Origin of the sequence: Caproicibacterium sp. XB2 (assembly GCF_044880635.1) — a bacterium.
Classification (GTDB): domain Bacteria; phylum Bacillota; class Clostridia; order Oscillospirales; family Acutalibacteraceae; genus Caproicibacterium; species Caproicibacterium lactatifermentans.
This window is the reverse complement of the sequence record NZ_CP173227.1, coordinates 1,325,626-1,383,296: the sequence shown is the minus strand read 5'-3', so window position 1 is coordinate 1,383,296 and position 57,671 is coordinate 1,325,626. Positions and strand designations below refer to the sequence as shown.

Below are 57,671 nucleotides of genomic sequence, written 5' to 3'. Positions count from 1 at the left end.
AGACCTGACGCCGGACGAGGTGTATGTCTTTACGCCGCGCGGAGATGTCATTGACCTGCCTTCCGGCAGCACCGTCATTGATTTTGCCTATGCCATTCACAGTGAAATCGGCAACCGTATGGTCGGCGCGAAGGTAGACAAACGCATGGCGCCGCTGACTACCCAGCTGAAAACCGGCGAAATCGTTGATATTATCACCAGCAAAGAGGCACGTGGTCCCAGCCGTGACTGGCTGAAAACTGTCAAGACCAGCGAGGCGCGAAATAAAATACGCACATGGTTTAAGCGGGAAAAGCGCGACGAAAATATCATGGAGGGCCGCAGTGAACTGGAGCGGGAACTGAAGCACAACGGTGTTGTGCTTTCAGCGGAAGAGCAGGAGCTGCTGCTGATTCGGCTTGGCAGCAAACAGAACTGTGCCACGGTGGACGACGTTTACGCAGCAATTGGATACGGTGGTATTCAGCTGTGGAAAATGATGCCGCGAATTCGGGAAGAATACCTAAAGACACATCATCCGGAACCACCGAAGGAACTGGTCAGCCATGCCCAGCCTGCTGCCCGCAAGGCGGCCAGCGGCGTCATTGTAGAGGGTATGGGTGACTGCCTTATTAAGTTTGCCCGCTGTTGTAACCCGCTGCCCGGGGACGATATTATCGGCTTTATTACACGCGGATACGGCGTTTCCATTCATAAAAAATCCTGCCGCAATGTTCCGCACCCGATTGCCAGTGCAAGCGAGCCGGAACGCTGGGTTGCTGCCCACTGGGCCGGTGATGTGCGCGAGGAGTTCCAGACAACACTGGAGATTTTGGCCAACGACCGTTCCGGCTTGCTGGCAGATGTGACACAGCAGCTGTACAATATGCGTTTGTTTATTCACTCGCTGAACTCCCGTGAACTGAAGGACGGACGTGCGGTTATCTCCGCTGGTATTACCGTAAACGGACTGGACCAGCTACAAAGCATCATCGGTCGTCTGCAGGCGGTAAAGGGTGTAGAATCCATCCGCCGCACATGATTCCCGGCTTTTTTACGGTTCGTTTGCAATTCTTTCATATTTTTCGCATAACATATAAAGTGCAGCCGCGGGCTGCCAGAAATCGAGGAGGTACCTCATGCGGATTCAGTGCATTCCCGGTGGTATGATTCCCACCAACTGTTACCTGCTGACGGACAACGCCACCGGAGAAACCGCTATTATTGACCCCGGTTTTTATGATGCGCAGCTGAAAGATGCCGTCAAGCAGAAAAATGTTTCCATGATTTTGCTGACGCACGGCCACTTTGACCATACACTGGGGGTAGGTCCTCTAGCAGCGCAGACGGGTGCAAAAATCTATATGTATAAAGATGAAGCGGACTTTATCGGCAATCCGCTCAACAGTCTAAGCAGTATGGCCATGTGCACCATTCCCACCTATCAGCCGGACGTCCTGCTGAAGGACGGTCAGACGCTGACACTTGGCAGTCTTACAATTCGGGTACTGCATACACCGGGCCACACACACGGCGGCTGCTGTTTCCTAGTAGGGGATGCCTTGTTCTCCGGCGATACCGTTATGTGCGGAACGGTGGGCCGCACGGATTTCCCAACAGGCAGCTTTTCGGATATTCTCGCTTCCGCACAGCGGCTGCGCGACCTGCCCGGCGAGTGGCGGGTGCTGCCCGGACATGAGTTCGAAACAAAGCTTAGCTGGGAACGAAAGAATAATCCCTATATGGAAGCCGGTCAAAATGGATTTAATACTTGAAAATAACGCCTATCATTATGAACTGGAAAAACTCTGCCGTCTGTTTTATCCGGAAGAACCTATCCGCGTTATGGAGGATGGCACACTGCCGCCGAATCCAGCACCGCTGACTGCTGTTGCCCGTGTGGAGAAAACAGGGAACAGTGTACAGCTGAAAGCTAGCCTGTCGGAAGGCAAAGCGGTTTTGCGGGCGGAGCGCGCCTATGAGCCCGGCCTTTTCGGTGACCAAAATCCAGAACGGCAGCTGGCGGAGCTTTTGTACGGCTTGCTGGTTCAAAAAACTGGCTTTACGCCGCGCTGGGGTATTCTGACGGGTATTCGGCCGGTAAAAATGCTGCACAGCCTGATAGACCGTTGGGGACAGGACAAAGCGCTGCAGATTTTTATGGACGCATATCATGTCAGCCGTCAGAAAACGCGCCTGGCACTGCTTACCCTGCACAAAGAGAGCAGCATCTTGGCACAGAAAAAGCCAAACGGCTTCAGTCTGTATATCGGCATTCCGTTTTGTCCCAGCCGGTGTGCGTACTGTTCATTTGTGTCGATGTCCGTTGAAAAAACCATGCAGCTGATTCCCGACTATGTAACCTGCCTGTGCCGAGAAATTCGTGCGGCAGGCAGGGTGGCAAAAGGACTGGGCCTTGTCCTGCAGGCGGTATATATGGGCGGCGGAACACCGACAACGCTTTCTGCGGAGCAGATGGACGCGGTTCTGGCAGCCGTGCAAGATTCGTTTGATTTATCTGCCTGCCGAGAAGTGACAGTAGAAGCCGGACGGCCGGACACCGTTACACCGGAAAAGCTGCGTGGTCTGCGCCGCCGCGGTGTAACACGCATCAGCATCAACCCGCAGACCATGCAGGAAAAGGTGCTGCAGGCGATTGGCCGCCGTCATACGGTACAGCAGGTGCTGGACGCCTTTGCCATGGCCCGCGAGGCAGAGTTTGACAATATCAATATGGATTTAATTGCCGGCCTGCCGCTGGACACACCGGAAACGTTTGCCGATACGGTGGACCGCGTGTGTGCCCTTGGCCCCGAAAGCATTACCGTACACACACTGGCCCTCAAGCGTGCGTCCCGCATCTTTCAGCAGGGGGAGCAGCGCGCTTCCGGTGCGATGGTTGCACAGATGCTGGATTATGCCGGCCAAAAACTGCTTTCCGGCGGCTGGCAGCCGTACTATCTGTACCGTCAAACACGCATTTTGGGTGGTTTGGAAAATGTCGGCTTTGCCAAACCGGGATTCGAGGATTTTTACAATACCGTTATTATGGATGAAAGCCAAACCATTCTGGCCTGCGGTGCGGGTGCAGGCAGCAAAATCTGTGCACCGGACGGACGGCTTACCCGTGTGTATAATTTCAAGTATCCTTATGAGTATATTACGCGCCATAAGGAAATACTGGAGCGGAAAGAAAAGGTGGAACAGATTTATGAAACATTTGCGCACACCTGAATATGTACGATTCAACAATAATTTAGAGGACATCAACCATATGGCACAGCGGGACCCGGCCCATTTGGTGGCACTTGCAGACCGGCATTTTCATAAAAGTGTGCAGGACGTTGCCAAAAAGACCATTGCGCGCGGCTGCCGGGTCGTTTTGCTGGCCGGGCCGAGCAGCAGCGGAAAAACGACAACTGCCCACCTGCTTTCGGATGCACTGTGCCAGTTGGGACATGAAACACAGATAATTTCTCTGGATGATTTCTACCATCCGGAGGAGGAAGCGCCTCGGCGGGAGGACGGCACCCAGGACTTTGAATGTCTGGAAGCACTTCGGGTAGACTATATTCAGAAGTGCCTGCATGATTTGGCTACCTCCAACAGCTGCGAAGTGCCGGAATTTGATTTTGTGCATCATCGTCCTGCCCAGCAGACACGGCATCTAAGCCTTTCCCCGGACGGCATTGCCATTATCGAGGGGCTTCATGCGCTGAACCCAATTTTAACGAAGGACCTGCCGCGCGGCAGTACAGAATGTGTGTATATCAATGTCAAACAGAATATATGCACGCGGTCCGAAGTTTTGCTGGAAGCAAAGGAAGTACGCATGATTCGCCGCATTGTGCGGGATTATAACTTCCGCGGCACTTCCCCCGAGCGGACGCTGAAAATGTGGGATTCGGTTATGGAGGGCGAACGCAGGTATATTGCACCTTTCCGTGCCGGTGCTGACTTCACCATCAATTCCCTGCATGCCTACGAGCTGGGGGCTTTGCGCAATCAGGCGTTGATGCTGCTGCGTACAGTGGTGGAGCCGGGCGGTTGGATTGCCGATGAAGTACAGCGCCTGTCCTTTGCGCTGATGCTCTGCACGCCGGTCAGTCCTACACTGCTGCCGCCGACTTCATTGATTCGGGAATTTATCGGTGGAGGGCTGTATTCCTGATAAAATGCGATTTGTCCTTGCTATTTGGTTATAAAGCGTGCTATAATTTCTAAAAAATTATATACAATGTGCAAAAATAAAAAGGAGCGTGACAAGAATGGGCCTGTTCGAAGATATGGTTCTCAACGCAAAGACAGCAGCTTCTGCAGTTGGCAAAAAGGCTAATCAGGTTGTGGATATTTCTAGACTGCGCTTGAGTGCGGCAGATTTAAACAATGAAATCAGCAAGCGTTTCGAGGCGCTGGGACGTGTTGTATACGATGCCCGTAAATCGGGCACTTCTTCTGATGAGCTGGTCGGCGAATGCGTGCTGGCGATTGATGAATTGTATGAGCAGCTGGATGCTGTCAACGAGCAGCTGGCCGCCCACCGCTGCCGTATCACCTGCAGCGCATGTGGCCAGGAAAATCCCGCCAGTGCTGTGTACTGCAGCAAATGCGGCGGAAAGTTGCAGCGGGACGAACCGGTTCCACCGCAGGATGCTCCCGCAGAGGACAGCGCGGTACCGGCTCAGCCGGAAACACCGCCGACAGAGGAAAAACAAGCTGATGAAAAACCCGCGGACGAACAGCCCGCAGGGGAAGACAATCAGCAGGATTGATTTTTTAATATGCTGGAACTGCCGTGCAAACATCTGCACGGCAGTTCTTTTATACCTGTTCGGTCCGGCGGATATTTTCCTGCTTCCGTTCATAGAAATGGAAAAACAGGAGAAACGGAAGTGGCAGGATGAAGCGGAAAAGCCAGAGCTTTTTAAAAGGAGCCGCCGTGCTGGTTGGGGCAGTTATGGTTGTGAAAGTGCTGGGTGCACTTTTTAAAATACCGCTGAGCTGGATTTTAACGCCGGTAGGCAGTGCCTACTTTGGCAGTGCCTATTCGCTGTATTTTCCCATTTACAGTTTGGCGGCAGCCGGCTTCCCCACGGCGGTGGCACGCATGGTCAGCGCCCGCTGCGCACAGGGGCGTTTTCAGGACGTGCGCCGGCTGCAGGGTGTGTCCATACGCTTGTTTACTGGCATTGGTCTGTGTGCGTTTACACTGATGATGGCACTTTCTGTTCCGTATGCACGGCTGGCCGTGCGGACCGGTCCGCAGACAGTTCTGCCAGCAGTGTGGGCGCTGGCGCCGTGTGCCTTTTTCTGCAGCATGATTTCCACCTACCGCGGGCTGTATGAAGGGCTGCGCAATATGACGCCCACAGCGGTTTCGCAAATCATTGAAGCAGCGGGGCGGCTGGTATTCGGCCTTGGTATCTGCGCGGCGCTGGCATCTGCCGCGGCGCGGGAATACGCCGCACACAAAACAGTGTGGGGCGTACCGCAGCCTTCCGCCGAATACGCGCGGCTGGCGGCACTGCCTGCCTGTGCGGCCGGTGCTGTGCTGGGTGTGACGATTGGCAGTATGCTGGCATTTTTCTTTTTGATGATTTACTACCGAAAAAATGGGGATGGTATTACCGACGCAGAACTGCGCCGCTCACCGGAACCGCCAACAAAACGGGTACTGCGCCGGGAACTGCTGCATACGGCCATTCCCATTGCGCTGGGCTCGCTTGCGGTCAACCTTTCCACACTGGTGGACGCTACCCTTCTCAACAGCCGTCTGGATGACCTGATGCACCGTCTGCCGGAAGCTTTGCTGAATTTTTATGGGACACTGCTTCCGCCGGAAGTCGTCCGTATGCACAGTGTCCCGTCATTCCTGTACGGCTGTTACACCAATGCCAACACGCTGTTTATGCTGGTGCCGACCGTGACACAGGCGTTTGCCATGAGTGCGCTGCCCAGTGTGACAGCGGCATGGGCCGGCGGTTCTCATAAAAAGCTGGAAACGTGCGTTCATGCGGTGCTGCGGCTGTCGGCTATGGTGACACTGCCCATGGGACTGGGCCTTTCCGTGATGGGGGAACCGGTCTGCCGGCTGCTGTTCGGTACACAGAACGCACCGGAAATTACCGGACGCATTCTGTCTGTACTGGGTATCGCGTCTATTTTTTCCGCACTGTGCACACCGGTACAAAGTATGCTGCAGGCAGTGGGAAGGGTGGACCTGCCGGTCAAGTTCCTGTTTGCGGGCCTTGCGGTCAAATGCGTTCTCAATTATTTTTTGGTTGGTGACCCGCGCTTTCAGGTTATGGGGGCAGCAGTCGGTACACTGGTGTGCTATTTCTTTATTCTGACAGCGTCCCTCATTGCTCTGCGCCGCGCGACAGGGGTGAAACTGCATCTGTTGTCCTACTTTGGCAGGCCGCTGCTGGCCGGGGCACTGACTGCGGTGTCCGCAAGGCTTTTGTGGCGGGTGCTGATGCTCCGTTTGCCGCAGGCCGCAGCAACTCTTCTAGCGATTCTGGGGGCCGTTCTTCTGTACCTTTTGTGTGCCTTTGCATTGGAAATTGTCACAAGAGAGGATATACGCTCGCTGTTCCGGCAGAAATTCCCTAAAAGCCTTGCAAAAAAGGGCCGTATCGTGTAAAATAATAGCGTTCTGGCCTGAATACGGGAAAGAAGGGGTTCCTGCTGTGGCGTTTCAGCAAAAAAACCGGTATGATTTAAAAGACCTGCGCCGCATTATCGAGATTCTGCGCGCGCCGGGCGGTTGTCCGTGGGACCGTGCGCAAGACCATCACTCTATCCGCAATGATTTTATTGAGGAAACGTATGAGGCGGTCGAGGCGATTGACCGAGAGGACAGCACCCTTCTGCGGGAAGAACTGGGCGATGTCCTGTTTCAAGTTTTGTTCCACTGTCAGCTGGAGCAGGAAGCTGGCCGTTTTTCGTTCGATGACATTGTAGACGGCGTAGCCAAAAAAATGATTGTGCGCCACCCGCATGTTTTCGGAACCGTAAAGGTCAGCAGTATGTCTCAACTCCTGCAGAACTGGGATGCAATTAAAGAAAAAACCAAAAAACAAACCAGTCAGACAGAGGTCCTGCGCAGTGTTTCACCTGCGCTGCCGTCGCTGATGCGTGCGGCAAAAATACAGAAAAAGGCACAAAAAGCCGGTTACCCGCCGGAGCAGCCACCGCAGAAGGCTGTTTCTCGGCAGGAGGCAGGTGAACTGCTTTTGCAGGCGGTGCGTACGGTGCATGCCGCAGGGCTGGAGCCGGAGCAGGTGCTGCAGGAAGCGACCGAATCCTATATTGACTCTTTTTCACAATGGGAGGCAGCGCAGACATTGCAAAAGCCGACCAGTGAAGACAGGAAATGACAAATGGAGGAAACGTAAAATGAATAAAACAGAACTTATCAATGCTGTTGCAGAGAAAACTGCTGTATCTAAAAAAGATACTGAAAATATTATCAATGCTGCTATCAGCTCCATCATCGAAACAGTCGCCGACGAAGAAAAGGTACAGCTGGCAGGCTTCGGCACTTTTGAGTGCCGCAACCGCAGCGCACGGCAGGGCCGTGACCCCCGCACCAATACGACCATTGAGATTCCAGCTTCCAAGGCACCGGCATTCAAGGCTGGCAAGGCATTTAAGGACGCTGTGAATAAGTAAGGTCCAACAGGATGGTATGGGCAGCTTACCGGCATTGAACGGGGGCTGCCTTTTTGCTTTCTGAACAGGACATATAAAAAGTTATAAATCATGTACAACAGCAGAGATAAAAACACGGTCCGGTTGGTAGTCCGGGCGCGGCTGTGACCGTCAGTAACCTGCCTCCTTGGTTGTCCTTTCTCCGCTTTCTATATTTAAGGAGGCAAGTTTTATGGAACAGATTGTATCACGGCTGACTGTTTTTTTCGAGGATCCATTTTGGGTGGGTGTATGCGAGCACAGTGACAGCGGCGGCTATGGTGTCTGCCGCGTTGTGTTTGGCGCGGAGCCGAAGGACTATGAGGTTTACGACAAGGTGATCTGCGGCTATTGCCGTTTGCGGTACGGACATACAGCCCTTGCTGCCGAAGACAGCACCGAAAAGCGAAACCCGAAGCGGATGCAGCGGGAAGCCGCCCGGCAGATGAAGGTCCGCGGCATCAGCACAAAAGCGCAGCAGGCACTGAAGCTCCAACAGGAGCAGGGCAAAGCGGCGCGCAGGGTGAAGAGCCGCGCACAGAAAGAAGCCGAAAAAGAGCGCCGGTTTCTGCTGCACCAAGAAAAACGCCGGGAAAAGAAAAAAGGCCGGTGATCTTTCAACAAATTCGTTCCGGAAAGGGGAAAATCTTTTTATGCGTCTGGATAAATTTTTAAAAGTATCCCGTATCATTAAACGCCGTACGGTGGCAAATGAAGCCTGTGACGCCGGCCGGGTGTTGGCAAACGGCCGGTCGGCTCGTGCTTCCTACGATGTGAAGGTCGGCGACAAGCTGGAAATCACATTGGGCGGCCGCGCAGTTAAGGCGGAAGTGCTCAGTGTTGACGAGCACGCCACCAAGGACAGCGCAGCTTCTATGTACCGGATTCTGGAAGAATAGAGAATAGCCAGTCGCCGCGGCGCATATACCTTTTTGTATGAATCAGGAGGTGAATGCGCCATGTACGACGAAAAACGGGAAGAAAAAAGTCCTTCCTCTGCAAAATCACCGCATATTCTTACGCTGGAAAACCGGCATCAGCTGCGTGCAACCGGCGTTTCCAATGTCGACAGTTTTGATGAGCAGACGGTGGTCGTCTACACGTCACTGGGACAGCTGGTTGTACGGGGGGAAGAACTGCAGATTGAAAAGCTGAATGTGGAGACAGGCGAGCTGACTCTGACCGGCACGGTCGCTTCCATGACCTATGTGGGCGACGAAAAGCGCGGCAGGCCTTTGTCGCGCCTGTTCCGGTAGTGGATGCCACCGGCAGCCAGAATGTGCTGGCGTTTTTGCTTTTTGTCCTGCTGGGAGCAGCGCTGGCGGCGGTCTGGTGTTTCCTGCGTGCTGTGCGTATACAAATGCGCGAAAAGGCTGTATTCTGCATTGTGCTGGAGGCGGCTTTCGGTGTGCTGTGCGCGGTGTGCATCAAGCTGCTGGCACTCGGCGTTTATTGGGGTGAAATCCGCGGATTCCTGTTGATTGGGGCCGGGCTGGGCTTTTGGGCTGTTTACGAAACAGTGGGCAGGCTGCTGACGTTCCTTGTGGGCGGTATTCTGCGCTTTTTGGTGCGCTTCCTTCTGCGTCCGCTGGGAAAGCTGCTGTGCTGGATTTTGCGTATGCTGACAAAACTGCTGGAGGTTCCAATAAAGTTTGTCAGGAAAGTAGCACTTTGGGTAAAATGTGCCTTGAAATCTGCCCATCGGTTCGTGTATAATAAAAAATGTGCAAAAAGAACTGTGAAAAACAGAAAACTTGCAGAACGCAGGATGGTGAGGTTGCATGGAAAAACACCGCACGCAAAAAAAGCCGCGCCAAAAGCGCAGCGTCCTTCTGACGCTGGCGCTGGTCGTGTTCTGTGTGTATATGCTAGCGGCTATCGTCAACCAGCGAATGCAGATAAGCAGCCAAAAAGCAAAACTGCAGAGCATTCAGGCAGAAATACAGGTACAAGAAATAAAAAACAGCGACGTTCGCCATGAGCTGCAAAGCCAGGGTGCCAGCAGTGAATATGTTGCGCGTATCGCCCGCGAAAGCCTGAACATGGCCAAAGCAGGAGAGAGAATCTTCATCTGTCCGGGCGGCGACTGACCGCCGACAGAAAATTTTGAAGGAGGAACAAAGAGTTTTATGCAGCTTGAGGTAGGTACTGTTGTGGAAGGCAAGGTCACCGGAATTACGAGTTTCGGTGCGTTTGTGGAACTTCCTACCGGCCAAACCGGCATGGTTCATATTTCCGAAATTGCGCCCACGTTTGTGCGCGAAATTCGTGATTTTGTTTCGGTGGGGCAGACCGTCAAGGTGAAAATCCTGAATATCGGTGAGAATAATAAAATCAGCCTTTCCATGAAACAGGTGGAAGGGCAGAATTTGGGCGGAAACAACCATCGGCCGCCACAGCAGCAGCAGGGAGGCCGCCCGCGCCAGCAGCACCACCGCAAGCCGGAACCGCAGCAGCATCGCCCAGGCAACTTCGAGTGGCAGCCGCGCCGCAATGAACCAGCTGATTTTGAAGATATGATGACACACTTTAAGCAGACAAGCGATGAAAAAATATCGGACTTAAAAAAGACACTGGAAGGTAAGCACGGCGGATATTCCCGCCGCGGCAATGGCTTCCACTGACTCTATGTTCCTTTTAAGGCAGCATCTGCACAGGGGCAGGTTTTGTTCCCGCGTGCCGCGATGCGGCCTTTTTTATTGCTGCTTTGCAGAAAATACAGGAGGATAAGCATACATGCTGTTTATCAATGCAAACATACATACCATGGAAGGCACTCCGATAGGGGGCGGGTGGCTGCAGACAAAGGGCGGCGTTATCGCCGGCATGGGACCGATGGCCGATGTCCCGTCGGGAGAAAAGACGTATGACTGCTGTGGTGCGGATATGTACCCCGGCTTTATGGACGCTCACACGCATCTCGGCATGATGGAGGATGGGCTGACCTTTGAGGGAGACGACCTCAATGAGGATACGGACCCCACCACACCGCAGCTGCGCGCCATTGATGGCTTAAACCCGCTGGACCGCGACTTTCAGGAAGCCGCCGCCGCCGGTGTGACAACCGTTGTAACCGGACCGGGCAGTGCCAATCCTATCGGCGGCCAAATGGCTGCCATAAAAACCTGCTGCCCGGACGGCTGTATCGACGACAGCATTTTAAAGGCACCGGTTGCCATTAAAATGGCACTGGGTGAAAACCCGAAAGATGTTTACCATGACAAGGACACCGGCCCCGTTACCCGTATGGCAACCGCTGCATTTATTCGGGAAGAGCTGCTGAAAGCACAGCGCTATGAAAAGGAACTGCACCGCAGTGAAGAGGACGAGGATGCGGAGCCGCCGGAATTTGACATGAAGGCAGAGGCACTGCTGCCAGCCCTGCGCGGCGAAACAGAGGTCCATTTCCATGCGCACCGTGCGGACGACATTTTTACGGCCATTCGCATCGGCAAAGAGTTTCATCTGGATTATGTCATTATCCATGGAACGGAAGGGCATCTTATTGCGCCGCGGCTGGCAAAGGAGCACGTGCGTGTGCTGAGCGGCCCGTTCCTTGCGGACCGCAGCAAGCCGGAACTGCGCAGCCAGACACCAGCCTGCCCGGGTATTCTTGCCAAAGCCGGTGTGCAGGTGGCCATCATTACGGACCATTCGGTCATTCCCATTCAGTACCTCCCGCTCTGTGCGGGACTGGCTGTGCGGGAAGGCATGGAACGAGAGGCCGCTCTGCGGGCGATTACCATTGAACCGGCGCGCATCTGCCGGCTGGATAACCGTGTGGGGTCCCTGCGGCAGGGCAAAGACGCGGATTTTTCTCTGTTCGACTGTGACCCGCTTTCCAGCTATTCAAAACCGCTGCTGGTAGTAGAAAACGGCAGCATCGTCTATGAACGCGGCTGACAACGGAGGTACCAACATGAGAGAATTAAATGCCCAGTGCATTACCGACACCATTGCAGAACTCTGCGTCAAAGCCAACCGCAGCCTGCCGACAGACTTGGAAAGCTGTATTCGGGAAAAAGGCCAAGAGGAAAGCAGTCCTATCGGCAAAGCCGTTTTTCAGGACCTGTGTGACAATATGGAAGCCGCCCGCCGACTGTCCATACCGGTGTGTCAGGATACCGGTATGGCGGTCGTCTTTGCGGAAGTTGGGCAGGAGGTACACATCACCGGCAGCTTTGAGGAAGCGGTCAATCGGGGTGTAGCCAAAGGTTATACCGAAGGACTGCTGCGCTGTTCCGTTGCGGCGGACCCAATCCGCCGGGGCAATACTGGTGACAACACACCAGCTATTCTGCACACACGGCTGGTGCCCGGTGACAAGGTGCATCTGACCGTAGCGCCGAAAGGCTTTGGCAGCGAAAATATGAGCCGCTTAAAAATGCTGACGCCAGCCGCCAGCGAAGCGGACATTATCGGCTTCGTGGTGGAAACTGCACGTTTAGCCGGCAGCAATCCCTGCCCGCCCATGGTACTGGGTGTAGGTATCGGCGGCGATTTTGAAAAGTGCGCCGAACTTGCCAAAGAGGCATTGTGCCGTCCGGTTTCAGAAAAGAATCCGGACCCGTATTATGCACAGCTGGAGGAGAAAATGCTGAAGGCTGTCAATGACCTGCACATTGGGCCGCAGGGCTTCGGCGGTGACATTACCTGCCTGTCGCTCGCCATCTGCCAGTTTCCCACACACATTGCGGGGCTGCCGGTGGCTGTGAATGTAGGCTGTCATGTGACACGACACGCTGACGCAGTGCTGTAAAATAGGGAATACCCGCGAATTTATAGATTTTTTGTAAAATTCATAATAAATTTATTCTGAATGCTTTTATTCTTTTGGGGAATGTGCTATAATATTTATAGAAAAACAGGGAATCCTGCTTTTCAAGTAAAGTTCCCGCAGAAGGAGATGTCTTCAGTATGAATGTTACCATAACCGGCAGAAAAGTGAACCTGCGCGACAGTTTTAAGGAGCTTGCCCGTAAAAAGCTTTCTCGTTTTGACCGCATTTTTGATGAAAATGCAACCGCAAAAATTGTGGTCACCGTGGAGCGCAACCGCCAGACCGTTGAAATCACCGTTCACAGCAACGGCATGATTTTCCGCGGCGAAGCTACGGACTACGATATGAACACCGCACTGGATGAGGTCATCAGCTCCCTTGGGCGGCAGATTCGCAAAAACAAGAGCAGGCTGGACAAGCAAATTCACTCTGCCGCACTGGACCAGTACATACAGCAGTATGTCAATGCCAATGCCGAGCCGGAGGAAAGCTACAAAATTGTGCGTACCAAGCACTTTGTGGTGAAGCCGATGAGCGTAGATGAAGCGATTCTGCAGATGAACATGCTGGAGCATCAGTTCTTTATGTTCCGCAATCAGGACACCGAGCAGATTAACGTGGTCTATCGCCGCAAGGCCGGCAACTATGGTCTTCTGGAGCCGGAAAATCCGGCAGATGACGAATGAATCATACTTTTACAAAAGACAGATAAACAAGGCGGGGCCGGGGACAAACCGGCCTCTCTTGCTGTCTGCAGGAGGATATATGGAAGATTTTAAGTTAACAGCCCCATGCCTTTTGGGTGTGGAGGGCCTTGTCAGCAGGGAACTGCGCGATATGGGTGCACAGAATGTGCAGGCACAAAATGGTCATGTACTGTTCGACGGCACCCCGCAGATGCTGGTACGGGCCAATCTATGTTCCCGTTTTGCGGAACGGATACAGGTGGAAATGGGTACATTTCCTGCCTGTACGTTTGACCAGCTTTTTGAGGGCGTGCGTGCTCTGCCATGGGAATGCTGGATAGGCAGGGAGGACGCGTTCCCCGTCAAGGGGCATTGCCTTTCTTCTCAGCTGCACAGTGTGCCGGACTGCCAGAAAATCATCAAAAAGGCGATTGTGGAACGTTTGAAAAACCGTTACCATGTCAGCTGGTTTAAGGAAAGCGGCAATTTGTATCAGGTGCAGTTCCTGATTATGAAAGACCAGGTGCGTGTTATGCTGGACACTTCCGGCATTGGCCTGCACAAGCGAGGTTACCGGAGAAAGGCGGCACAGGCACCGATTAAGGAAACGCTGGCGGCGGCGCTGGCGGCCTTGTCCCGTGTGCGTACGGACGCAAACCTATATGACCCCTGCTGCGGTTCCGGTACCATCTTGATTGAATCGGCTATGTATGCCATGCATATGGCACCCGGTCTGCGTCGTCACTTCACGGCCCAGCAGTGGCCGCAGATTCCGGAAGAACTGTGGGAGCAGGAGCGCGGACGTGCACAGGACCTTATCCTGTGGGACGCGGCTTTTACCGGCTACGGCAGTGATATTGATGAGGAAGCGGTTCAGCTGACGCTGGAAAATGCCCGCAAGGCCGGTGTCGGTGACCGCATTCAGGCACGGCAGGCAGATTTGGCCGATTTTGCCCCGCAGACGGAGCATGGCTGTGTCATTTGCAACCCGCCTTATGGCGAACGCCTTCTGGACCTTAAACAGGCAGAAGCCTTGTACCGCAACATGGGCCAAGTTTTTCCGGCACGCCGCGGTTGGAATTATACTGTTATTTGTTCCGATGAAATTTTTGAGCACTGCTTTGGACGGAAAGCCGATAAAAGCCGCAAACTGTATAATGGCATGATTAAATGCCGTGCCTATATGTTCTATAAGCATCCATAAAAGGGAATATACGTATGGAATCTTGGCACTCTAAGAAAAAGAGTGCCATTTTTATTCCAAATTAGAACCAAAAGGCACTTTAATTGTAAATAATTTGTGAAGTCGGAACTTTTTTTGAAAAAGGACTTGATTTTTCGGAAAAATCGGCTAAAATAATGTTTAGCACTCAGGGAAAGCGAGTGCTAAACTAACTAGTAAATAATTTCTACCATGTAACTGTTAAGGAGGATGCATTTTTATGACAATTAAACCTTTGTCCGACAGAATCCTGATTAAAATGGAACCCGCAGAAGAAACCACAAAAAGTGGTATTTTGCTGACCGGCTCTGCAAAAGAGAAGCCTCAGGTCGCTGACGTTGTTGCAGTTGGCCCTGGCGGATTGGTAGACGGCAAGGAAGTTAAGATGACTGTTAAGGTCGGCGACCGTGTACTGACCAGCAAGTATTCCGGCACCGAAGTGAAGGTCGACGGCGAAGATTACACCATTGTTCGTCAGTCCGATGTTCTGGCAGTTGTCGAATAATTTTTGAATACCTGGTGCTGCAGGATGTTGCAGACACCGAACAATACATTTGGAGGTATGAAGTATGTCGAAACAGATTATTTACGGCGAAGACGCACGCAAGGCTTTGATGAAAGGCGTCGATAAGCTTTCTGATACCGTTAAGATTACCCTCGGCCCGAAGGGCCGCAACGTTGTGCTGGACAAAAAGTACGGTGCACCGCTCATCACTAATGATGGTGTAACCATTGCCAAAGAGATTGAATTGGAAGACCCCTTTGAGAACATGGGTGCACAGCTGGTTAAAGAAGTCGCTACGAAGACAAACGATGTTGCGGGCGACGGCACCACAACTGCTACTGTTTTGGCACAGGCTCTCATTCATGAAGGCATGAAGAATGTTACCGCCGGTGCAAGCCCGATGGCAATCCGCAGCGGCATGCAGGAAGCTGTTGATATAGCTGTTGAGGCAATTAAGAAGAACAGCCAGGCTGTCAAGGGCAAGGATGACATTGCGCGTGTTGCAACCGTTTCTTCCTCTAGCTCCTTTGTCGGCAACCTGATTGCTGACGCAATGGAGAAGGTCACCAGCGATGGCGTCATCACCATTGAAGAGTCCAAGACTGCTGAAACTTACAGCGAAGTCGTAGAAGGCATGATGTTTGACCGCGGCTATGTTTCCCCATACCTCGTCACCGATACCGACAAAATGACCTGCGAACTGGACGACCCGTACATCATCATCACCGATAAGAAGATTTCCTCATTCCAGGAGATTCTGCCGCTGCTCGAAAAGATTGTCAACACCGGCAAGAAGTTCCTCATCATTGCGGACGACGTTGAGGGCGATGCCCTGACGAACCTGCTGCTCAACAAGCTGCGCGGTACCCTGAGCTTCTGCGCTGTGAAGGCACCGGGCTTCGGCGACCGCCGCAAGGAAATGCTGGAAGATATCGCTACCCTGACCGGCGGCAAGGTCATCAGCTCCGACTTGGGCGTTGAGTTCAAGGACGTTGAACTGAATATGCTGGGCCGTGCACGTCAGGTTAAGGTTGACAAAGAGAACACCATCATTGTCGACGGCTGCGGCGACAAGAAGGACATTGAAGCCCGTGAGGACCAGATTCGTGCACAGATTAGCGAAACCACCTCTGACTTTGACCGTGAGAAGCTGCAGGAGCGCCTGGCAAAACTGGCCGGCGGCGTAGCAGTTATCAAGGTCGGTGCTGCAACCGAAGTGGAAATGAAGGAAAAGAAGCTGCGCATTGAGGATGCTTTGAATTCCACAAAGGCAGCTGTTGAAGAGGGAATCGTTGCCGGCGGCGGCACTGCTTTGGTCAATGCTATGCCAGCAGTTGAAAAACTGCTGGCTAGCAAGTCCGGCGATGAGAAGACCGGCGTTTCCATCGTGCTGAAAGCTCTGGAAGAGCCAATTCGTCAGATTGTCGCGAATGCTGGCATGGAAGGCTCCGTCGTTCTGGAGAACATCAAGAAGGAAAACAAGGTCGGCTATGGCTTTAACGCTGCAGACGGCACATATGGCGGTATGCTCTCCTTCGGTGTTGTTGACCCAACAAAGGTTACCCGTTCTGCTCTGCAGAATGCTGCTTCTGTTGCTGAAACCGTGCTGACAACAGAATCTCTGATTACTGATAAGCCGGAACCCAAGGCTCCGGCTGCCCCGGCTGCTGACCCGAACATGGGCGGCGGAATGTACTAATTCAAATATACGACTCTGCAAAGAAGTCATGTATTTTTTACCAGTGGCAGGAAAGCCGCTGCAGTGTGCCTGCGAAAAGGTGCGCTGCGGCGGCTTTTTTGTGCTTCCTGTCCTTTCTAGCCCGCATCTTTCAGGCAAAAATCATTGCAATCCCAGTATGATTGTTCTATAATAAAAGCATCAGTGGTGAAAGGTGGTGGAAAGTGGTTCCCTTTCTATGTAAAGTGGTTCCCTTTCCATATGGTAAAGAATTATGTTGATAGGTGAATACCAACATAATATTGACGCCAAAGGGCGTGTGATTGTACCTTCCAAATTCCGGGAGGATTTGGGGGAGCATTTTTATATCGCCAAGGGTCTTGACCATTGCCTTTTCGTCTTTTCACCGAAAGAATGGGAACGCCTGCAGGAAAAAGTTTGTGCCATGCCAATCAGCAAGGCCCGCGGACTGCAGCGTTTCTTCTTCTCCGGCGCGGCGGAAGTCATGCCGGACAAGCAGGGCCGTATCCTTATCCCACAGCCGCTGCGTGACCATGCCAGCTTGACACGAGACGTCACCTTTATTGGTGCCGCCAGCCGGGCGGAAATTTGGAACACAGACGCGTGGAACGCCTTTAACAACAACCTGACCGATGAAAGCATTGCAGAGGCAATGGATGAATTGGACCTGTAAGAAAAGCAGATGGAGGCAGCATGGAATTTGAGCATATCCCGGTTTTGTTTCACGAGACGATTGAAAGTCTCGCGGTGCAGCCGGATGGACGCTATATTGATGGTACAGCAGGCGGCGGCGGCCATAGCGGGGCAATTTTAAAGCAACTGACCGGTACCGGACGGCTGCTTTCCATTGACCGTGACCCAGATGCCATTGCTGCCTGCCGGGAACGCTTTGCGGACAACCCCCACAGCATTCTGCGGCAGGGAAACTTTTCGGATATGCTGACACTGGCTGAAGAGGAGAAAATGCTTCCGGTGAACGGCGTTTTGCTGGATTTGGGCGTTTCTTCTCATCAGCTGGACGATGCAGAGCGTGGCTTTTCTTATCATCAGGACGCACCACTGGATATGCGAATGAGTCAGTCCGGCCCGAGTGCCGCGGATTTGGTCAACACACTGCCATGGCAGCAGCTGGCGGAAATCCTCAGCAGGTATGGGGAAGAGCGTTTTGCGGCCCGTATCGCGCAGAATATTGTGCGGGAACGGGAGAAACAGCCGATTCAGACCACCTGTCAGCTTGCGCAGCTGGTAAAGGACAGCATTCCGGCCGCTGCACGGCGCCGTCCGGGACACCATCCGGCCCGCAAAACTTTTCAGGCGCTGCGTATCGCTGTTAATGGGGAATTGGATGCTTTGCAGGCGGGCCTGACCGCCGCTTTTGATGCGCTGGAACCGGGCGGCAGGCTGTGCGTTATCACATTTCAGTCGCTGGAGGACCGTATTGTAAAGCACCAGATGGCAGAATGGTGCAAGGGCTGCACCTGCCCGCCGGACTTTCCGGTATGCGTCTGCGGCAAAAAACCGCGCGCGGAGCTTTTGTACCACAAGGGACTGACACCGAATGAAGCGGAGCTTGCGAAGAATCCGCGCAGCCGCAGTGCCCGTTTGCGGGTATGTACCAAGCTGCCGGAAAGCAAAAAATCTGCTCTTTAATTAAGATAAAAAATCATTTTTTTGCTCCTTTTGCAGAAAAATGAAAGGTATATCAAAGAGGAATTATAGAAGGTGACACTATGCGCAGTGTAGAAGCATACGATTTCTCCATCTTTGAACGGCGGAACGCCGAAAAGTCCGCCGCGAAAGAAAAAGAGCAGGACTCTGCTCCAGATAATATAATTGAACTGCCAAAGGAAAAAGCAAAAAAAGCAGTGAAAGAGCGCCTGCACGCTCATCCAGTGCGCGTGGCGGTACTTTGTATTGGTATTGTGCTGCTGGTTGCTGTTACCGGTGCTTTTGTATATGGACAAGTTCAGCTTTCTATGCTGGCGGTGCAGATTAGTGATATGGACACCTCATTAAATGAACAGCGGAGTTTGTACACACAGCTGCAAATGAAGAGTGACGCGCAGGAATCCCTTGCTACGGTCGAAGAAATTGCCCAAAACAAGCTGGGAATGTCCCGCATCGATTCCAGCCAAATGGAAAGTGTCGAGATGAATGCCAGCGATAAGGCACAGGTTGTACAGAAGTCGGGGGACTGCGCATTGTCCCGTTTGTGGGAACAGATTTGTGCGCTTCTGTCATAAAATGCCCGGTTCAGAAATAAACTGAGAAATGAACAATGGAAATGATGAAAAACCAAATTCATATGATTTTTAAGGAAACAAACGGATATACATATAATGGCCGGGTGCCGGTCCGGCTGTGGAGCGGGGGAGAGTTAAGGAAGCAATATTCTTTAACTCTTCTTTCTTGTACGGCAGTATTTTTATGGTGTAGGAGGAAAAACAATGGCAAAAAGCACAACGTCTAAAATATGGCGCCGTACCACGCTGGTGCTGGCAGTCCTGATTATTTTCGGTTTTGGGACCGTGCTTTTCAGCCTTGTTAAACTGCAGCTGGTGCATGGGGAGGACCTCAAGTCACAGGCAGTGGAAAATCAGCTGAAAGACACAACGATTGCGGCCCAACGCGGCACGATTTATGACTGTAATATGAAAAAGCTGGCACAGAGCGCTACCGTGTGGAAAGTGGCGCTGGCGCCGGCGGAAATCTACGCCAATTCCGCCAAGGCTACCGATGCACAGAAAAAAAATATTGCAGAGCAGGAGGAAGGCGTAGCTGAGTGCCTGCACCAGGCGCTGGGGCTGGACAAAAACACAGTTTTAACTGCTCTGCGCAAAAATAAGAACTCTTATTGGCAGGTCGTTGCCACTAAGGTGGAAACGGACCAGAAAAATAAGATTATTTCCTATGAGGAAAAGTTCTACACAGACCATAAAAAGAAAATCGGTATTTCCGGCGTTATCAGCTTGGTGGAGGATTATAAGCGCTACTATCCGTACGGCGATTTTGCTAGCAGCGTGCTGGGCTTTACCAACAACGATGGCACCGGCGTGGAAGGCCTGGAGGCAGAGTATAACAGCGAGCTTGCCGGCGTGAATGGCCGTGTTATTGCCGCTAAAAGCGCCAACCAGACCGATATGCCGTTCCAGTATCAGCAAAAGGTCAACGCACAGAACGGCTCCTCACTGGTGCTGACCATTGACGAAGTGGTACAGCACGCATTGGAAAAATATCTTGATGAGGGTGCAAAGCTGAATAAGGTCGGAAACCGTGCCTGCGGCATTCTGATGAATGTAAAGACAGGTGAGATTTTGGGAATGGCCACACGCGGAGGTTTTGATGCCAACAGCATTTTGGCTTCCAGTGTCGCGGAAGAGGGCACCTTTGACCCCAACGATCCCCGTGTGCTGACCGCCAGCGAAAAGGCGCGCATTGCTAAGTTGCCAAAGGAAAAGCAGGCTGCCGCCGAACTGGAGGCACTGCAGCAGAAGTGGCGTAACAAATGCGTCAGTGATACCTATATGCCAGGCTCCGTTTTCAAAATGTGTACTGCTTCCATGGGCATGGAGGAAGGCATTGTGACCGAGAGCACGCCGTTTTTCTGCAGCGGCGCTATTACTGTGGAGGACCGTGTGATTCACTGCTGGAAGTCGGGCGGCCATGGTGCGGAAACATTTGAACAGGCTGTGCTGAATTCCTGCAACCCCCAGTTCGCAACCCTTGGCTTGGAACTGGGCAACCGCACCTTCTTTAAATATTTTGAAGGCTTTGGTTTTACGGCACCCACCGATATTGACCTGCCGGGCGAACCGACAAGCTACAGCTACTATAAAGCAGAGGATTTAAACAAAGTTTCACTGGCGGTTGAAGCCTTCGGCCAGAACTTTAAAATCACGCCAGTTCAAATGATTACTGCCTGTGCGGCAGTGGCAAACGGCGGGTATTTGGTACAGCCGCATATGGTGAAGGAAATTGTCAATTCTGACGGCAATATTGTAAAGATGGCCTCCACATTGACTAAACGGCAGGTCGTTTCCACCGACACCAGCAAGCGTGTAGCCGCTATTCTGCAGAAAGATGCGCTGGCTGGCACAGCAAAGAACGGCTATGTTCCCGGTTACCGTATTGCCGGCAAGACTGGTACCAGTGAAAAGGTAGATAAGGACAATCAGCTGAAAGCAAAGACTGGAACCAAGGGCAATTATTATGTTGCTTCTTACTGCGGCTTCGCGCCGGCAGATGACCCGCAGTATGCGCTGCTTGTGTTCTGCGATGAGCCAAACGGCAGCAGCTATTACGGCAATGCGGTATCCGGTCCTATCTTTAATAAAGTCATGAGTGAAGTTTTGCCGTACCTCGGTGTAGAACCAAAGTATACCAGCGAAGAGCAGCAGAATCTGGCTGTCAAAACGCCGGATACAGTCGGCAAGAGCGTCAAGGCGGCACAGTCCGCAGTCGCCGGTACAGAGGGCGAATTAAAAGTACATATATACGGCAACGGCAGTACGGTTCTGTCACAGCTGCCGGCTTCTGGTTCCAGCATTCCGCGCGGCGGCACCGTAGCGCTGTTCACCAGTGCGGAAAGCAGCAGCCAGACCGTTTCGGTACCAAACCTTGTGGGTGACGGCAGCAACTCCATTAGTTCCGTAGAAAGTCTTGCTTCTGAGGCGGGTTTGAACATCTCCGTCGTTGGTGTTTCCGGCTCCGACAGCGCCAGCTCCGCGGTGGCTGTTTCACAGAATATCGCGGCAGGGCAGAAGGTACAGCCCGGTACGGTCATCAATGTGTCCTTTGCGGAACAAAGCGACTCAGGTTGATGAAATTTGCGCGTGGTGCGCGGTAGAATAGACAGGAGAGCCGCATCCTGAGCCTTGGTGCCTGTGCTGCGGTGCAGAAAGGGAGCGTGCGTTTTTATGGAAAGTCGGTCGATTGTCGTATCAGGGGAGCCTATGGTATCACTTCTGAACCGGCTTCTGCAAAGCTGCGGCTTGACGGACCTGCAGGCAGTGCTGCCCGGCAAGGAGAAGAAAAAAGTGCTGCTGGTTGCGGACAGGGAGCCGATGCTGCGCTATGTAAGCGGGTTCCAGCGCTGTTTGGCATCGTATCCGCTGCGGGAGGACCCGCGTCTGCACAGTGTGCAGCTTTTTACATACTCACTGGAAAGCGACAGTGCGGACTACAATGCCCGCGGCCTGCACGTTACACCGCAGGGGTATACTGCTTTTGAAATCGTTGGTGTCGGATGCATTGGCCGTGTCCGGCTGAAGAGTCTCGCGGAAGGGGAAGAGGAGCGAATCCTTGCGGCTGTAGCTGCGGCGGTTGTCTGCGGTGCCCCGCTTGCCAAGGTTTTGAGCTGCCTGCAGGCATAAAAAACGTTTGGTGCTTTTCCCGTTTTGTGGTATAATACGAAGGTCAGACTGCGGCAGCTGTACAGGAGAGAAGCAGGGGGTGGTAGAAGCCTTCTGCGCGGAGGGTGAAAAAGAAATGGACGTTTTAGCAATCGTTTTAGCGGCGGGCATTGCATTCGCAGTGACCGCTCTGTTGGGAAAGTGGCTGGTGCCCTTCCTGCATAAAATCAATTTTGGACAGACAATCCGCGAAGTAGGTCCCAAATGGCACCAAAAGAAAAACGGCACCCCTACCATGGGCGGTTTCATGTTTATTGTTGGTATTTTGGTAGCTTTGCTGGTCTGCCTGCCCATGACACTGGCCGGCAGCCGCAGCCTTGGCAGCAATATGCTTGGTACAAAGGTTATCGGCGGCTATTTGATGGCTTTGGGGTTTGGTGCTATTGGATTTATTGATGATTATATTAAGGTCGTAAAAAAGCGCAATTTGGGGCTGACCGTTAAGCAGAAGCTGCTACTGCAGTTTATTGTTGCGGCAGCTTATCTGGCAGCCCTAAAGGTGGGCGGTGCTACCTCCGCTACCATGGTTCCATTTATCGGCCGTGTAGACATTGGCATTTGGTACTGGATTATTGCATTCCTCGGCATTGTAGCCATGGTGAATGCCGTGAACTTTACCGATGGCATTGACGGACTCAACGGTTCCGTCACATTCTTTGTGTCAGTATTTTTTATGATTATCGCAGGTATGCTGAAGTCCGCAGGTATGGGCGTGCTGTCCGCCGCGTGTGCGGGCGGCTGCCTCGGATTCCTCATCTGGAACTTTAATCCGGCGAAAGTCTTTATGGGGGATACCGGCTCCCTGTTCCTGGGAGGCATGGTGTGCGCTATGGCGTTTGGGCTGGACATTCCCATTCTGCTGCTGGTGATGGGTATTGTCTATCTCATTGAGATTTTGTCCGTTGTTCTGCAGGTTACCTATTTTAAGGCAACACACGGCAAGCGTCTGTTTAAAATGACGCCGATTCACCACAGCTGTGAAATGAGCGGCTGGAGTGAAGTGAAAATATGCGCTGTGTTCAGCACCATTACGGCATTGGCAGGACTGGTCTCCACTTTTCTAGCCATGAATGCCTACGGCATATGGTAAAAGTACATTGACGTATGAGAAAGAAGCTGTGGCCGCTTGTCCGGCCGGAAAGGAGAGATGAATATGGCAGCACCCAGAAGCAGACAGACAGCACACCGCAGACGTCCGTCTGCCAGGCAGAAGACAGCGCGCCGCCGTTCATCCGCTACAACAGCCACGGCATATGCAGACAGCACACCTGCGGCGCCACGTGCGCCGGTACAGGCATCGGCGTATGTTTCCCGCAGTAGGTGGAAAAGCAAACTGAAAATGCTGTCTGTGCGTTCCGGAATGGACCTTACCTTCTTCTTCCTGGTGCTGGTACTGGTTGCTTTTGGCCTTGTCATGGTCTTTTCGGCAAGCTATGCAAACTCCAGTTACCGTTACGGAACACCTTATCACTTCGTTATCAATCAGGCCATCTATGCAGTTATTGGAATGGTCATCATGGTCCTGCTCTCTTACTTCGATTATCATCACCTGCATAGGCTGGCTCTGCCCATCTATATCATCACGGCCCTGCTTTTGGGCATAACGGTCGTCTTTAAGGGCAGTGCGCTGGTGCGTCCGACGAATGGTGCCTACCGCTGGATTACGATTGGTTCCTTTCAGTTTCAGCCCTCTGAAATTGCGAAGTTCGCGTTGATTTTGCTACTGGCGCATTTGCTATCCAACCGGGACGCTGACCTGCATGACAAGAGCGCAAAGCGTTTTCGCGCGCTGATTTATGTGGCGGCGATTGGGGTTATTTGTGCGTTGGTTGTGGCAGAAAAGCATATGTCCGCCACGATTATCCTGCTGCTGCTGGCAGCCATTATGCTGTTTGTCGGCGGTCTGCCGAAAAAGTGGTTTATTATTGGCGGCATTGTTGTTGTTGGCGCATTGCTGATTGTTGCAAACCTGCCGTATTATGCACACGTTTCCACGCGTATGGAAGTGTGGAAAAATCCATGGAATCCGCAGCTTTCCTCTAATGATGCGTGGCAGACGCAGCAGTCCTTATATGCCATTGGTTCCGGACGGCTGCTTGGTTTGGGGCTTGGCAAAAGCCGGCAGAAGTATTTATACCTGCCAGAACCGCAAAACGACTTTATTTTTGCGATTGTCTGTGAGGAGCTGGGCTTTATTGGCGCGGTGCTGATTATCGTGCTGTTTGCACTGCTGGTGTGGCGCGGCGTGATGATTGCGCTGCGTGCAAAGGACCGGTTTGGCATGCTGCTGGGCATTGGCCTGATTATGCAGGTCGGACTGCAGGTAGTCCTGAATATTGCGGTTGTTACCAACACCATTCCGAACACCGGTGTCAGCCTGCCATTTTTCAGCGCGGGTGGTACGTCGCTGGTGATGCTGCTGGCACAGATGGGGCTGATTCTGTCTATTTCACGTACATCCAATATTGAAAAATCTTAGCGGCGGCCGTGGCGGCAAAGGCGTTTTTCTGCTTTTGCCGCTGTACTGTCTGCCGACTAAAAGGTTAAAGGAGCAATGTCTGTATGAGAATACTGTTTGCCGGCGGCGGTACAGCAGGACACATCAACCCGGCTTTGGCCATAGCCGGATATGTGAGAGAGCAGGAACCAGACGCACAGATTTTATATGTCGGCGCGAAGGGCGGCATGGAGGAGCGCCTGGTGCCGCAGGCCGGTTTTGCCTTTCAAAGCATCGTGATTTCCGGTTTTCAGCGCAAGGTGACTTTGCAGAACATTGGGCGCAACTTGAAAACAGTGGTGCACCTGTTTTCCTCCACAGCCGAGTCCAAAAAAATCATACAGAAATTCCAGCCGGATATCTGTGTCGGCACAGGCGGGTATGTGTCCGGTCCGGTCATTCGGGAAGCGCTGAAGCTGCATATTCCAGCGGTCATTCACGAGCAGAACGCCTTTCCGGGTGTTACGAATAAAGCGCTTAGTAAAAATGCTGACCGCGTTATGCTGGCCAATGCGGATGCACAGAAGTACATGGCGAAGAACGCGCGCTTTGTTCTGACCGGAAACCCGGTACGCATGGAGGTTATCCGCGCGGACCGCACAGCCGCCCGCCGCACCCTGCACTTGGACAGCCGCCCGCTGATTCTTTCGTTCGGTGGCAGCCTTGGTGCCCGCAAAGTGAACGAGGCAGTGCTGGACCTGATAACAGAATCGGCGAAAACGGACCGCTTTCAGCACATTCACGCTTACGGTCAGTACGGCGGCTGGTTCCCACAGAAGCTGGAGGAACGCGGCGTGCATTTGGCCGACCACCCGAATTTCGATATTCGTCCATACATAGACAATATGCCGGAATGTCTGGCGGCGGCGGATTTGGTTATCTGCCGGGCCGGTGCCATCACGCTGAGTGAACTGCAGGCAAAAGGCCGTGCCGCCATTATTATTCCCAGCCCCAATGTTGCGGAGAACCACCAGTACTATAATGCCATGAGCATGGTTAACCGCGGCGCGGGCGTCATTTTGGAAGAAAAGGACCTGACCGGCGCCGCACTGGTGCAGAAAGTCCGCACTCTTTTTGAGAAGCCGGATACCATCCCTGCTTTGGCAGTCAATGCGCGAAAAATGGCGATTTTAGACACAAACGCGCGCATTTATGCGATTCTGCAGGAAGTTTTGAAAGAGCGCAAAATGCGGTAACAGAAATTTCTTCGTACCAAATAAGCAGTGCCCTGCATAGTATGGCAAAGATTATGTGGGGGTGTTGTTAATGTCAAAATTACGCATCAGCGGCCCGTGCCGTCTGCATGGGGAGGTGCAGGTGCACGGTGCGAAAAACAGCGCTCTGCCCCTGCTGGCGGCCTCTCTGTTGTGCACACAGCCGTGTTTGCTGCGGAACTGTCCGCATCTTTCGGATGTAGATACTGCGATTACGATTCTGCGACGGCTTGGCTGCCGGGTATCAGCGGAAGGGGACGCGGTTTCCGTGGATGCACGTACCATGTCGTCCTGCACAATCCCAGATGCCCTGATGAGAGAAATGCGCTCCTCTATTATTTTCTTGGGGGCAATCATTGGGCGTATGGGGGAGGCTTCCCTCAGTTTCCCCGGCGGGTGCGAGCTGGGGCCGCGTCCCATCGACCTGCACCTGCAGGCGCTGCGGCGGCTGGGGGTGCAGATAACGGAAGACCATGGCAGGCTTCTCTGTACGGCGCCGAATGGGCTGCAGGGGGCACAGATTACGCTTTCCTTCCCAAGCGTCGGAGCAACCGAAAATGTGCTGATTGCCGCCGCAACGGCAAAAGGAACAACGGTACTGGAAAATGCGGCACACGAGCCGGAAATTGAAGATTTAGCGGGCTTCCTAAATGCCTGCGGCGCGCGGATTGCAGGGGCAGGCACCAGTACAGTTACCATTGAAGGGGTACAGCGCCTTTCCGGCTGCGCTTATCGGGTGATACCGGACCGTATTGCCGCGGCAACTTATCTGGCGGCAGCGGCGGCTACAGGCAGCAAGCTGACGCTGCGCGGCGTGGTTGTACGTCATCTGGTTCCAGTGCTGCCGGCTTTTGAAGAAGCTGGCTGCCGCTTGACGGCAACCGGTGACACACTGACACTGGCACCGCCAAAAGTGCTGCAGCGTGTACGCTGCATTCGCACCATGCCGTACCCCGGTTTTCCAACGGATGCGCAGGCACCACTTATGGCAATGACTACTGTGGCACAGGGAACCAGCGTCTTTATAGAAAATATCTTTGAGGAACGTTATAAGCATGTAGGCGAACTGCTGCGCATGGGAGCCAATATCCATGTAAATGGCCGTGTAGCAGTGGTGGAAGGGGTGCCGTCTCTTTCCGGCGCACCGGTGGAGGCAGCGGACCTGCGCGGGGGTGCAGCACTGGTCATTGCCGGGCTGGCTGCACAGGGAACAACCATCCTTTCGGGTGTTCATCATATCGACCGGGGCTATGAGGGCATTGAGCAGATACTGCGGGCGCTCGGCGCGGAAATTGAGCGGATTCCGGAGACGGAGGACTGAGAAAATGGCAAATGACGTGAATAACAGAGGAAGACCCTGCAGACATATGTCTGCAGGACAGCGGCAGCGCGCTTACAACCGAATGCGCCACCGCAAGCGCATGAAAGTACTGTTTTACATTATTGCGTTTCTGGCGGTCATTGTAACCGCCGTCATTTTGTGCTTTGTGTTTGTTTTCCGTATCCAAAGCGTTGTGGTAGATGGAAAATCCCGTTATCCCACCGGTCAGATTATGTCTGTCAGCGGGGTAAAAAAGGGGCAGAACCTTTTTTCCGTGGACACTTCGTCGGCCGCTAAGAAAGTAGGAAGTGCCTGCCCCTATTTGACAGAGGTAAGCGTCAACCGGCGGCTGCCGTGCAAGGTAGTCATCAGCGTAAAAGAGGGGACACCCTCCGGTGCGGTACAGTGGAACGGCAAATATATCATGATGGACCATACTGGGCGGGTGATGGAGGTCCTTTCTTCTAAACCTTCCAGTGTGCCGGTCGTGAAAGGGCTGGAAATCAATTCGGCACAAGTTGGCGGTTCAGCTGTATTTAAGGACAGCCAGAAAAGCGGCCTGTATCAGCAGGTGGCAAAGGCAATTTCTGACAACAGTTTTGCCAATGTCACCGTCATTGATGTATCAGATATGTATGACCTCAGTGTAACCTGCCGCACAACGACAGGAAAGAGTTTACAGATAAAGCTGGGCAATTCCACTTATCTGGGAAAGAAATTCCGTTTTGCGAAAGCAACGATGGCACAGCACCTTTCGGGTGAAGCGGGCGTTTTCAACGTTTCTTCTGTTAGCAAAGAGAAATCCATTACATGGTTTACGCCAGCATCTGTTGCCTCATCGGCATCAGCTGCATCGTCGGCCTCCTCTTCGTCGGCTTCGTCCAAAAGTACGTCTAGCAAGGAAAACTCATCCAGCGTTTCAAAAAGTGAGGGTGAAGACTCCTCAGGCAGCGGGGAATAGGCTTTTTTTCGTACAGCTTTTGTGAAAAGCTGATGAAAGCAAAAAAAATCATTGAAATTATGCGCAAAACGTGATAAATTAGTTCTATGATTGTATGGTAGAAGCAATATGATAAAATGACAGAATTCGTGCGGCGCTTGCTGCAGGATGATCAATAAGGAGGAACCGGCAAATGCCTTTTGAAATTGACAACGACTTCGAAAACATCGTTCAGATAAAAGTGGTCGGCGTCGGCGGCGGCGGCGGAAACGCCATTGACCGCATGGTTACCATGGGAGTACAGGGAGTAGAGTTTATCAGTGTTAACACCGATAAACAAGCCCTGTTCCGTTCCAAAGCAACCCAGAAGATTCAGATTGGTGAAAAGGTAACACACGGCAAAGGCGCCGGCAGCAACCCGGAAATGGGTGGTAAAGCTGCAGACGAGAGCCGCGAAGCAATTACAGAAGCGGTGCGCGGCAGTGACATGGTCTTTATTACTGCAGGTATGGGCGGCGGCACCGGCACTGGTGCAGCCCCAGTTGTGGCAGAGATTGCCCGCGACCTCGGCATTTTGACCGTCGGCATTGTGACAAAGCCGTTTGCCTTTGAGGGCAAGCGCCGTATGCAGCAGGCCGAAGAGGGCATTGCACAGCTGCGCGAGCACGTGGATTCCCTGGTCGTTATCCCCAACGAGCGCTTAAAACTGGTTTCGGAACAGCGCATTACGCTGCTGAACGCGTTCTCCGTTGCAGATGATGTGCTGCGGCAGGGCGTGCAGAGTATTTCTGACCTGATTAAGCTGCCTGGCCTGGTCAACTTGGACTTCGCCGATGTGACCGCCGTTATGAAGGACGCCGGCTACGCACACATGGGCGTCGGCCGTGCTTCCGGCAAGGACAAAGCCGAAACAGCCGCCAACATGGCTATTTCCAGCCCATTGCTGGAAACCAGCATTGCCGGGGCAAAGGGTGTTATTATCAATATCACTTCTTCTCCTGACATTGGCTTGGATGAAATTGAAACCGCTTCTTCTATGATTAGCGAACAGGCGAGCGATGATGCAAACATCATTTGGGGCGCCGCGTTCGATGAGAACATGGACGATGAGATGAGCGTTACGGTTATCGCCACTGGCTTTGAAACCAGCGGCGGTGAGGAATCACTGGCAGATGACGGCAGCAAGGCTTCCGATGCAGATGCAGACATCAACATTCTGAACGGTTCCTTTGGCGGCAGCAAGTCTATGGCACATAACGGACCGGCAAAGAAACAGCAGGCACCAGCTGCTGCACCTACGCTCAAGAAGGAAGTAAAGTCTACGCTGGACGATGACGACGAGGGTTTTGTGGATATTATGTCCATCTTTAACCGCAATAAATAAAACAAAGAAGTATTTTAAAGGGCTGGAGCCTCCGTGCGAAAGACGCGGAGCTGGCCCTTTTCTGTTTTCATTAGGAAAAACGCAGGAGAATGAGATTTAGCGCCTCCGATTGCGTCCGGCAATGAAATACCGGAGAATCCCTTGCCTGTTCCGGCGTATTGCTTGTAAACTATTTTGTTTGCTGGTATAATGAAAAATAGTTCAATACAAGGTAGGAGGTGGCACTGGTGAAACCGGACCCGTTTCAGGACCCGCCGAACGCCCGTCGGGCGTATCCAGAGAAAACAGGAGATGTAAAATTGCCATGCTGTCTTTTTACAAAACGGTTGGCGACCAGATGCAGCAGCTTCCTGCCAGTGAGATGGGCTGCTGGATAAACTGCATAGACCCGCAGGACGAAGAGGTATCTGCCCTTATTCGGAACTATTCTGTGGAGCCGGACTTTTTCCGTGCTGCAATGGACGAAGAGGAAAGTCCACGTATTGATAAAGAAGATAACAATACCTTGATTATTGTGGATATTCCGGTCGTAGAAAGCACGGAAAACGAGAAGCTCTTTTATTCAACACGCCCACTGGGCATTATTATTACAGAGAAGAATGTGATTACCGTCAGCCTGCAGCCTAACCCGGTGTTGGATGAGTTTACAGACGGCGCGGTGCGGAATGTACAGACGAACTTAAAGACCCGGTTTGTCCTGCAGCTGATGCTGCGCATTGCGACAAGATTTCTGCTGTACTTGAAACAGATTGAGCGTATCAGCGATACCATGGAAAAAGAACTGCGCCGCTCGATGAAAAACAACGAACTGGTACAGTTGCTGGATATTGAAAAATCACTGGTGTACTTTTCTTCTTCTCTCAAACAGAATGAAATTACTATGGAAAAAATCATGCGCGGGCGTGCAATTAAGCTGTACGACGAGGACCAGGACCTGCTGGAAGATGTACTGATAGAAGTTCGGCAGGCTATTGATATGTCGAATATTTATATGAATATTCTTTCCGGAACAATGGACGCTTTTGCTTCTATCATCAATAACAATCTGAACAATGTGATGAAAGTGCTGGCCTCCATTACATTGATTTTTTCCCTGCCAACGGTTATTTCGGGCATTTACGGCATGAACGTTTCCGGCCTGCCGTTGCCGCAGTTTTGGTTTCCTATGGTGCTGACAGGTGTCAGTATGGTGATTGCAGCAATTATTTTGAAGAAGAAAAGAATGATGTAAAAGCGTTTCTGCCGCCGGCGGAATGCGCGGGAGGTGCCTGCTTTGCAGAAGAAGATAACGATTGACGCACAAAAAATGGCGGAACAGGCGCCCCTGCTCCATGCCGGCGACCAGGTGCTTTTAAGTGGTGTGATTTACACCGCACGGGACCAGGCACACAAACGGATACGAAGCCTTATGCAGGCGGGCAAGGTCCTGCCGTTTCCGCTGCAGGGTGCTACTGTTTACTATGCGGGTCCGACACCTACCCCGCTGAATTTGCCCATTGGTGCCTGCGGGCCTACCACTTCCGGCAGAATGGACCCCTATACACCGGCCCTGCTGGATGCAGGACTAAAAGGAATGATTGGCAAAGGCGGACGCAGCGAAGAGGTCTGTCAGGCCATCTGCCGCAACAAAGCGGTTTATCTGTGCGCGGTGGGCGGCGCGGGAGCGCTGGCGGCACAGTGTGTCAAACAGCTGGAAGTGGTTGCGTTCCCAGAACTGGGCTGTGAGTCGGTAAAACGGCTGACTGTGCAGAACTTCCCGCTGCTGGTGGCGATTGACTGCCACGGCGGCAGCCTGTTTGCTGACAGATAAAAAATACTTGTGATTTACCCTAACTGATGATATACTTCCAGTATCTAGGGACTATCCTCTCCGGGCGGAGAGGATTTTTTATACACGGCTGTGCCGGGCAGGCCTCTGCATGGCGGCCGGCAGGAGGATTTTTTATGACTGATTTTTTGGTTCGTCATTTTGTACCGAATCATGAACATACAGAAGAACAGCAAGTACGTGCCTCTTATGGCCGATTTGCCGGCATAGTTGGTGTAGTGACGAACCTGCTTTTGGCCGTGATGAAGTTCATTGCAGGTACGTTGTTCCACAGCTTGGCCATTACGGCAGACGCTGTCAACAACCTGTCCGATTCCGCTTCCAGCATTGTGACGCTGATGGGCTTTAAATTGGCGGAAAAGCCGGCCGATGAGGAACACCCCTTTGGCCATGAACGCATTGAATATATCAGCGGCCTGATTGTTTCTATTGCGGTTCTGTTTGTGGGAATTCAACTGGTGGAGGAGGCTGTCGGCAAAATTGTTTCGCCGCAGGCAGCCAAAATCGGTGTACTGTCCATTGTCATTTTGCTGATTTCGATTGCAGTGAAGCTGTGGCAGTCTGTTTTTTACCGCAAGGTTGCCAAACAGATTGATTCCGCAACGCTGACCGCAACCGCCGCAGACAGCCGCAACGATGTCTTCTCCACAGCAGCCATTTTGTTTGGCATTATCATTACAAAGCTGACGGGCTTTAACCTGGACGGCTATGTAGGGCTGGCGGTTGCGGTCCTGATTATCGTGACAGGGATTCAGCTTATCAAAGAAACCAGCAATCCGCTTCTGGGGCAGGCGCCGTCTAAAGAATTGGTCAATAGCATTTATAAAGATATCACATCCTATGATGGCATTCTGGGGGTACATGACCTGACCGTACACAATTACGGACCGAACCGCTGGTTCGCTTCTGTCCATTGTGAAGTCGACGCACACCAGGATGTTTTGGTCAGCCACGATTTGATTGACAACATTGAACGCACAGTGGGGCAAAAACTGGGCATCCAGTTGCTGATTCACATGGACCCCATTATCGCGGACGACCCGCGCACCAATGAACTCTGTCATCAGGTCAGTGAAATGGTCAAGGCGGTGGAACCGCGGTCCACCATTCATGATTTCCGTGTGGTGTGGGGACCAACGCACTCCAATTTGATTTTTGATGTATGTGTGCCATTTTCCTGCAATCTGACTGACGAAGAGGTTCGTAACCGTGTAAAAATGGGCGTGCGTGCGCTGAGTGACACGTATTATCCGGTGGTTACGGTGGATCGGGATTATGTGCCGTGCAGTGCCTCAGAGCACGGTGAAAGAGCGTAATGGGTAACATTCTTGAAGGAGAAAAAGTGGATTTCAATCAAAAGTGTAGCGCAGTCAGAACAGGAAGACTTATCTTGCTTCCAAAAACGATGAAGGAGATGCACAGTATACGAAAAAGAAACAGACGCTGAAATGAAGCACGCCTATTTCAAAATGATGGAAACCATGCAGCATCTTCCCGGACATGAGGAATGGGGCACGGACTGGAATATCAATCTGCATTCCGGGAAAACAATAGGCGGAATCTGTTGAACAGCGGCTTTGTTCGCGATGGCTTTGGTGCGTAAGGACCGCTTTATAAAAAATTCTGAAAAACAATTTATGGGAAGGCCACTCTGCTGATTTTGCATTGTCAGCGGAGCGGCCTTTTTCGTTACGGGCTTGTTTGGCAGCGGATTCTGCGGGTTCATTTTTGGAATCAATAGAAAAAAGAAAGCAAAGAGAAAAAGGCCAGCAGTATAAAAGGAACGGAGGCCCATTTGCCAAGAATACGCATACTGGAGCTGGGGCTACAGCGGCGGACCAACGGCAAAGGTGTATCCTTTAGGGGCACCCGAATGATTCTCTCAATTTCGTATGAATTGATTGGATTTTTAATGTCGGTTAGGGAGGTAATGATAACCAACAGCTTATCCGCCATGGAAGTCTCTCTTCCAAACTCCGATATTTCCATACTGGATACACATTTCAAGAAAAAGCCATAAAAAATAGGATTAGTACCATTTTTGGTACTAATCCTATGTCATAATGGGGAAAGGTAGGAAATTTCCTGTAGGGACAAGAAAAATGAAAACTGTTTCAGGCATAAAAATGGTCTGCAGGTAAGCTTTGCAGACCAAAGTTCCAAAATGGAGAGATTAAGGAAAGTTCAAATAAAACTTATCTAATTTACATTCCATGTCAGAAGAGATTAACTCAAAACCTTAGTATACCCTATACAAATAGTAAATGCAAATAAAAGAATCGGCAAAAAACTTGACAAATGGGGGAAATAGGATATACTTGTAGATACAGAAATATAAAATACAAATAAACTTATCTAAGGGTAAAATAAGGAGGCATTAAAAACGTGAGAATTACGGCACAGTTGGAACTAAAAAGTCCTCAGTTTCCGCGGGACCATCGGAGAGCTTGTATGTCCCAACTAAAAACGGGGCTGACAGATTACAGTGGCGGCGAATTCTTCCGGAAGCTCTACGATGGCAGCGCAAAAGCAAAGCCTTTGTGTTTTGCAGTAGGATTTCCGCGCGGCATTCGGTTTGAAAAGGACCGGATTGTTTTGCCGGAAAGAAGTAATCAGGTGTACATTACATACAGTACGGGCGATATGGAGACTGGCATTCTACTTTACAATGCTTTAAAGCGTGTCAAAGGCAAAAGCAGACCTTTAGCGAATGGCAATGAAATGACGCTGAAACGGCTGTATATGCCGCCGGAAGCCTGCATCAGCGGTACACAAATGCTTGTAAAAACATTATCACCTATCTGCGTACGGTTGAGGGACGGCGGGCAGAAACAGTATTGTTCCGTGGAACGGCCGGATTTTGAAGAAAAGCTGCGGGAACAGCTGATGCGACGCTTTCAGAACAGCAACAGCATTACTGATGAAATGTTGAAGACATTTCACTTTCTGCCCATCCAAATGAAAAAGACAGTCGTTCTGCATTTCGGGCAGAAGATTGAATGCAGCATAGGCACTGCCGCGATAAGCGGAGCGCCGGAACTGCTGTTTGAATTGTACGAAAACGGACTTGGAAGTAGGTGCTCAAATGGTTTTGGGCTGCTGCAGATTCTGCAGCAGCGATAATAGGGAGATGAGAATATTTGGCGGAAGAAGAGAAGCAAGGAATACATTTGCATATCAACGATGCGCTTTATAATGCCGGGCTGTTGGGACTTTACAGAGTGCTGAATCGAATGCCGGCAGACAGCAGCGGAGAACCCTATTATCGGCTGGACAGTGAAAACCTAATTGTCCGGCAGGAGGCATTCTCCGAAGAATTTACAAAAGCGTATTTTGAGGAACTAATAGACCGCTATGGCAGCGATACCGTATATGAGAATTTAATAAAAGAACTGGAATGGATTTTATCGCCAAATGCGCGGGAAGCAGAAGATTTTCCCAAAAAGCTGAAGAAATGCATTAGTTCACTTTGTGAAAAGCTCAAGCGAAATTCTTATACAGCAGGATTTGAAATCTTAAGAAAATATTACAACACAAAATATGACTTCTGGGGAATAGTAAAGTCTATCAAAAATGAGGAAAATCAGCAAAAACAGCTGAATATGCTGCAGGAACTTTACGAACAAATGAAACAGGAAGACGTTCGCCATGTGCTTTGCTTGAAAGATATTGTATATACACGCGTGCAGAATTACTGGACAGGCGTTTCATTCTTGCATAAAACGAAAAATAAAGAACCTTTTGAGCAGGCATTCAGTGATTATTTCCTTGTACCGATTGCCACATATAAACCCAAAAAAGGGAAAAAAGTAATGTCTTGTTTTCAATGCGGAAGAGCTTTGCAGGCGAAGGCTTCTTCTACGGCATGGGTGAATGATACCATGCCGGACGTTAAGCGGAAAACAGACAGCTTCTGGAACTATGTACCGGATATTATGATGTGCCCTTATTGTATGCTTGTTTATGCCTGTGTACCGCTTGGATTTACGACATTTGCAAGTGAAGGTGTGTTTGTCAACGACTGCCGCAGCATTCGAACGCTGAACACGGCAAATAACTTTCCGGACAGCAGCCAAGACCTGCAAAAAGATGCTTTCGCAGAAGTCATCAATCAGTTCCTTCTTACAGCAGATGAAACACAGGCGGAAAATTGGCTGCAGAATGTACAGGTTGTCCGCCGTTCCGGCGACACCTATCGGGTTAATACACTGACGGCAGATATGCTGGAAGATTTTGTCGGTTTGAAAGGAACACTTGGAAAACTGTTGAAAGCAAATCCGTACTTGTTCCATCAAACATTGGAACATATCTTAAATGGACAGGAACTTTATGGATTGATGCTGCAGGGGTACCGCAATTCTCTGGAACAAGGCTACGGACTCGGCATTTACAACTGGCTGTTGGAAATACAAATTAAAATGTTTTGCAGAAAGAGGGATAAGGAAGCTGTGAAAACACAGATGAGTTTGAAGAGCCAGGCGTATCGCGCCGGCGCGGTTCTGAAAGCGAGAATTTGGGAAGTCAATATTGATACCGGAAAACAGCGGGCAAATGGCAAACGGCTGATAGGCGTTACATATCGTCTGTTGAATGCTTTACAGGGCGATAATCAAAAACTCTTTTTTGATACCATTGAAAGGCTGTATATGTCTTTTGGGTTTGAGATACCGAAAATCTTTTTCTACGCTATTCATAATGATGAAAACTTTCAAGTCATTGGCCATGCGTTTGTACAGGGACTGAACAGTGCATCGAAAGAAAATAAAACAAATGAGGAAAACAAAGGGGAGGATAAAGCATGAAAAAGAACGGGCTTACAGTAAGTATGATATTTGAGGCAGAAAGCGGAAACTACGGAGAGAGCACCGGCAATATTACGACACTGAAACATATGACGCGCGCAAACGGAAAAATGTATACTTATGTTTCACGTCAGGCCCTTCGGTACAGCATGATTCAGCAACTGGAATGGGATAAAACACCTGTGGCAGCCTCTGGAAGCGGTGACAAGACTGTTGTTCAGTTTCAGCCGGATACTTCCGTGAAAGATTATCCAGAGATTGACTTATTTGGATATATGAAGACAACGAAGGGAAATAATGCAGATACGCGTTCTGCGGTTGCTCGGTTAAGCAATGCAGTTTCACTGGAGCCTTATGCGGCAGATATGGATTTCCTCACAAACATGGGTCTTTCCAAACGTGCAGAAAAGGGTACAAGCAATGCCATTGCACAAAGTGAGATTCATCATGCGTTCTATGCTTACACCATTACGATTGACTTGGACCGTGTAGGAATCGATGCAAATGATGGTACCGAGCTGCCAAATGAGGAACGCAGTAAGCGTGTAACAGATTTCCTTAGTTGTGTGGAATTCCTGTACCGGGACATTAAAGGCCGCAGGGAAAATCTTGCACCGGTGTTTGCTATCGGCGGCGTGTATGAACGCAAATCCCCATTCTTTGAAAATCGCATCAAGATGACGCACGACAAGCTGGATGTTGATATGTTGGCCGAAACAGTCAAAGCCATTGGTGAACCGACGATGGCAGGTTATGTAGATGGTGAATTCAGCAACAATGATGAGATTCAGGACAAACTTGCACCGGTCGGTGTTGCGGAGTTCTTTAAGGAACTGAAAGACCAGGTGAAAGATGACTATGCGGGCTGTTAGAGTATTGGCTGAGCAGAATATGGCTTCCTACCGGATGCCGCAGAGTCTTATCATCAAAGAAAGCTATCCGCTGCCGCCTTACTCTACAGTCATTGGTATGGTACATGCCGCGTGTGGCTTTACGGAATATATGCCGATGCAGGTGAGCATTCAGGGCGACTTTGCCAGCAGTGTACAGGAAATGTATACGCGCTATGAGTTTAATAAAAATATGTCCTATGAGGCAGGGCGGCAGAATATTTTGATGCAGAGCGGTGACCAGAACTACGGCATGACACGTGGACTGGGCAGTGTGGAACTCCTGACAGACGTGCAGTTGATACTGCACATCATTCCGGAGGACAACACCCTGTGTGAAACCATTGCGCATGGCCTAAAATATCCGAAGAATTATTTGAATCTTGGCCGATGGGAAGACCTGCTGCGGATAGACGACGTATGTATTACCGACCTGCAGGAGGAGCAGGTACAGAATAACAGTATCGTGCTTGCATGTTCTGCATGGATTCCCGCGGATATTGAAGAGAACCTGAAACGTACGGTGCGTTTAAAATATCCGTCCATTGGTACTAGCTATCGACTGCATAAGACATATGAAATTTCCAACCTTGGCTTGCGTTCCTGGAAAGAAACAATTCCAGCGCGTTATGCCGGATGTGGTACGGTTATCGGAAAGGGTGGCCGTCTTCTTACGGACAGAACACCAGTTGTGCAAAAAAATATGCCTTACGCAGACCGAGAAGTCATACCGGTTTTTCCGGCTTAAAAAAGTGCCATTCGCTTTTTCGGCGGATGGCATTTACTTTCAGAAAGGATGATGAAACCTTGATTCTTTATGCGAAAAGTGCAGACTGTCAGACTCTGCAGGAACATACGGAAAAATGTTTGGAAAAATATAAAGAACTGAAAACACTTTATCCGGCTTTGTTTTCAGCGAGCGACTGGAAGATCCTATATTGGGCAGTTAAATTTCACGATATTGGAAAAGTGGACGCTCATTTTCAAAATAAGATTTTAAAAGCGATTGGGAAGCCAACTGTTCCAGCGGAAGGATCTGAATTCCCGCACAATTACTTAAGTCCTGCGTTTCTCAATACGGATTATTTTTTTGATGAACTTGGTTTTAACAACCTAGAAACAGAATTGCTTGTTAAAGTTATTTTTTATCATCACGCACGGGAATCAGTTATTGGAAATTATAAAAATGAATTGACTGCATATATAGCCGATGTGCTTCAGAAACGTTGGAATGAAGTACAGGCGGAGGGCGGGATTCCTTTATATGATGGACTGTCAGCAGACTTACAAACAGAGTATATAGTAGCCATTGACTATCATGGCGATGAGATTTGGCTCAATGACGAACTGCAGGAACGCTATATGAAGCTGAAGGGCACGATGAACCGAATTGACTATTGTGCCAGTGCAGGAGTGAACATCGAACAGAGCCCGAAAGATGATGATGGTTATCTGTACTCGGAAAAAACAGAGCAGTTTATGCAAAGGAGCGGCTTCACACTGCGTCCGGTGCAGGAATACCTGAAAGAACACAGCGACCAAAATGTGATTGTTCAGGCAAGCACCGGATGCGGAAAAACAGAAGGTGCACTGCTGTGGCTTGACGGCAAAAAAGGTTTCTACACGCTTCCGCTAAAAGCAAGCATTAATGCTATTTATCAAAGAATAACGGAAAATATCGGTTATCACAAAGCAGCAGTCCTGCACGGTGACGCAAGAGCGGTTTATTTGGAACAAATGGAAAATGAAGAAGCAAATGATGAACAGGCACTGCAGAAATATCGGCTTGCAAGACTTCTGACTGCACCGCTGACCGTTTGTACCATAGACCAGCTGTTCCGTTTTGTGTATAAAGCCAACGGCACGGAAGCACCTGCCGCCGCGCTTGCCTGCGGAAATCTAGTTATTGATGAAATACAAACTTATTCTCCTGAACTAATTGCGTCTATTTTGTACGCGCTTCATTTTATCAGCGATATGGGAGGGCATTTTTGCATCATGACTGCCACTTTCCCGAAAATCCTTTTCCGTTTGATGAAGCAGCATGGCATTCCATGTCCGGAAAAGGACGCACTGCCGAATTTCCATGGCAGCATGCCCTGCCGCCACAGAATAAAACTGCTGTATGAACGGGAGTTTCCCTTGGCACAGATATGTGAACAAGCCAAGACAAAACGTGTGCTGGTATTGGTGAATCGAGTAAAGCGGGCACAGCAGGTGCAGGCACAGCTGAAGGAACTTGGAACAGAAGCGAATGTTCTGCATAGCCGTTACCTGCGAAAGGACAGAAGAACACTTGAAAAAGAAATACAGAACTTTGCGCCGAACAATCCAAATAGGGAAGCACAATGTGGTGTATGGATTTCCACCCAGGTCGTAGAGGCTTCGCTGGACATTGACTTTGATATACTGTATACCGAACTGTGTACTGTAGATTCTTTGCTGCAGCGTATGGGACGTGTGTACCGCAGCAGAAAGTATGACCTTGGAAAGGTCCCCAATGTATATATTCTGGAAAATCAAGATATTGGTTCACCGAAGCATCCTATTGTGGACGGGCAACTGTACCAGTATACATTGGAGGCTGTGCAGAAATATGACGGCTGCCTGCTGCAGGAAAATGACAGGCAGGACGATAAAACAGATATGATGGACCTTGTTTATGATGAAGATAAAAATCCGCGTATTCTGCAGTCAAATTACGGCAAGGCCATTCAATTTAATTATAACTTGCTGGAAAGTGGAGAAATGTATAAAGTTGACAATCAGGAAATACGGTTTCGTGATATTGATTCTGTAACAGTTATGCCCTACAGAGTTTATGAGCAACTCGAAGGAAGCGGCGAGCTTGCACAGATTCGTCAAAAAATGAAGCATGGCAGTTACAAGGGAAAAATGGAAGCACAGGAATTCTTTATGGACCATACGATTGCTGTGCCCGATATGGGACTGGATATTGATAGAAATCTGTCTGCTAATGAGAAGCGCTTTTATCCGCACAGCGGTGTGTGCCTTTATAACGGAGAATATGATTTTGACGAAACAACGGGCCAAGGTATTGGATTAATCAATCAGTATAAAAACAAAAAAGGCAGAGAAGAGTTTGATAATTTTCTATAAAGGGGGGCAGCACTACGGACAAAAATATCAGTGGTATGATGGTTTATTACTACTTTGTATGTCAAAGAAAGCTGTATTATTTCTGTAAAAACCTGCGTATGGAACAGGACGATGAAAATGTCGCAATCGGAAAAGTACTGGACGAAACGGCGTATAGCCATGCGGAGAAGCATATTACGGTCAACAACCAAATCTCGGTCGATTATATTGAAAAAAGCCGTATACTGCATGAAGTGAAAAAAAGCCGTTCCATAGAGGAAGCGGGTATCTGGCAGCTGAAATATTATCTCTGGTATTTTAAACAGCGTGGTGTGGAGCACCTAACCGGAAAAATTGATTACCCGCTGCTGAAGCATACAGAAAGCATTGCGCTGACAAAGGAAGATGAAGCGCATCTTTTGAATGTAATGAAAGAAATCAATGCCATACAAGGAATGAAAACACCACCGCCCCGTAAGACGAAAAAAATTTGTAAAAAGTGTGCATATTACGACCTTTGCTTTATATGAGGAAGATATGAAAAAGAGTATTTACATTTATACAAATGGCGAATTGCATCGTAAAGACAATACACTTTCCTTTGCTCCATATGGAGGGAGCGCAAAGAGTTTGCCAATTGAGGAAATCTCGGATATTTACCTGATGACTGAGATGACTTTAAACTCAAAGATACTGGAATTGCTCTCAAAGTATGGAATCATGGTGCACTTCTTCGATTATTATACGAATTATGTAGGAACCTATTATCCCAAAGAGAATCTCTTGGCCGGAAATGTTCTGGTACAGCAGGCGAAAGCATATTTGGATGAATCACACAGGCTGCGGCTGGCACGAGAATTTGTACAGGGGGCTACCGATAATATTCTGCGTAATCTACGCTACTATAAAAACCGCGGCCTGGACCTTGCAGAAATTATGGATGCCGTGCAGATTTTGCGTGAAGGCTCCGATACAGCGGCAGATATTTCGGAACTGATGGGTTATGAGGGAAGAATACATACCGCTTATTATTCTTCGTTTGAAACAATCACCGGGAATAAAACTGAATTTGAAAAACGTGTCCGACACCCGCCGGACAATATGATGAATACCATGATTTCTTTTATCAATGGTATGATTTATGGCAGATGTCTAAACGAGATTTACCGCACGCAGCTGAACCCAACAATTAGCTTTTTGCACGAACCTGGCACACGGCGTTTCTCTCTCAGTTTGGATGTATCAGAAATTTTCAAACCACTTATTGGCGACAGACTTCTCTTTTCATTAATCAATAAGAATCAAATAACTGAGAAGGACTTTACTAGGGAACTTAACTGCCTGCATTTAAAGAAACGGGCATCCCAGGTAATCGCACGAGCGCTGGACGATAGGCTGAAAACGACCATTTTCCATAGAGAGCTAAAAAAGAAGGTGTCTTATCAGTACTTAATGCGATTGGAGTGCTACAAGCTTATCAAAGATATCATGGGCGAAAAGCCTTACAAACCTTTTGTTATGTGGTGGTGATATAAGTGTATGTCATTTTGGTTTACGATATAGCGGAAGAAGAAAACGGAACCAGACGGCAGCGCAACATTTTTAAAATATGCAAGAAATATCTCATCCATATACAAAATTCTGTATTTGAAGGAGATACTAATCCATCACATTTGGCGCGTATGAAGAAAGAATTGATGCCGTGGATTGATAAGAATCTGGATTCTGTTATTATATTCAAAAGCAGGGAAGAACGTTGGCTGACAAAAGAATTTTATGGAAAAGATGAGTCAGACGTTACATCTAATTTTTTGTAAAAAAATCTGTCGACCACCGATACTGAAAAAATAGCGTAGGTACGACAGCAGGGAAAGGAGAAAATTGCTTGCATAATAAAGGAAACGATGCTATACTATAGAAAATACGTAAATAATTTATATGTTTTGAGCTAGAGTAATCCGTTTTTCCTGCAATCGACTCTTTTAATCTCTCCATACTGGAATGTAAATCCCAGCAGGTGACTCTCGCCCGGCGGCCGCCCGACGCTTTTAATCTCTCCATACTGGAATGTAAATACTCACGAACCACTCGGTCAGCTGTCACGCCAGTGCTTTTAATCTCTCCATACTGGAATGTAAATCCACTGGCGGCCGACCTTGCGGCTTGCGGGATGTCGCTTTTAATCTCTCCATACTGGAATGTAAATCTGCAAAGCGCGACCCACATAACGCGGCGATTAGCAGCTTTTAATCTCTCCATACTGGAATGTAAATGTCTGCCAGCATGTCCGGGAATTCCTCATCTGTTGTCTTTTAATCTCTCCATACTGGAATGTAAATCGCTAAGTCCGCTGCGGCTGACATACAAGCCAACCGGCTTTTAATCTCTCCATACTGGAATGTAAATTACCTATTTTGTTTTTAAGTGCCAACTTCGGATTTTCTTTTAATCTCTCCATACTGGAATGTAAATCATAAGTATGTAGCGTGATTGAGGTTTTTCCCTCGACACTTTTAATCTCTCCATACTGGAATGTAAATCTAGGCATCATGCGCGATGCTGCAGCAGGAGAGTTCACTTTTAATCTCTCCATACTGGAATGTAAATCGCAGTACAGACTGCTGAATACTGCGGACTTTCTCCGCTTTTAATCTCTCCATACTGGAATGTAAATCACACGGTACGCAGGTCGTGATATAACATTAAGATATCTTTTAATCTCTCCATACTGGAATGTAAATAAAAAAATCATAGTGGGATAGCTCGACGGAGCAAAACTTTTAATCTCTCCATACTGGAATGTAAATATGCCTCTGCCGGACAGTTCTGCGGCCCCCTTGGCACTTTTAATCTCTCCATACTGGAATGTAAATCCCGGCGGCCGTCCGACGCGCATCAGGTTGTCCCGCAGCTTTTAATCTCTCCATACTGGAATGTAAATCGCTTGCTAAAATTGCAGCAGCTTACAACTTACCGGCTTTTAATCTCTCCATACTGGAATGTAAATGCTTACAAACGACCAGTTTGTGGAGTTGACCGGACTCTTTTAATCTCTCCATACTGGAATGTAAATACTAATCAACTTTTTCAAGCCCTACTTCGTAAAATCTTTTAATCTCTCCATACTGGAATGTAAATTCAATATAATCGTGCAGATTGCACAGTTCATCTACACTTTTAATCTCTCCATACTGGAATGTAAATACCAACTGCAGGATGTAGCCTGCTATGTATGCGGTCCTTTTAATCTCTCCATACTGGAATGTAAATCATAAATTTCAATCAGTTTCTTGTCGTCTGCGATAACTTTTAATCTCTCCATACTGGAATGTAAATACTTTGAAAGCACCTTTATAATTTAAAACTATGATTCCTTTTAATCTCTCCATACTGGAATGTAAATGCCCGAAGATGCGGCGGCGTATCTGCAGAACGAAATCTTTTAATCTCTCCATACTGGAATGTAAATTGTCTTTTGCCATTTCTTCAGCTGATGTACCCTCAGCTTTTAATCTCTCCATACTGGAATGTAAATAATCGGAGGAATCCTTTTTCGGCGTTTTTAAAAATCCTTTTAATCTCTCCATACTGGAATGTAAATACCTATGGCCGCGCCGGGCGTCTGTTACATTTGCCACCTTTTAATCTCTCCATACTGGAATGTAAATCATGAGATATGGCATAAGAGTATGCAGCTATACGCCTTTTAATCTCTCCATACTGGAATGTAAATCTGCATACCCAGCCCGACGAGGATAGGCGACACGACTTTTAATCTCTCCATACTGGAATGTAAATGGACTATCCCCGCAGGTATGAAAACATCGTCTCTGCTTTTAATCTCTCCATACTGGAATGTAAATATGGGCTTAAGCGGGTTGACGGGTTGACAAAAAGCACTTTTAATCTCTCCATACTGGAATGTAAATCAGCAGTAGCGTGCATCAAAACAGGACGGCATTACGCTTTTAATCTCTCCATACTGGAATGTAAATATGATGAGCTGGTACACAAACAATGCTTGTGTCATCCTTTTAATCTCTCCATACTGGAATGTAAATATATCAGTGAAAACCTGAATGAATATAAGATTACTCACTTTTAATCTCTCCATACTGGAATGTAAATATGATGAGCTGGTACACAAACAATGCTTGTGTCATCCTTTTAATCTCTCCATACTGGAATGTAAATCCGGGCGGCAAGCAACATCTTTTGACCGCACCGGTTCTTTTAATCTCTCCATACTGGAATGTAAATTCCTGCTGGGTGATATTTCGGATGTCCGACATTTGCTTTTAATCTCTCCATACTGGAATGTAAAGCAAGCGTAAAAAGGAAAAATGATAGAACCGGGAAAAGCGTCATTCAATAATCTTAAAAACTTTAGTAGTGGAAAGCTATGGGATGATGTAAGCTCACCGGAGTATGCTTAGGTTGATACTGTACAGCATAAAAGAAATGCAATTCATTCGTTCAGATACAGAGATAGGAACTTCACAGGAATTTTTAGATGGTATTGGATTATCTTTATGATTTTGCAGAAAATGTGCTTTCGCACTTTCCATCGCTTGATGATTATAATCATATCCAGCGGGCTGTGTGATGAATCCACATGTCGATTGATTATGTTCCTGGAAACCCTGACATCAATAAAGAAAACTCGGGCCAGAACGGTTATATCGAATGAAAAGCCGCTCCCTTTTTCGGGAGCGGCTTTTGGTTTAGTCCATGTCTTCTTCGTTGGCTGTGGATTCCTCTGGGACGGGGCCTGTATTTTTCTGTAGGTACTTCTTTGCTGCCAAACGTATGACGGGCAGCGAGTGGTTTAGTTCATGAATGCATTTTGCTTTGTTGACAACGTATGCAATACCGCCGCACAGTGTCAGCAGGCCGAAAACCAGTGCCAGTGCACCGCCTGTTTTTGCAGCCTTGTGAAGGGATTGCTGACGGTCATGAAAATCAGATGCACAATACGGACAGAACATAATGAAAACCTCCTTTAGTCACCAAAACTGATACCTATATCCCGCGCCGTCTGAATCACATCACAGTCGGGCGGCACGGTTTTGAGTTTACCGGCGACCTCACAAAGCGGCACCGGAACGATGACATTGTTGCGCATGGCAACCATATAGCCGTACTTTTTCTGCTTAATCAGCTGTGCGGCCGCCACGCCGAAGCGGGTGGAAAGGACACGGTCATAGGGGCAGGGATTGCCGCCGCGCTGAATATGGCCGGGCACAGTCACACGAATCTCGTGACCGGTTGCCTGTTCCAGGTCGTGCGCTAAACGGTAGGAAACAGAAGGATACGGTTCCGCAGCACGTTTTGCTTTCAGCTCTTTTTTGCTCATCTGTGCTTCTTCCTGCGACAGAGCGCCCTCTGCTACAGCCAGAATGGAAAAGCGTTTGCCTTCCTTGCTGCGGTGGTTAATCATCTTTACGATATTGTCTACTTTATACGGAATTTCCGGCAGCAGGATGGCATCCGCGCTGCCGGCCAAACCAGCGTGCAGCGTCAGCCAGCCAACCTTATGGCCCATGACCTCCACAATAAAGATGCGTCCGTGAGAAGTGGCAGTGGTGTGAATGCAGTCCAGCACGTTGGCCGCAACGTCTACGGCACTTTGAAAGCCAAACGTGATGTCCGTGCCCCAGATATCGTTGTCAATTGTTTTGGGCAGGGTAATGACCGAAAGCCCTTTCTGACTTAATAGATTGGCGGTTTTGTGCGTGCCGTTGCCGCCAAGGACTACCAGACAGTCCAGCCCCATCTTATTATAGTTATCTTTCATGTTTTTTACTTTGTCAGTGCCGCCTGCCATGGAACGCATTTGTTTGAAAGGCTGACGACTTGTACCCAAAATGGTACCGCCAAGGTTAATGATACCGGAAAAATCATGAGGTACCATTCTGTGGTAGTTGCCCTCAATTAAACCGCGGTAGCCGTCCTCAATTCCGTAAATAGTAATATCACTGCCGAATGTGCACAGCAGTGCCTTTCCCAGCCCGCGAATGGCTGCGTTTAGTCCCTGACAGTCCCCGCCGCTGGTTAAAACTCCTACTTTTAACATTCCAAACACCTTTCTTTTCTGAAAACTGTGAAATACAGAGATGCGCCTTCTCAGCCATCTGTTTTCGCAGGGCTTAAAAGCGGGTGGAAGGGCTTGCTGCGGTCCTGCTCGGCAAGCCGATGCACAGCCTGCCGTGCCAGCTGACTGAATGCAATTTGGCAGTTGCAGGCAGTCTTGCCGCGCCGGTCAATGTGCTCATATTCCTTATTGCTCTTCATTCGGCGGGCGTTGATGTTGTCGTGCAGCATCAGGTCCAGAATATCGAAGCTGCGCTGTTTGAGATCCGGGTCCTCGATGGGGAAGACCAGTTCCACGCGGCGGTCAAGGTTACGGGGCATCCAGTCGGCACTGCCCATATAAATTTTCGGGTCACCCGCATTTTCAAAGCGGAAAATGCGGCTGTGCTCCAGCAGTTGCCCAACAATGCTGATGACCTGAATGTTGTCACTGACGCCGGGAATGCCGGGAATCAGGCAGCAAATGCCCCGCACAATTAACTGTACGGGCACACCGGCCTGGCTTGCCTTGTACAGCAGGGAGATAATTGCAGGGTCCACCAAAGAATTCACTTTCGCGGTAATGCCGCTGGGCAGGCCCTGGCGGGCGTTTTCGGTTTCACAGCGAATGCGGTACTCGAAGAAACTGCGCAGGCCGTGGGGAGCCACCAGAAACTTGTTGTACTCCGGCGGGCGGCTGTAGCCTGTCAGCACATTAAACAGGCTGCTGGCGTCAATGCCGAAAGGTTCTTTGCAGGTGAACAAGCCAATATCTGTATAAATTTTGGCGGTGCTGTCATTGTAGTTGCCGGTGCCCATGTGCAGGTAGCGGTGAATGCCGTCTTCCTCACGGCGGACGACCAGCGCGATTTTACAGTGCGTTTTCAGTCCTGCCAAGCCGTAAATGACATGGCAGCCGGCCTTTTCCAGCTTTTTTGCCCAGTTGATGTTGTTTTCCTCGTCAAAGCGGGCTTTCAGTTCCACCAGAACGGTTACCTGTTTGCCGTTTTCGGCGGCCTTGATGAGTGCCGCAATAATAGGGGAATGGCCGCTGACACGGTACAGCGTCTGCTTAATGGCCAGTACGTTTTCATCTTCGGCGGCCGCACGGATAAAGTTTACCACAATATCAAAGCTTTCATATGGGTGATGGACCATGCGGTCCTTGTCCCGAATGGCTTCAAAAATATCGGTATAGCCCCAGAAATCCGTCGGCGGATAGACCGGCACAATGGGTTTGAAGCACAGGTTTTCACAGCCGGGCAGGTTTGCAAATTTAGAGAAAAACGTGAGGTCCAGCGGGCCGGGCAGTTCGTAGATGCTGTGTTTGTCCACGTCCAACATTTCCAGCAGAAAATCCCGAATGGCGGGGTCACACTTCTGCAGCAGTTCCAACCGGACGGGTGCACCGCGTTTGCGCTTCTTAATGGATTTCTGTACTTCCATCAGCAGGTCGTCAGATTCCTCATCAATGTCGAGGTCGCTGTCACGTGTAATGCGGAACGGACAGCACGCCCGAATGTCCCGTGCCTCAAACAGGTGCTCCATGCCATGCATGATGGCATTTTCCAGCAGGACAAAGCAGCGTCCCTCTTTGCCGGGCAGCTCCAGATAGCGGGGAAGAATGGACGGCACCTGCACAACGGCAAAGCAGTCCTCTTCGCCTTCTTTTCCCGCCAGTCGCACCGCAATGTTCAGGCTTTTGTTGGAGAGAAACGGGAATGGGCGACTGCGGTCCACTGCCAGCGGCGTAAGCACCGGAAACAGAATTTTATGAAAATACTCTGAAATGTACTCCAGCTGGTCTGAGTCCATTTCTTCGGGGGAAAGGAAGCGAATGCCCTCTTTCTTAAGGGCCGGCAGAATAGAGCGGTGCAGGCAGGAATACTGCTTGTCAGTGAAGGTGTGTATTTTTTCGGAAAGCGTACGGTACAGTTCCTTCGGCGTCAGGCCACTGGGGTCCGGATTGTGATATTTGCTGTTGATTTGGTCCAGGACACCGGCCACACGCACCATGAAGAATTCATCCAGGTTGCTGGCGGTAATGGACAGAAAACGTACGCGTTCCATTATGGGGTTTTCCTTTTCAAAGCATTCTTCCAGAACACGCGCGTTAAAGTCCATCCAGCTTAACTCCCGGTTGTAGTAGGGCATTGGCTGGGATTCTGTTTTTACGGCGGATTTGTCGTTCATTTTTGGTTCCTCCGTTTGTTTGCTTTTATAAGGTTAAATAAGGGTTTGCTTAATTTTCAGTACTGGAGAAAGGCCGAACACTTCTTTAAAGAAAACGGAGCACTGCTCGAAAGCCCAGTTTTCCAGGTAGATGTTCTGGTTGGTTTCGGCGGTCACGATCATTTGGTCATCCATCAACCGCACTTTAATAGAATGTATTTTTTGCTTATGGGAAGTATCCAGCGCGTTGGCAAGGCGGAAAATCGCTACCAGTTTGGCAATGACTGTGCGTTCGGATTCCGGCATGGAAATGTACTCCACTTTACGAAAATCAGGTACAGAATATTCGTTGTAGCAGGCCACATATGCTGTCCGCAAAAGACCGCGGCTGGTGATGCCGTAGATATCAGTTTGGCGAATAATGTCAAAGCTTGCCTCCAAATGGTCCTTGACCGAAACATAGTGGCCGCACTCATGCAGAATAGCGGCAAGCTCCAGTTCCAGCCGCTGTTCTTTTCCCAGACCGTGCAGGGGCTTCAGGCGGTCAAACATCGTGCAGGCAATTTGACGGACGGCGTCCGCATGGGCACGGCTGCAGCGGTATTTGTCCGCAATGCGGCTGGCACAGGAGATAGCGTTGGTACGCACATAGGCGGTGTATTCGGTCCGGCTTTTTGCCTGCAGCAGCTGCCGCATCAATGCGTCCCACAGACTGACCTTCGGGGAAAACACCTGCTGTGCCGTGGCACCGCGAATGAGCTGCATATAGATTGCCAGCGCAGAATATAAAATTTCGGCGGAGTTCTCTGTTACGCCGAACTCCTGTGCGATTCTGTCCGGGCGAAGGGTGCGTACATGTGCGTACAGTGCCTTTATTTTTTGAACGGGAATGATGAAAATGCCTTTCTTTTCTTCTACACCGCAGAGTTTGGCAATCAGCTTCATGTCATTGCCGGTCAGAATAATATTGTGCAGGTCAAACTGCGCCATGTTTTGGTAGACAAAGATAGACCTCAGATATTCTTCCACCACCGTACTGAAATCTTCCGCCTGTTCCTGTACGCTGCCCAGCATATCGTGCAGTTTCAGTGCACCTATAGGCAGGTTCTGGGAGTAGACCATGGCGCTGCCGTCATACACAGCGGTGCCGATGGTGCCGGAGCCGATAAAGGCAAACAGGGAACAGCCCGGCTGCATGACGCCGGCGTTCTGCAGTGCCGTGAGAATCTCCGAATAAATCAGCGTCTTTTCCTCGTCTGCTTCCAGAACGTCTACGTGCAGATTATTCTGTACTTTCAGCTGGTCCAGCACAAAGCCGCGGTTTTCCGCTTCTCGCAGTGCCGTGGTGGCCACTGCCCGGTACTGCGTAATGCCATATTCTTTCATCAGGGAGGTAAAACCTGCCAGTGCATGACTCATTTCCCGGAAACATTCAAAGCTGATTTTTCCTTTGGTGAAAACCTCGTGGCCCAATGCCAGCGGGTAGGCAAGCCGGTCCAGTTCGCAGATTTTCCCTTTGCACAGCTGGGCGATACGCAGCCGCAGCTCACTGGAACCAATATCAATCACCGCCGCTGCTTTCGGATATTTGCGTTTGTTCATTTCTGTATCGCCTGCCCTTAAACAATGTTTTGCGTGTCTGCTATCTATATTATATAATAATCCGTATGGGGATTCAGAAAAATCATGTAAAAGATTGTAAACCCTGCTGTGTACCGGTGCTTTTTCTGGTTTTCCTCTATAGCTAGATTATACCAATTCTTTTGCGGCGGGGCAAGAAGAATCTTCGGCTTTTTAACCCCTTTTTGCCAGCATAAAGGGCGCACTTTCATATCTATGTAGTATCTATGCAGAAGGAGGAACAGTGAAATGAAACTGGCACTGATACAGATGATAGTCCAGCAGGATAAACAGAAGAACTTAAACCATGCGGCGGCCATGGTAGAGCAGGCGGCCCAAAGCGGCGCACAGATGGCTGTGCTGCCAGAGATGTTTGTCTGTCCATACGAAAACAAGTCGTTTGTCCGAGCAGCGGAGAAAAAAGGTGACCTCATCTGGCAGACACTATCCCGCATGGCATCCCAAAACCACCTGTGGCTGGTGGGCGGCAGTTTTCCGGGAGAAGCAGACGGTTGCCTGTACAACAGCTGCTTTATTTTTCAGCCGGACGGCAGGCAGGCCGCGTGCCACCGAAAGCTGCACCTGTTTGATATTGCTGTGGAGGGTGGGCAATCTTTTCGGGAGTCCGATACCTTTTCTCCCGGCAGCGAGATAACCGTGTTTGATACCGCGTATGGAAAAATCGGTGTGTGTATCTGCTTTGACTTTCGTTTTCCGGAACTGGCGGGCCTCATGCAGCGGCAGGGTGCCCGTCTGCTGATTGTTCCCGCTGCCTTCAATATGACGACCGGCCCGGCGCATTGGGAGCTGCTGTTTCGTCAGCGTGCCGTGGACAATCAGCTGTTTACGGCCGGTGCGGCACCTGCACGGGACGAAATGGCTCCGTACGTTTCTTACGGCAATTCCATTCTCTGTTCACCGTGGGGCGATGTGCTGGCCCGTGCCGGCAGCGGGGAGGAAATGCTGTTGTACGAGATTGACTTTGCTGGGGAAGAGACGGTCCGCCGCCAGCTGCCGCTGCTTTCAGCCCGAAGGGAAGACCTGTATACCCTGCGGCAGACCGGCCAACAATAAAACATATGCAAATACAACAAAAAAGCCGCAGGTCAAAAACCTGCGGCTTTTCGTGGCGGAGAGGACTATGGCGGCCGGCGGATCTGCAGCAGCGGGAAGGACGTATTCTGCGGCAGGGAAATGAGAACAAAAAGGTGAAAATATTCCGCTATGTTACAAAAGATACTTTTGATGCCTACAGTTGGTCAATAATTGAAAACAAGCAAAAAGTGCGCCCAGACGCGGTGCAGTGAGAAGTTAAGGTCAAACCACGCAAGACAGCGCGTGAAGCAACCTGCCTAACCGAAAGGCGAAAGCCGACACGGGAACATAGCACGGCAGGAAAGCGGTAAGTCACCCAAAGGCAATCGGGTGCGACTGAACCGCAATGCTAAGCGGATATAAGGATAAAACTGTGTTTGTTGAAGGCAAGTTTCGAGTTTCAGTTTTGTTTTTGACGGAGGAAAGTGCCTGAAACCTCTGACACGAGTACAATCGTATAAATTTTTGGTACGATTGGTTGTCAATAACTCGTGTAACACGCGGGAGAACCCGTAGTAAAGAAACGAAAGCCTATCCGATAACCCGCAATACCAACTCACTGTGCTAACTGGGGATTGCCTAAGTCGGAACGACTGAAAAGTCTATGCGTAATGCCGCAAGGCGAAAAATCTCAAGACGAAAGTTTAGAGAGATGACGTTGAATATCCGATATGGCAACGGAGCCGCCATAGTAGTCCGAGGTTGGGAAAGCCAGCCACATGGCGAGGGGCGGCAGTTACGGCGAGCCAAAATTGAAAGAAATTAGGGAGGAAAACCTCAAATGGCAGAAATGCTACCAACAATGGAGATTTTGGAGAATATCAGAAAGAACTCAAGCAAAAACAAGGACGAAGTGTTTACGCGGCTATACCGCTATATGCTTCGCAAAGACCTGTACTATGCTGCGTACAAGAATCTGTACGCGAACAATGGAGCGTCAACCCAAGGCGTAGATAGTGATACGGCGGATGGTTTCGGCGAGGAGAAGATCCAAAATATTATCCAATCCCTTGCCAATGAAACCTATCAGCCTAATGCAGGTTCGGACACACATATACGGAAATTTTTGAAACAGTTTGGTGTGTCGGATCATGTGATTACTAGGTGCATAAAAGAAAATCGGTTGTATGAGGATAAAGTACATCATGCAATTTTTATTCAGCATGATTTGAATGGAAATACCGTTGCAGCAAAAAAATATTCTACACTTTCCGGCTATACTGGCTGGGTGAAGAACAGTGATGAAAGTGCGGGATGGATGGTTAAAAATGATGCTCATACCTTGTTCGTTACGAACACACCGGTTACAGCTATGCGTGCAATGAGCCAGTATGAAAAAATGGCGAAAAATGCAGATTTCCTTGCAGTAGGAAAACCCGGTGAAAACGAACCTGCAGACAGTATCAGCAGGCAGGAGTCAAAAATTGTGAATGTCATTATGGGGAGTCCTGAGATTCAAGAAGTTGAAATTGAATCATCAATGCCAAATTCACAGGGATTAGTTGATTCGATAAGAAAGTCATTTCCGGAAAAAGACTGTCATGTGATAACATTAAAACCTGTACAAAAATCAGCTGAAAAGGAAAATATACAGCCCGGCAATAACCTTCTCATACAAGCTGATTCATTAAGTCCGTCGCTTTGAGGTGAAAAATGAATGTTTTTAATTGCCGCCCCCGTAAAAAGGGGCGTTTTTTTTAGAAACAGGTCTATAATTAAAATATATGAGGTGAATAAGCTATGAGTGAAGAAATGGAGAATCGGCAGATTGTCATCAATCCGGATGATCCGGAATCGGTGAAGGAACTTGCAGATTTTGTTGATGCAGTCATGCAGAAAGTCGAACAGAAACGTAAAGAACAACGTCGTGCCAACATTGAAAAGAATATTGCATATAGGAAGCAGTTCATAAAAAAATGCCTTGAAAAATACGCAGAATGGAAGTCAATATCAACAATCAATTCGGCTGAGTTTGAAAATGACCGGCAGTGCTTATCTGTCCTAAACAAAACAGGCAGTGCAGACGACATTTCAAGAGTAATTGCAAAAATTGACTGTGATCCTGCACTTCGGAATTCTATTGTTGTGCAGCTTGAAAAACTTCTTGAAACTTACGGTGCCGAGTGTGCCTATATTGGAAAAAGTACATCAGAGAGAAAATACAATGTGCTGAAAGCGTATTACTTTACGATTCCACGGATTAAAATGCCGGACATCATTAAATTGTATCAGACAGAGTTTGGCAGGATCAGCAGCAAAACCAGTACAGTTATGGTTGACAGGCACACAATTTACCGCGACCTGCGAAATGCAATAAACGATTTTTCGGATTTGTTTTGGGGAGTGTATAATCTTTTTTGTTAAATGCTTGTATTGACATAATAGACATATAGGAATACAATAGTGGCAAAATAAGCATACGGGGGTGCATATATGAAATCCTTACCGTCAAGAGAACTGCGTAACAGTTACCAGAAAATAAGCGAATACTGCCACAAAACGCATAAACCTATTTGTGTTACCCTGAATGGCTGTGATGATTTAATTGCAATGGACAGCGAATCTTATGAGCACATGATGGATTTGCTTGCCTTGGCACAGCAGCTTACATCGGCCAAAGAGGAAAGAGAAGTGAACTGCACCCCATTTGTTAGACAGTATGATATACTGAAAACAAATGGGGTGTTTTTATGCCAAAAGGTAAAGCAAAGAAACGATACACAGGAGAATTCAAACAGCAGGTTGTAGAAGCTATGCAAACAGAGAAACTCAGTTACAGTGAAGCAGCACGGCAGTTTCACGTGTCTGACCATAAAAGCGTTGCTCAATGGGAACGAATTTATCTGGAAGAAGGACCAGAAGGGCTATATGTGGAACGCCGTGGTCGAGCCAGTGCTGCAAGCGGCACTCAGAAAGAACGCAACCCAAAGCTGAACAAAAAGGTAGAAGAAGATTTGATTGCAGAAAACCAACGGCTGCGTGCAGAGGTAGATCACTTAAAAAAATTGAATGCCTTGGTTTTGGAAGAGGAACGCCGCGACAAAAGGCGCAAGTGATCTGGGAACTAAGGCATAAACACAAGATTTCACTACTAATTGAAGTATCCGGTTTGCCGCGATCAACCTATTACTACTATGCCAAGCGTAGAATGCAACCGGATAAATACAGCGAAATCAAAGAACAGATCACTGAAATCTACCATGAAAACAAGGGGCGCTATGGTTATCGCCGTACCACAGATGTTCTGCACAGTAGAGGATACTGCATCAATCACAAAACCGTCCAGAGGTTAATGAAGCAGCTTGGACTCGTATGCCGAGTGAGAATGAAGAAATATCGTTCTTACAAGGGTGAGGTGGGTAAAATTGCTCCAAATCTGCTGAAACGGGACTTTGAAGCAACGACACCAAATCAGAAATGGGTAACCGATGTGACCGAATTTAGCCTGTTCGGGCAGAAAGTGTATTTGTCACCGATTCTGGATTTGTGCAGCAGGGATATTGTCAGCTACACCATTTCGGACAGGCCGGTTTTGTCGATGGTAACGGAAATGCTGGACAAAGCATTTGAGAAAATTCCCGATGGTACACAACTTATTCTCCACTCCGATCAAGGCTGGCAGTACCAACACAAGCGGTATCGAAAAGTGCTTGCCGAGAAAGGAATTCAACAAAGCATGAGCCGCAAAGGGAACTGCCTTGATAACGCTGTAATGGAAAATTTCTTTGGCTTGCTTAAAAGTGAACTGCTGTATTTGCAGGAATTCGACTCAATCGACCAGTTCAAGGACGAACTCGTAAACTATCTGGATTACTACAACAACCGCCGTATCAAAGCAAAACTTAAGGGCTTGCCGCCCGCTTTACATAGGCAACAAGCCCTTTCGGTTGCTTGATTTAAAATATTGTCTAACTTTTTGGGGTCAATTCAAACTGAAAGAGCTGGCCAATTATGCCGAGTTTAAAGAAAAGAACCATATGGATATTTCAAAATTCAAGTATCATCAGAATATGAAAAAAAGCTGTTGGATATTTTGCAGAACGATATTTTACCGCTGCGTGACAGCAACTGATCGTGTATCTGTATGATAAGAAACTGCAAAACGTGACGATCCATGGATACATTTTAAAGTAAGCCTTTCTCTCTATCAAATCAAGAAAGGCTCAATGGCTCAGATCCCCATTTTGCAGGAGTTCTGATGGCTTGTCTATTTACTTTTGCGAACATCACATACTTTATCTAACAATGCCGATTGTATTATAAAATGGGCAATACCATTGAAGTCGTATCAACGCCCAAAATAAGAAGCGGAATGGTAAAAATGAAGGTGTAATCTTGGTGGATAAGAATACAACCGGTAAGATTAAGCAAGAACTTACCAAACAGGAAAAAGTTGTTTCTCTCTTCAAATTCATTGAAGAAATAAATAAGTTGAAGCAGAAGATAGTGCTCCGGGTATCTGATTATCCATGGTGGTATTCCATTAACGATCTTCCTGATGATTCCGAGAACATTAAAGTTTATTATCGGGATTATGCAGAAGAGGACTCAGAGACTGGTCCCAATACTCTGCTGCCTGTGCATAAGCCTGAATTTCAGAGCTGTCCCGAACCTGATCTCAGGTTTGAAGAATGGCTGGATCAGGGCTGAAATGATTATTGTTACAAAGCTAAAACAAAAGAATTCGTTCTCCATTCTCGTGACCAGATACAGGCTCAAGAAGAACTCTCAGAAGCGGATCAAGAGCGCATCAATAAAGAGAATCAAACTTTTAAGGAATTTTTCACCGATGACCCAGAGCGGGTTGAGGTATATAAGGCCTGGTCTTCTAAGCGAAATGTCTGGGCGGAAAAGCAGAGACTGCTTACTAAGACGTGGGATTTCTTTTCTGAACTCTACAAAACAAGTATCGATCTGAAAATGGGGAAATACGACAAGGAATTTAAGGAAGAAGCGGTTAAACTCTCGGACGGGGTTGGAATCAAACAGGCGGCTGCGCAACTGGGAGTGGCATATTACACGTTGTCGGAATGGCGGCAGAAGCGTAAGGCATATGGTGATCATGCTTTTGTTGGCAGCGGGATTCGCCGCTGAACGAGAATGAGCGCAGGCTGATGAAAGAAAATGCTGAATTGCGCAAAGCTAATGAGATTCTCAAAGATGCACTCGGCTTTTTCGCAAAAGACCGGAAGGAGTAAAAGCGGAACGGCTTTATGAATATATCACGTTGCGCAGGACAAAATTCAGTGTTCATGCGATGTGCCGCGTACTCAAAGTAAGTGAGTCCGGGTACTACCAAAGTCTTTTTCATGTCTGCGAACCGAGACCATGGCAACTGCTTTTGGTCAAAATCAAACAGGTTTATACACGACATCCAAATAACGACAACTATGGAGTGAATCGCATTCGACTCGTGCTAAAGCAAAACGGTATCTCTGTGAGTAAAAGCACAGTACGGCGCGCTATGAAAAAAGGCGGTCTTATTAAAACTTCGCCGCGCCATTCCGGCAGCTTGACCGAATCAGACGCCGATGCGCAGAAAGCCGACAACCTGATTGTACGGAATTTTACTGCTGATGCCCCAAATCGGAAGTGACTGACCGATATTACTCAGATTCCATGCCGAGACGGCAAGCTGTATATTGCTCAGGTTCTGGATTGCTATAATGGTGAGATTGTAGGACTCGCCATGGATGACAACATGAAAAAAGGTCTGTGTATTAAAGCATTCGAATCTGCCTGTCGATCACAGTCTGCTGTCGGTATGATCCTCCATAGCGACCGGGGAAGCCAGTTTACCAGCGCCGCATTCAGAAACGTTTTGGCCCGGCATGGTGCTATCCAAAGCATGAACGGAACCGGATGTTGCTACGACAATGCCAGAATGGAAAGCTTTTTCGCCACGTTGAAAAAGGAAAAGCTCTACAAAATAAAGACGGAACAGTTGTCCATGGCTCAGGTCAAAGCATTGTGCTCCGGTACATCATGACATATTACAACCGTATTCGAATTTATACTGGCAATCCCGGCGGGCTTCCTCCTGCTATGTATCGTCAGGCTGCAAGAGGGGTAGCTGCTTAATCAGATATTTTGGGGTGTTCATACTCTGCACAGTTCTTGACTTTTCCAAGAGGCTTCAAATGCCTAACACACTTACAAAACAGAAAAGCTAGGAAATCCGCAGATTCCCTAGCTTTTCTGATGGAGCTGTTAACGCGATTCGAACGCGTGACCTCATCCTTACCAAGGAAATATGAAAGCAAATCAAGAATTTATATACTGTTAATGAACGTGAAAAACCAGCAATGCTCAAACTTTAGAAATTTTTAATTGCCATCGTTGAAGAAAATGAGCGTTTAAATCTAATTGATTGGATAACGAATAGTCAAATGTAGACTGCATCACCAACTCACATTCATTTCAGATGAAAAAACTTATCAATTGCCATAACGTCTATTTACGTTACTGTAGGTAAAATTATTTTGTCATATGTCAATATTATTATTGACATATGACATTTACTATGCTAATATAAAATTAATAAATAACATATGTCATAAATAACGTAAGGGAGGTAAATAATATGCCGGGAATAGATAGAACAGGCCCCATAAGATTTGGCTCAAGAAGTGGTTTTGGACGCAGAATGCGCTGCTACCATAGTTTTGAACGTGGTAGGGGCTTCTATTGTACGATGGTGAAAGACACAAAACAGGAACTACTGGCGAGAAAGACCATGTTGCAAAACAGCCTTACAATCATT

The 57,671-nt window shown here is 49.1% G+C and carries 56 protein-coding genes, 3 pseudogenes and 1 CRISPR repeat array (2 of these 60 only partly in view); of the genes and pseudogenes, 54 read left to right on the top strand and 5 right to left on the bottom strand.

Annotated features, from left to right (window positions below):
• From ACIHKT_RS06975 to ACIHKT_RS06810, 34 genes and pseudogenes are all read left to right on the top strand, one after another.
• Positions 1–1,021, top strand: the 3' portion of a protein-coding gene (locus ACIHKT_RS06975) for a bifunctional (p)ppGpp synthetase/guanosine-3',5'-bis(diphosphate) 3'-pyrophosphohydrolase (RefSeq protein ID WP_086036870.1). It extends 1,103 nt beyond the left edge of the window; the window shows 1,021 of its 2,124 coding nt (coding positions 1,104–2,124); its start codon lies off the left edge, out of view; the stop codon is at positions 1,019–1,021.
• 97 nt (positions 1,022–1,118) lie between these two features.
• Positions 1,119–1,754 (top strand): MBL fold metallo-hydrolase, encoded by a 636-nt coding sequence (locus ACIHKT_RS06970; protein ID WP_086036161.1) that lies wholly within the window; start codon positions 1,119–1,121, stop codon positions 1,752–1,754.
• A complete protein-coding gene (gene hemZ / locus ACIHKT_RS06965; RefSeq protein ID WP_086036158.1) occupies positions 1,738–3,213 on the top strand; it encodes a coproporphyrinogen dehydrogenase HemZ in 1,476 nt (491 codons plus the stop codon). The genes ACIHKT_RS06970 and hemZ overlap by 17 nt, the downstream gene beginning before the upstream one ends.
• Positions 3,191–4,150: a uridine kinase gene (locus ACIHKT_RS06960; RefSeq protein ID WP_157658965.1), complete on the top strand. Its 960-nt coding sequence runs from the start codon at positions 3,191–3,193 to the stop codon at positions 4,148–4,150. The genes hemZ and ACIHKT_RS06960 overlap by 23 nt, the downstream gene beginning before the upstream one ends.
• A 97-nt stretch (positions 4,151–4,247) precedes the next feature.
• Complete coding sequence (locus tag ACIHKT_RS06955) at positions 4,248–4,751, top strand: zinc ribbon domain-containing protein (RefSeq protein WP_174192899.1); 504 nt, start codon at positions 4,248–4,250, stop codon at positions 4,749–4,751.
• A gap of 128 nt (positions 4,752–4,879) precedes the next feature.
• Positions 4,880–6,622 carry a polysaccharide biosynthesis protein gene (locus tag ACIHKT_RS06950; protein ID WP_174192901.1) on the top strand — a complete coding sequence of 581 codons (1,743 nt, stop codon included), beginning with the start codon at positions 4,880–4,882 and terminating at the stop codon, positions 6,620–6,622.
• Positions 6,623–6,668: 46 nt separating this feature from the next.
• Complete coding sequence (locus ACIHKT_RS06945; protein ID WP_086036150.1) at positions 6,669–7,358, top strand: YabN family protein; 690 nt, start codon at positions 6,669–6,671, stop codon at positions 7,356–7,358.
• Between the two features lie 19 nt (positions 7,359–7,377).
• A complete protein-coding gene (locus tag ACIHKT_RS06940) occupies positions 7,378–7,653 on the top strand; it encodes an HU family DNA-binding protein (RefSeq protein ID WP_086036148.1) in 276 nt (91 codons plus the stop codon).
• Positions 7,654–7,864: 211 nt separating this feature from the next.
• Entirely contained in the window at positions 7,865–8,284 is a 420-nt protein-coding gene (locus tag ACIHKT_RS06935; protein WP_086036146.1) for a YjdF family protein, read from the top strand.
• A 40-nt stretch (positions 8,285–8,324) separates the two neighbouring features.
• Entirely contained in the window at positions 8,325–8,570 is a 246-nt protein-coding gene (locus ACIHKT_RS06930; protein WP_086036143.1) for an RNA-binding S4 domain-containing protein, read from the top strand.
• Positions 8,571–8,630: 60 nt separating this feature from the next.
• Complete coding sequence (yabP, locus tag ACIHKT_RS06925; protein WP_086036141.1) at positions 8,631–8,927, top strand: sporulation protein YabP; 297 nt, start codon at positions 8,631–8,633, stop codon at positions 8,925–8,927.
• Positions 8,927–9,184 (top strand): annotated as a pseudogene (yabQ, locus tag ACIHKT_RS06920) (spore cortex biosynthesis protein YabQ); the annotation flags it as partial. The gene yabP and the pseudogene yabQ, both read left to right, overlap by 1 nt.
• Before the next feature lie 268 nt (positions 9,185–9,452).
• Positions 9,453–9,761, top strand: a complete 309-nt coding sequence (locus ACIHKT_RS06915) for an FtsB family cell division protein (RefSeq protein ID WP_086036135.1) — start codon at positions 9,453–9,455, stop codon at positions 9,759–9,761.
• A gap of 39 nt (positions 9,762–9,800) precedes the next feature.
• Entirely contained in the window at positions 9,801–10,295 is a 495-nt protein-coding gene (locus ACIHKT_RS06910) for a S1 RNA-binding domain-containing protein (protein ID WP_086036133.1), read from the top strand.
• A gap of 112 nt (positions 10,296–10,407) precedes the next feature.
• Positions 10,408–11,574, top strand: a complete 1,167-nt coding sequence (locus ACIHKT_RS06905; RefSeq protein ID WP_174192905.1) for an amidohydrolase — start codon at positions 10,408–10,410, stop codon at positions 11,572–11,574.
• A 16-nt stretch (positions 11,575–11,590) separates the two neighbouring features.
• The gene (locus tag ACIHKT_RS06900; protein ID WP_086036128.1) at positions 11,591–12,430 is read left to right on the top strand and encodes a fumarate hydratase; all 840 of its coding nucleotides are present in this window, start codon (positions 11,591–11,593) and stop codon (positions 12,428–12,430) included.
• Between the two features lie 158 nt (positions 12,431–12,588).
• The gene (gene hpf / locus ACIHKT_RS06895; protein ID WP_086036126.1) at positions 12,589–13,137 is read left to right on the top strand and encodes a ribosome hibernation-promoting factor, HPF/YfiA family; all 549 of its coding nucleotides are present in this window, start codon (positions 12,589–12,591) and stop codon (positions 13,135–13,137) included.
• Positions 13,138–13,216: 79 nt separating this feature from the next.
• Positions 13,217–14,341, top strand: a complete 1,125-nt coding sequence (locus ACIHKT_RS06890) for a class I SAM-dependent RNA methyltransferase (protein WP_404352185.1) — start codon at positions 13,217–13,219, stop codon at positions 14,339–14,341.
• A gap of 238 nt (positions 14,342–14,579) precedes the next feature.
• Entirely contained in the window at positions 14,580–14,864 is a 285-nt protein-coding gene (groES, locus tag ACIHKT_RS06885) for a co-chaperone GroES (protein ID WP_086036120.1), read from the top strand.
• A 64-nt stretch (positions 14,865–14,928) separates the two neighbouring features.
• Positions 14,929–16,563, top strand: coding sequence for a chaperonin GroEL (groL, locus tag ACIHKT_RS06880; protein WP_086036118.1), 1,635 nt, complete (start codon positions 14,929–14,931; stop codon positions 16,561–16,563).
• 253 nt (positions 16,564–16,816) lie between these two features.
• Positions 16,817–17,236, top strand: a complete 420-nt coding sequence (mraZ, locus tag ACIHKT_RS06875; RefSeq protein ID WP_086036116.1) for a division/cell wall cluster transcriptional repressor MraZ — start codon at positions 16,817–16,819, stop codon at positions 17,234–17,236.
• Positions 17,237–17,256: 20 nt separating this feature from the next.
• Entirely contained in the window at positions 17,257–18,213 is a 957-nt protein-coding gene (gene rsmH, locus ACIHKT_RS06870) for a 16S rRNA (cytosine(1402)-N(4))-methyltransferase RsmH (protein ID WP_086036113.1), read from the top strand.
• Between the two features lie 80 nt (positions 18,214–18,293).
• A complete protein-coding gene (locus ACIHKT_RS06865; protein WP_086036110.1) occupies positions 18,294–18,806 on the top strand; it encodes a hypothetical protein in 513 nt (170 codons plus the stop codon).
• Between the two features lie 204 nt (positions 18,807–19,010).
• The gene (locus ACIHKT_RS06860) at positions 19,011–21,383 is read left to right on the top strand and encodes a penicillin-binding transpeptidase domain-containing protein (RefSeq protein ID WP_086036107.1); all 2,373 of its coding nucleotides are present in this window, start codon (positions 19,011–19,013) and stop codon (positions 21,381–21,383) included.
• A gap of 96 nt (positions 21,384–21,479) precedes the next feature.
• A complete protein-coding gene (locus ACIHKT_RS06855; protein WP_157658961.1) occupies positions 21,480–21,935 on the top strand; it encodes a hypothetical protein in 456 nt (151 codons plus the stop codon).
• Between the two features lie 115 nt (positions 21,936–22,050).
• Positions 22,051–23,064 carry a phospho-N-acetylmuramoyl-pentapeptide-transferase gene (gene mraY / locus ACIHKT_RS06850; protein ID WP_086036869.1) on the top strand — a complete coding sequence of 338 codons (1,014 nt, stop codon included), beginning with the start codon at positions 22,051–22,053 and terminating at the stop codon, positions 23,062–23,064.
• Positions 23,065–23,127: 63 nt separating this feature from the next.
• Complete coding sequence (locus ACIHKT_RS06845) at positions 23,128–24,453, top strand: FtsW/RodA/SpoVE family cell cycle protein (RefSeq protein ID WP_236849728.1); 1,326 nt, start codon at positions 23,128–23,130, stop codon at positions 24,451–24,453.
• An 83-nt stretch (positions 24,454–24,536) separates the two neighbouring features.
• Complete coding sequence (gene murG, locus ACIHKT_RS06840; RefSeq protein ID WP_086036101.1) at positions 24,537–25,667, top strand: undecaprenyldiphospho-muramoylpentapeptide beta-N-acetylglucosaminyltransferase; 1,131 nt, start codon at positions 24,537–24,539, stop codon at positions 25,665–25,667.
• 70 nt (positions 25,668–25,737) lie between these two features.
• Positions 25,738–27,006, top strand: coding sequence for a UDP-N-acetylglucosamine 1-carboxyvinyltransferase (murA, locus tag ACIHKT_RS06835; RefSeq protein ID WP_086036099.1), 1,269 nt, complete (start codon positions 25,738–25,740; stop codon positions 27,004–27,006).
• A gap of 46 nt (positions 27,007–27,052) precedes the next feature.
• Positions 27,053–27,967, top strand: a complete 915-nt coding sequence (locus tag ACIHKT_RS06830; RefSeq protein ID WP_157658960.1) for a cell division protein FtsQ/DivIB — start codon at positions 27,053–27,055, stop codon at positions 27,965–27,967.
• Positions 27,968–28,139: 172 nt separating this feature from the next.
• Positions 28,140–29,330 carry a cell division protein FtsZ gene (ftsZ, locus tag ACIHKT_RS06825; protein WP_086036095.1) on the top strand — a complete coding sequence of 397 codons (1,191 nt, stop codon included), beginning with the start codon at positions 28,140–28,142 and terminating at the stop codon, positions 29,328–29,330.
• Between the two features lie 304 nt (positions 29,331–29,634).
• Positions 29,635–30,561, top strand: coding sequence for a magnesium transporter CorA family protein (locus ACIHKT_RS06820; RefSeq protein WP_086036092.1), 927 nt, complete (start codon positions 29,635–29,637; stop codon positions 30,559–30,561).
• Positions 30,562–30,603: 42 nt separating this feature from the next.
• The gene (locus tag ACIHKT_RS06815) at positions 30,604–31,140 is read left to right on the top strand and encodes a FumA C-terminus/TtdB family hydratase beta subunit (protein WP_274379844.1); all 537 of its coding nucleotides are present in this window, start codon (positions 30,604–30,606) and stop codon (positions 31,138–31,140) included.
• 134 nt (positions 31,141–31,274) lie between these two features.
• Entirely contained in the window at positions 31,275–32,474 is a 1,200-nt protein-coding gene (locus ACIHKT_RS06810) for a cation diffusion facilitator family transporter (RefSeq protein WP_086036090.1), read from the top strand.
• A 418-nt stretch (positions 32,475–32,892) separates the two neighbouring features.
• Here the strand turns inward: ACIHKT_RS06810 and ACIHKT_RS06805 are convergent, their stop codons facing one another.
• The gene (locus ACIHKT_RS06805) at positions 32,893–33,114 is read right to left on the bottom strand and encodes a hypothetical protein (RefSeq protein WP_086036087.1); all 222 of its coding nucleotides are present in this window, start codon (positions 33,112–33,114) and stop codon (positions 32,893–32,895) included.
• Positions 33,115–33,609: 495 nt separating this feature from the next.
• On the opposite strand from ACIHKT_RS06805, the gene cas6 reads away from it, so the two are divergent.
• Genes cas6 through cas2 form a run of 8 tightly spaced genes read left to right on the top strand, consistent with a single transcriptional unit; the run spans position 33,610 to position 41,766 of the window.
• A complete protein-coding gene (cas6, locus tag ACIHKT_RS06800) occupies positions 33,610–34,281 on the top strand; it encodes a CRISPR-associated endoribonuclease Cas6 (protein WP_086036083.1) in 672 nt (223 codons plus the stop codon).
• 17 nt (positions 34,282–34,298) lie between these two features.
• Positions 34,299–35,960: a type I-B CRISPR-associated protein Cas8b1/Cst1 gene (cas8a1, locus tag ACIHKT_RS06795; RefSeq protein WP_086036081.1), complete on the top strand. Its 1,662-nt coding sequence runs from the start codon at positions 34,299–34,301 to the stop codon at positions 35,958–35,960.
• The gene (gene cas7i / locus ACIHKT_RS06790) at positions 35,957–36,832 is read left to right on the top strand and encodes a type I-B CRISPR-associated protein Cas7/Cst2/DevR (RefSeq protein WP_086036080.1); all 876 of its coding nucleotides are present in this window, start codon (positions 35,957–35,959) and stop codon (positions 36,830–36,832) included. Before cas8a1 ends, cas7i begins: the two co-directional genes overlap by 4 nt.
• Positions 36,819–37,598 carry a CRISPR-associated protein Cas5 gene (cas5, locus tag ACIHKT_RS06785; RefSeq protein ID WP_157658959.1) on the top strand — a complete coding sequence of 260 codons (780 nt, stop codon included), beginning with the start codon at positions 36,819–36,821 and terminating at the stop codon, positions 37,596–37,598. The genes cas7i and cas5 overlap by 14 nt, the downstream gene beginning before the upstream one ends.
• A gap of 59 nt (positions 37,599–37,657) precedes the next feature.
• The gene (cas3, locus tag ACIHKT_RS06780) at positions 37,658–39,970 is read left to right on the top strand and encodes a CRISPR-associated helicase Cas3' (protein ID WP_174192911.1); all 2,313 of its coding nucleotides are present in this window, start codon (positions 37,658–37,660) and stop codon (positions 39,968–39,970) included.
• A gap of 38 nt (positions 39,971–40,008) precedes the next feature.
• Entirely contained in the window at positions 40,009–40,479 is a 471-nt protein-coding gene (locus ACIHKT_RS06775; RefSeq protein WP_086036866.1) for a CRISPR-associated protein Cas4, read from the top strand.
• A 7-nt stretch (positions 40,480–40,486) separates the two neighbouring features.
• Positions 40,487–41,479, top strand: coding sequence for a type I-B CRISPR-associated endonuclease Cas1b (gene cas1b, locus ACIHKT_RS06770; protein WP_086036075.1), 993 nt, complete (start codon positions 40,487–40,489; stop codon positions 41,477–41,479).
• Between the two features lie 5 nt (positions 41,480–41,484).
• Positions 41,485–41,766, top strand: coding sequence for a CRISPR-associated endonuclease Cas2 (gene cas2, locus ACIHKT_RS06765; RefSeq protein ID WP_086036074.1), 282 nt, complete (start codon positions 41,485–41,487; stop codon positions 41,764–41,766).
• A gap of 162 nt (positions 41,767–41,928) precedes the next feature.
• Positions 41,929–44,274: direct repeats of the CRISPR family, unit length 30 nt; unit sequence CTTTTAATCTCTCCATACTGGAATGTAAAT.
• A gap of 399 nt (positions 44,275–44,673) precedes the next feature.
• Here the strand turns inward: cas2 and ACIHKT_RS06760 are convergent.
• Genes ACIHKT_RS06760 through ACIHKT_RS06745 form a run of 4 tightly spaced genes read right to left on the bottom strand, consistent with a single transcriptional unit; the run spans position 44,674 to position 49,795 of the window.
• On the bottom strand, positions 44,674–44,937 hold the full coding sequence (locus ACIHKT_RS06760; protein ID WP_086036072.1) for a hypothetical protein: 264 nt from the start codon (positions 44,935–44,937) through the stop codon (positions 44,674–44,676).
• 14 nt (positions 44,938–44,951) lie between these two features.
• Positions 44,952–46,025 (bottom strand): 6-phosphofructokinase, encoded by a 1,074-nt coding sequence (locus ACIHKT_RS06755; protein WP_174402993.1) that lies wholly within the window; start codon positions 46,023–46,025, stop codon positions 44,952–44,954.
• A gap of 50 nt (positions 46,026–46,075) precedes the next feature.
• The gene (locus ACIHKT_RS06750; protein ID WP_086036069.1) at positions 46,076–48,214 is read right to left on the bottom strand and encodes an RNA degradosome polyphosphate kinase; all 2,139 of its coding nucleotides are present in this window, start codon (positions 48,212–48,214) and stop codon (positions 46,076–46,078) included.
• Positions 48,215–48,247: 33 nt separating this feature from the next.
• On the bottom strand, positions 48,248–49,795 hold the full coding sequence (locus tag ACIHKT_RS06745) for a hypothetical protein (RefSeq protein WP_086036067.1): 1,548 nt from the start codon (positions 49,793–49,795) through the stop codon (positions 48,248–48,250).
• Between the two features lie 267 nt (positions 49,796–50,062).
• Here ACIHKT_RS06745 and ACIHKT_RS06740 point away from each other — a divergent pair, with 267 nt between their 5' ends.
• From ACIHKT_RS06740 to ACIHKT_RS06685, 12 genes and pseudogenes are all read left to right on the top strand, one after another.
• Positions 50,063–50,887 (top strand): carbon-nitrogen hydrolase family protein, encoded by an 825-nt coding sequence (locus tag ACIHKT_RS06740; RefSeq protein WP_086036066.1) that lies wholly within the window; start codon positions 50,063–50,065, stop codon positions 50,885–50,887.
• 68 nt (positions 50,888–50,955) lie between these two features.
• Positions 50,956–51,096: pseudogene (locus ACIHKT_RS06735) on the top strand (helicase); the annotation flags it as partial.
• 593 nt (positions 51,097–51,689) lie between these two features.
• Positions 51,690–52,553 (top strand): DUF3991 domain-containing protein, encoded by an 864-nt coding sequence (locus ACIHKT_RS06730; RefSeq protein ID WP_236858921.1) that lies wholly within the window; start codon positions 51,690–51,692, stop codon positions 52,551–52,553.
• A gap of 95 nt (positions 52,554–52,648) precedes the next feature.
• The gene (locus tag ACIHKT_RS06725; protein ID WP_086036064.1) at positions 52,649–53,272 is read left to right on the top strand and encodes a hypothetical protein; all 624 of its coding nucleotides are present in this window, start codon (positions 52,649–52,651) and stop codon (positions 53,270–53,272) included.
• Positions 53,273–53,341: 69 nt separating this feature from the next.
• Positions 53,342–53,656 (top strand): type II toxin-antitoxin system Phd/YefM family antitoxin, encoded by a 315-nt coding sequence (locus ACIHKT_RS06720; protein ID WP_086036063.1) that lies wholly within the window; start codon positions 53,342–53,344, stop codon positions 53,654–53,656.
• Complete coding sequence (locus ACIHKT_RS06715) at positions 53,599–53,964, top strand: helix-turn-helix domain-containing protein (protein WP_174403117.1); 366 nt, start codon at positions 53,599–53,601, stop codon at positions 53,962–53,964. The genes ACIHKT_RS06720 and ACIHKT_RS06715 overlap by 58 nt, the downstream gene beginning before the upstream one ends.
• The gene (locus ACIHKT_RS06710; RefSeq protein ID WP_236849741.1) at positions 53,913–54,803 is read left to right on the top strand and encodes an IS3 family transposase; all 891 of its coding nucleotides are present in this window, start codon (positions 53,913–53,915) and stop codon (positions 54,801–54,803) included. Before ACIHKT_RS06715 ends, ACIHKT_RS06710 begins: the two co-directional genes overlap by 52 nt.
• A gap of 440 nt (positions 54,804–55,243) precedes the next feature.
• Complete coding sequence (locus tag ACIHKT_RS06705; RefSeq protein ID WP_086036062.1) at positions 55,244–55,558, top strand: hypothetical protein; 315 nt, start codon at positions 55,244–55,246, stop codon at positions 55,556–55,558.
• 270 nt (positions 55,559–55,828) lie between these two features.
• A pseudogene (locus ACIHKT_RS06700) lies at positions 55,829–56,106 on the top strand (transposase).
• Between the two features lie 59 nt (positions 56,107–56,165).
• Positions 56,166–56,504, top strand: a complete 339-nt coding sequence (locus ACIHKT_RS06695; protein ID WP_157659010.1) for an IS3 family transposase — start codon at positions 56,166–56,168, stop codon at positions 56,502–56,504.
• On the top strand, positions 56,505–56,897 hold the full coding sequence (locus tag ACIHKT_RS06690) for a DDE-type integrase/transposase/recombinase (RefSeq protein WP_174193651.1): 393 nt from the start codon (positions 56,505–56,507) through the stop codon (positions 56,895–56,897).
• A 594-nt stretch (positions 56,898–57,491) separates the two neighbouring features.
• On the top strand, positions 57,492–57,671 hold the 5' portion of the coding sequence (locus ACIHKT_RS06685) for a DUF5320 domain-containing protein (RefSeq protein WP_086036060.1). It continues 24 nt past the right edge of the window; only the first 180 of its 204 coding nucleotides appear in the window; the start codon lies at positions 57,492–57,494; the stop codon falls past the right edge of the window.

Excerpts from the sequence above, each read along its gene's own strand:
- mraY (WP_086036869.1), top strand. The coding sequence starts at position 22,051 with ATGGACGTTTTAGCAATCGTTTTAGCGGCGGGCATTGCATTCGCAGTG.
- ACIHKT_RS06725 (WP_086036064.1), top strand. The coding sequence starts at position 52,649 with ATGAGTGAAGAAATGGAGAATCGGCAGATTGTCATCAATCCGGATGAT.
- ACIHKT_RS06750 (WP_086036069.1), bottom strand. The coding sequence starts at position 48,214 with ATGAACGACAAATCCGCCGTAAAAACAGAATCCCAGCCAATGCCCTAC.
- ACIHKT_RS06930 (WP_086036143.1), top strand. The coding sequence starts at position 8,325 with ATGCGTCTGGATAAATTTTTAAAAGTATCCCGTATCATTAAACGCCGT.
- cas6 (WP_086036083.1), top strand. The coding sequence starts at position 33,610 with ATGTCCCAACTAAAAACGGGGCTGACAGATTACAGTGGCGGCGAATTC.
- mraZ (WP_086036116.1), top strand. The coding sequence starts at position 16,817 with ATGTTGATAGGTGAATACCAACATAATATTGACGCCAAAGGGCGTGTG.
- ACIHKT_RS06775 (WP_086036866.1), top strand. The coding sequence starts at position 40,009 with ATGGTTTATTACTACTTTGTATGTCAAAGAAAGCTGTATTATTTCTGT.
- ACIHKT_RS06810 (WP_086036090.1), top strand. The coding sequence starts at position 31,275 with ATGACTGATTTTTTGGTTCGTCATTTTGTACCGAATCATGAACATACA.
- ACIHKT_RS06910 (WP_086036133.1), top strand. The coding sequence starts at position 9,801 with ATGCAGCTTGAGGTAGGTACTGTTGTGGAAGGCAAGGTCACCGGAATT.
- ACIHKT_RS06695 (WP_157659010.1), top strand. The coding sequence starts at position 56,166 with ATGTGCCGCGTACTCAAAGTAAGTGAGTCCGGGTACTACCAAAGTCTT.
- murG (WP_086036101.1), top strand. The coding sequence starts at position 24,537 with ATGAGAATACTGTTTGCCGGCGGCGGTACAGCAGGACACATCAACCCG.
- ACIHKT_RS06950 (WP_174192901.1), top strand. The coding sequence starts at position 4,880 with ATGAAGCGGAAAAGCCAGAGCTTTTTAAAAGGAGCCGCCGTGCTGGTT.
- hemZ (WP_086036158.1), top strand. The coding sequence starts at position 1,738 with ATGGATTTAATACTTGAAAATAACGCCTATCATTATGAACTGGAAAAA.
- ACIHKT_RS06900 (WP_086036128.1), top strand. The coding sequence starts at position 11,591 with ATGAGAGAATTAAATGCCCAGTGCATTACCGACACCATTGCAGAACTC.
- hpf (WP_086036126.1), top strand. The coding sequence starts at position 12,589 with ATGAATGTTACCATAACCGGCAGAAAAGTGAACCTGCGCGACAGTTTT.
- ACIHKT_RS06830 (WP_157658960.1), top strand. The coding sequence starts at position 27,053 with ATGTCTGCAGGACAGCGGCAGCGCGCTTACAACCGAATGCGCCACCGC.
- cas7i (WP_086036080.1), top strand. The coding sequence starts at position 35,957 with ATGAAAAAGAACGGGCTTACAGTAAGTATGATATTTGAGGCAGAAAGC.
- ACIHKT_RS06915 (WP_086036135.1), top strand. The coding sequence starts at position 9,453 with ATGGAAAAACACCGCACGCAAAAAAAGCCGCGCCAAAAGCGCAGCGTC.
- ACIHKT_RS06805 (WP_086036087.1), bottom strand. The coding sequence starts at position 33,114 with ATGGCGGATAAGCTGTTGGTTATCATTACCTCCCTAACCGACATTAAA.
- cas1b (WP_086036075.1), top strand. The coding sequence starts at position 40,487 with ATGAAAAAGAGTATTTACATTTATACAAATGGCGAATTGCATCGTAAA.
- ACIHKT_RS06970 (WP_086036161.1), top strand. The coding sequence starts at position 1,119 with ATGCGGATTCAGTGCATTCCCGGTGGTATGATTCCCACCAACTGTTAC.
- ACIHKT_RS06855 (WP_157658961.1), top strand. The coding sequence starts at position 21,480 with ATGGAAAGTCGGTCGATTGTCGTATCAGGGGAGCCTATGGTATCACTT.
- ACIHKT_RS06905 (WP_174192905.1), top strand. The coding sequence starts at position 10,408 with ATGCTGTTTATCAATGCAAACATACATACCATGGAAGGCACTCCGATA.
- ACIHKT_RS06755 (WP_174402993.1), bottom strand. The coding sequence starts at position 46,025 with ATGTTAAAAGTAGGAGTTTTAACCAGCGGCGGGGACTGTCAGGGACTA.
- ACIHKT_RS06820 (WP_086036092.1), top strand. The coding sequence starts at position 29,635 with ATGCTGTCTTTTTACAAAACGGTTGGCGACCAGATGCAGCAGCTTCCT.
- ACIHKT_RS06715 (WP_174403117.1), top strand. The coding sequence starts at position 53,599 with ATGCCAAAAGGTAAAGCAAAGAAACGATACACAGGAGAATTCAAACAG.
- groES (WP_086036120.1), top strand. The coding sequence starts at position 14,580 with ATGACAATTAAACCTTTGTCCGACAGAATCCTGATTAAAATGGAACCC.
- yabP (WP_086036141.1), top strand. The coding sequence starts at position 8,631 with ATGTACGACGAAAAACGGGAAGAAAAAAGTCCTTCCTCTGCAAAATCA.
- ACIHKT_RS06935 (WP_086036146.1), top strand. The coding sequence starts at position 7,865 with ATGGAACAGATTGTATCACGGCTGACTGTTTTTTTCGAGGATCCATTT.
- cas5 (WP_157658959.1), top strand. The coding sequence starts at position 36,819 with ATGCGGGCTGTTAGAGTATTGGCTGAGCAGAATATGGCTTCCTACCGG.
- ACIHKT_RS06760 (WP_086036072.1), bottom strand. The coding sequence starts at position 44,937 with ATGTTCTGTCCGTATTGTGCATCTGATTTTCATGACCGTCAGCAATCC.
- murA (WP_086036099.1), top strand. The coding sequence starts at position 25,738 with ATGTCAAAATTACGCATCAGCGGCCCGTGCCGTCTGCATGGGGAGGTG.
- ACIHKT_RS06960 (WP_157658965.1), top strand. The coding sequence starts at position 3,191 with ATGAAACATTTGCGCACACCTGAATATGTACGATTCAACAATAATTTA.
- ACIHKT_RS06720 (WP_086036063.1), top strand. The coding sequence starts at position 53,342 with ATGAAATCCTTACCGTCAAGAGAACTGCGTAACAGTTACCAGAAAATA.
- ACIHKT_RS06890 (WP_404352185.1), top strand. The coding sequence starts at position 13,217 with ATGGAAGATTTTAAGTTAACAGCCCCATGCCTTTTGGGTGTGGAGGGC.
- ACIHKT_RS06865 (WP_086036110.1), top strand. The coding sequence starts at position 18,294 with ATGCGCAGTGTAGAAGCATACGATTTCTCCATCTTTGAACGGCGGAAC.
- ACIHKT_RS06745 (WP_086036067.1), bottom strand. The coding sequence starts at position 49,795 with ATGAACAAACGCAAATATCCGAAAGCAGCGGCGGTGATTGATATTGGT.
- ACIHKT_RS06845 (WP_236849728.1), top strand. The coding sequence starts at position 23,128 with ATGGCAGCACCCAGAAGCAGACAGACAGCACACCGCAGACGTCCGTCT.
- ACIHKT_RS06860 (WP_086036107.1), top strand. The coding sequence starts at position 19,011 with ATGGCAAAAAGCACAACGTCTAAAATATGGCGCCGTACCACGCTGGTG.
- ACIHKT_RS06730 (WP_236858921.1), top strand. The coding sequence starts at position 51,690 with ATGGCAGAAATGCTACCAACAATGGAGATTTTGGAGAATATCAGAAAG.
- rsmH (WP_086036113.1), top strand. The coding sequence starts at position 17,257 with ATGGAATTTGAGCATATCCCGGTTTTGTTTCACGAGACGATTGAAAGT.
- ACIHKT_RS06955 (WP_174192899.1), top strand. The coding sequence starts at position 4,248 with ATGGGCCTGTTCGAAGATATGGTTCTCAACGCAAAGACAGCAGCTTCT.
- ACIHKT_RS06940 (WP_086036148.1), top strand. The coding sequence starts at position 7,378 with ATGAATAAAACAGAACTTATCAATGCTGTTGCAGAGAAAACTGCTGTA.
- groL (WP_086036118.1), top strand. The coding sequence starts at position 14,929 with ATGTCGAAACAGATTATTTACGGCGAAGACGCACGCAAGGCTTTGATG.
- ACIHKT_RS06740 (WP_086036066.1), top strand. The coding sequence starts at position 50,063 with ATGAAACTGGCACTGATACAGATGATAGTCCAGCAGGATAAACAGAAG.
- ftsZ (WP_086036095.1), top strand. The coding sequence starts at position 28,140 with ATGCCTTTTGAAATTGACAACGACTTCGAAAACATCGTTCAGATAAAA.